The sequence below is a fragment of the Nonomuraea sp. NPDC048881 genome, assembly GCF_040649795.1.
Classification (GTDB): domain Bacteria; phylum Actinomycetota; class Actinomycetes; order Streptosporangiales; family Streptosporangiaceae; genus Nonomuraea.
The window spans coordinates 168,798-224,792 of record NZ_JBEZGC010000013.1; the positions used below are offsets into that span (position 1 = coordinate 168,798).

Consider the following 55,995-nt stretch of genomic DNA (forward strand, 5'->3'; position numbering starts at 1 on the left):
CAGCGGGCTGGCGAGGGAGAGCTCGCCGACGAGTTCGACGAACCGGGGGTCGTCGATGCCGGCGCCGACGGACTTGCGGAAGCCGGCGACCATGCCCTGCGCGGCGTTCTCCCAGTCCGGGTAGAGAGCCTGCTCGGCGGCGTCGAGGAACACGTCCCGCAGGCGGTTGCGCCCCGCCACGAGCCGCGGCGACAGGGCGGTCGCCGGGGCGTTGGCGGCCAGGACGTCGAAGGAGCGGCCCTCCACGTACGCGGGCAGCGCGAGCGCGGCGACGAGCTTGGCGATGCCCGCGGGAACGCTCTCCTTGCGGGGCCGCCGCCGTCGCCGCCGGGGATCGCCCGCTCCGAGGCGCAGCAGATAGGCCGTCGCGTCGTCGTCGAGCCGCAGCACGCGCGCGAGGGACACCAGCACCTGCGCGGACGGGTTGCGGTCGCGGCCCTGCTCCAGGCGCAGGTAGTAGTCGGCGCTGATGCCGGCGAGCATCGCGACCTCCTCCCGGCGCAGGCCCGGCACCCGCCGTACGCCCACGGAGGGGATGCCGGCCTGCTCAGGAGTGACGAGCTCCCGGCGGGCGCGTACGTATTCGCCCAGAAGGTTGGATTCGCCGCTCATGCGCCCCACGGTAATGGCGCACCTCGGCGCGTGCCTGGCCCCCTCACCCCCAGGATCGCGAGGGCTCTGGCTGCGCCGGCGGACGAGCGGAAACCTCACTCGGGAACGAACACCCCTTTGATGAGCAAGGAGCCGCACATGTCAACGTACGTGCTGGTACACGGAGCCTGGCACAGCGGACGATGCTGGGAGCGCGTGGTCCCGCTCCTGACCTCGGCCGGGCATCAGGCGGCCGCGCCGTCGCTGACCGGCCACGGCGACAAGGCCCATCTGCTCGGCCCAGAGGTGGGACTGGACACCCACGCCGGCGACATCGTCGAGCTGATCACCGCGAACGACCTCACCGACGTGATCCTGGTCGGCCACAGCTACGCCGGGCTGGTCATCTCCTCCGCCGCCAACCGCGTCCCGGAACGCATCGCCCACCTGGTCTACCTCGACGCGATGGTCCCGGAGGACGGCGAGAGCGCGGCGGACGTGCAACCCGTCACCCAGGCCCTCATCGACCGCGCCGCGCAGTCCGGGACCGGCTGGCGGATCCCGCCGATGCCCGAGCTGCCGCCGCCCCTGGGCCTGTTCGGGGTCACCGACCCGGCGGACGTGGCCTGGCTGCGGGCGATGCTGTCGGACCAGCCGGCGCTCTGCCTCCAGCAGCCGGTCCGGCTGGACAACCCCGCCACGCACGCGATCCCGCGGACGCACATCCACTGCGTCGCGGGCGTGCCGGAGGGCGTCACGCGGCGGCCCGTTCCGGCGACGCAGCCCAACGGCAGCCCCGCACAGGTGTGGGAGCTGCCGACGGGCCACGACTGCATGATCACCATGCCGGCCGAGCTCACCGAACTGCTGCTCAAGCTCGCGTGACCCGGTGGCGGCAGCGCCGGCGCCGGGCCGGCTCGTTGCCACCCATCCCTTCGACCCACACGATGTGACGTCTCCGCGATCAGAGGCGTTGTTGGAGAGGACCCACTTCAGGTTGACGTGCTCCCGTCCTCCGGGCCTTCACCCGTGGACTTGACGGCGGGTGGACGACGCCGGCACGCCGGCATCGCCTCCTCGGCGGAGGCGTAAATCCGTGGTGGGGGCGGCGCGCGCCGTACTACAGTCGGGCACGCCTTCACCTCGCGGCTGCTGAACCACGAGGCCCGCGGCGGCGGCTCCGGTCCGTCGCCTTCTTCGGCGCGCTTTCGGTCGCGCCCGCCCCTTGCATCGCTTTTCAGCAGCCCGAAGGACTTCACCATCATGCGCATCCGTCAGGACCGCCGTCTCCTGCGCCGCGACGAGCAGTGGCTCACCCTGCCGAACCCTTGGGACATCCCCGTCGACATCTGCGCCGACGAACGTGTGCCTCTCGAACCGGCCGCCGTCGACGAAGTGCTGTCCGTCCTGGAGACCGCCGACACCCTCGACCGCCTCGCCGAGGCCGTACCCGGCCACGACGGTCCGCTGCCCCGCCTGGTCCGCCTCGTCCTCACCCCTGACTTCCACAAGGGCGCGGGCATCCCGATCGGCACGGTCATCGAGACCGAGGGCGCGCTGCTCCCGCAGGCGGTCGGCAACGACGTCAACTGCGGCATGCGGCTGGAGGTGACCTCACTCACCGTGGAGCAGGTACGGCCGCGCCTGGACGCCCTGGAACGGCGGCTGCGGCACCTGTTCTTCGAGGGCGGCCGCCGCATCGCCCTCACTCCCGCCCAGCGCGAGGCACTCCTGCGCGACGGGCTCCCGGGGCTCCTGCACACCGGCGACGCCCCCTGGCAAGGTCACCAGCCGACCGACACCGAGGACTGCCTGGATCGCATGCACGCTCCGGCGCACCCGACCGGTACCGCCGAGGCGTTCGCCGACTGGATCACCAGCGCGGGCGGCGCCGAGACAGCCAGCCACGACAGCCTCATCGGCAGCATCGGCGGCGGCAACCACTTCGCCGAACTGCAGTACGTGGCACGGGTCCACGATCCCGCCGCCGCGTACGCGTGGGGCCTGACGGCGGGCGCGGTCGTCCTGATGGTGCACAGCGGCTCACTGGCGCTGGGACACCAGGCCAACGCCACGGCGCTGGACCGGCTGCGCCAGACCTGGCCGCCGGGGCTGTCGCGACCCCGCAACCGGATCCTGCCGTTCCTGCTGAACGAGCGCACGGCCGCCGCCCGGCGCCGCTACCTGGACGCCTTCGGCAACGCCGCCAACTTCGCCTCGGGCAATCGGTTCTTCCTCGCCCTCACCATGCGTGCCGGGCTCGCCGCCGAATGCGGTCGGATGACGGCCCGCCTGGTCTACGACGCGCCGCACAACCTGTTCTGGCAGGAGGAGGACCGCGTCGTCCACCGCAAGGGCGCGACGCCGGCGGGTGGTCACGAGCAGTTGACCGGCGGCCCGTACGCGATCTGGGGTGAGCCCGTGATCGTGCCCGGGTCGATGGGGGCGTCCAGCTACCTGCTGCGGGGCCACGGCAACGCCCGCACGTTGGCCAGCGCCTGCCACGGCGCCGGACGGCGAGTCCCGCGCGGCGCCACCGCACGGGCCGGCGACCGCGACCTCGACGCGTTCCTCCGGGAGTTCCGCGTGGTCACGCCGCTGGACCACCGCGATCCGACCGTGGCGCGCCGCGCGGACGTGATGGCGGCCTGGCGGCGCGACCTCAAGCAGGAAGCTCCGTGGGCGTACAAGGACATCGGGCCCGTGGTGTCGAGCCTGCACGCGGGAGGTGTGGCGGACCCAGTGGCCGAGCTGCGCCCGCTCCTCACCGTCAAGGGCTGACCGCCTTCCCCGCGCACGGCATCGGCTGCCTGTGGGGCGCGAATGTCCGGTGACTGCGATGGCGAAGGCGGATGGAGCGCAGGTCGGCATTCGATCGGCCGACGCCATCCCGAAGGCGGCGAGGCAGCGTGGCCGCCTTCGCGGGAGCACGTGCCGAGCCGTTCGGGGGCCGGGTCGATGCCGTGTGCTTCGAGGATTCCCCAGACCGTGGACGCGCCGGTAGCCCCAGGAGGCGTTCTCCCGTGCTCCTTTCCCCGCCGCGAGCCCGGCTGATCGTCAAGCAATCGGGCAAGGTGCTGGCCATCGAGAACGCCAGCCTCAATCAGGGTGCCAGCGTGAACCAGTACGATGCGGCGTGACGAGCACATACGCGACGGCCTGTCCGCTCGGCCGAGCTCGCATCGCGACCTGAGCCGGTGGTCTCGTAGACGTCAGCGAAGTCTCGCGGACGCCAGTGGCACCGGCGTCTCCTGACCTGGCCAGGCGCCACGTAGCACCACGTCCGCGAGCTCGACGCCGACGTCGAGCCGGCGGACGACGACCAGCTCGACCGTATCTGTCACGATCACCGTCGGGTCGTCCTCGGTGACGCGCTCGATCTCTCCCACGGCCGGCATCACCGCTGCCTCACCTCCACCACCGAGGACGCTCATGTCAGGCTCGCGACGCACCAAACGGCCATCGACCTGCACCAGTTTCTCGGCCTGGCCCGTGCCGCAGATGATCGCCCTCGCCAGTGCCGCAGCGTAGACAGGATCACCGACCGCGTCATAAACCCAGCGCATCCCCAGCACCGAGTGCTCGGCGGTGCCCAGCAGCCACGCGTCGCCACCGGGCAACGGCGCCTCCCGGTAGGTGAGCGGCATCTGATGAACCGGGCCGTCACCGGCCCGTACCAGGATCGTCTCCATCCCGACCGCGCCGTCCGGGTCATCGAACCGGAAGGAGGCCGTCTGCTGCGTCTCGCCGGCCGACCCGGTGTACCAGGGGCGGCCGGGCAACCAGTCGCTCAGCAGCTCAAGCTTCGTAGGCCGAAGCGTTGCCTGGTAGAGCAATGCCATGGGGCCATCGTAGCGTGATCGAGAATACGCAATCGGGAGAATTTCCGCCGCGACCAGCGCCGACCGGTAAGACGCCGTCTCGCGGATCGTTCGGTCGCCGAACTCCACGAGCGCGAGATCTGTGCCAGGCACTGGACCTGGCGGGGCCGCTGGTACGCCGGCGCACTGTGCAGGGTCAGCGCGGACCTGCTCCCAACGCCCACCCGCCGCCAAGCGGCGGCCGGCGTGGTCGGCCTCGTCCGCCCCGAACCGGGATCAGCCGAACAGGATCGTCACGTCCAAGCCGCCATCGGCGCGTGGAAGGGCCGTCAGCCGTGCGCCGTGCGCCTGGGCGACGGCCCGGACGATCGCCAGGCCCAGTCCGTGACCGTCGGTCGTGTGGGTGCGTGGGGCGCCGAGCCGCTGGAACGGCTGGAAGAGCCGCCGCAGGTCCTGCGGCCGGATGGGCGGGCCGGTGTTGCCGATCGTCAGGCGGGCGCCCTCGCCGGTGAGGCCGGTGGCGATGGTGACGTGTCCGTCGGGAACGTTGTGGTGGAGCGCGTTGTCGACCAGATTGCCGATCATGCTGGCGATCAGGTCGGGGTCACCGCTGACGGGCGCGGGGTCCAGCGACGTACGAACCGTGACCGTTCGCCCGGCGGCCTCCGAGCGGCGCGACGACACCACCTGCTCGGTGACCTCGGCCAGGTCGACCGGCTCCCGGTGCTCGATGCCCTTCTCTCCTTCGGCCAGCGTGAGGAGAGCGCCGATCAGGCGTTCCTGCCGCGCTCCGAGAGCGAGTGCCTCCTCACACGCGGCCCGCAGGCTCGCCTCACCCGCCTCGGGGTCGGCGAGCGCGACCTGGAGCACGGCGCGCTGACCGGCCAGCGGGGTGCGCAGCTCGTGGGAGGCGTTGGCCACGAAGTGGCGCTGCGCCGCGAACGAGGAGTCCAGCCGCTCGAACAGGTCGTCGAGGGTGCGCCCCAGCCTGGTGAGCTCGTCGTCCGGGCCGCGCAGGCCGAGCCGACGGTTGAGGTTGGTGGCCGAGATCTCCCGGGCGGTCACGGTCATCGCGCGCAGCGGGCGGAGGAAGCGTCCGGCCAGCCACCACGCGGCCGGCACGGTCAGGACCACGACGACGATCCCGGTGACCGTGAGCACGGCGTCGACCTGCTGGGCGGAGCTGTCGGGCGGTGGAGCGGCGTCCCCCGCCCGGAGGCGGACCTGGTCCCTGCCGAACAGGAATCCGGCGACCAGCATCATCGGGACGACGACGGCCAGAACCAGTCCGGCGTACAGCGTCGTGAGCTGCGCGCGCAGGGACGGCCGTCGCAAGTGGCGCCGAGCGCGGCCGGTCACCGTCAGGTTCATCGCGGGACCCCGATGCGGTAGCCGCCCTCACGGACGGTGCCGATCACCGGTGGTTCGCCGAGTTTGGCCCGTAACCGGCGCACGGTCGTCTTGACGGCCGTGGTGAACGGGTCGGCGGCCTCGTCCCAGACCCGTTCCAGCAGCTCCTCCGTGGACACCACCCGGTCACCGGCGGCGAGCAGGCACTCCAGCAGGGCGAACTCCTTCGGGGTCAGCTCCAGGCGCCGCGCGCCGCGAAAGGCCACCCGCCTGCTCGGGTCCAGGATCAGGTCCTCCGCCCGGAGGATCGGCGGCACGGCGGGCGCCGAGCGGCGTCCCAGCGCGCGCACGCGGGCCACGAGTTCGGCGAAGTCGAACGGCTTGGGCAGGTAGTCGTCCGCGCCCAGCCCCAGACCCTCGACCCTGTCCCGTACGGTGCCCGCGGCGGTGAGCATCAGCACCCGCGACCCCGCGTCACCGGCGGCGATCTCGCGGCACACCTCGTCGCCGGGCGTGCCCGGCAGATCGCGGTCCAGCACCACCACGTCGTACCGGGTGGCGGCCAGGCGGGCCAGAGCGTCGTCGCCGTCGAGGACGATGTCCACCGCCATGCCCTCGCGCCGCAACCCGGTCCCGATCGCCCGCGCCAGGACCTCGAAGTCCTCGACGACCAGCACTCGCACGACCGTCCTCCTCACCCCGGTGGTGGCGCCGTTCCGTCCACCGCGTCCGTCACCGGACACGATGCCAGGGATCGGGTGTCGGGCGGGTGTCAGCGGCTGACACCCGGCCGACACCGGCCGTGCCGTACAACCGTCCGTGATTCCCCTTCGAAAGGACGAGACGTGACAGATCCGCGGTTGACCCGGCGCAGGTTCCTCGCCGTCACCGGGGCCGGTACGGCAGCCGGCGGACTGCTGACGGCCGGCTCGACGGCCGGCTCGACGGCCGGCTCGACGGCCGGCTTGAAGGCCCGCCCGAGGGGCACGGGCGAGGTGTCCGCACGGGGCCTCACCCAGGCCGTCCTGTCGGCCTTCGAACGCCACCGGCTCGTCGCCGTCGGCGAGTCGCACGGGCAGCAGGAACACGGTGACGCGCAGCAGATGCTGCTCACGGACCCGCGGCTGCCGGACGTGGTCGACGACATCGTCGTCGAATTCGGCAACGCGCTCTACCAGCCGGTCATCGACCGGTTCGTCGCCGGCGCGGCGGTCGAGGACCACGTGTTGCGGCAGGTCTGGCGGAACACCACGCAATCGCCCGGGGGCACCGGCGACCAGCCGATCCGTGAGCAGTTCTTCCGTACGGTCCGCGCCGTCAACTGGACGCTGCCCGCCGCGCGGAGGATCCGGGTGCTCCTCGGGGACCCGCCCATCGACTGGTCACGCATCACCACCCAGGACCAGGTGGACGGCTTCCTCGCCCAGCGTGACACCCACATGGCGTCCCTGGTGCGGCGGGAGGTGCTCGCCAGGAACCGCCGGGCGCTGATCTGCTACGGCAGCGGGCACGTGACGCACTCGCCGGAGCGGGGCCAGAACGCCGACCACGCGGTCCCGCTGATCGAGGAGCAGACCGGCCGGCGCGTGTACGTGATCGTGGCCGGCAGCCATCCCCGCCTGGCGGCCTGCCCACGGCGTACGGTGATCGCGTGCTCCGGCAACTGGCTGGAGTCGGCCGACGCGGGACAGTTCATGGACGCGCCCCGGCTGTGCGGCTTCCCGCTGGGGAAGCTGGCCGACGCCGTCCTGTACCTGGGGCAGCTGAAGGACCTGACGCAGCCGCTGTGGAACCCCGCGATCTTCCTCGATCCGGCGTACTGGGCGGAGCTCCAGAGACGCAACGCGATCAACGGCAACCTCGTCGACCTGGAGGCGTACCGGCGGCAGCAGCCGATCTCCCTGCCCTCGTCACCGCCCGTGAACTGCGCCTGACAGCGCCGGCCAGGACGCCTCCGGCCCCGCACCCGTGCCGTTCGTCTCGATTCCGCAGGTGCAACGTGCAACTTGGCGTCCGGAGAGTTTCGTCAGCTGCTGTCGCGGGAGGCTGATGAAAGTTTCACGGCGACGCTCTCGCCGGCCCGCCTCGATAAGTCAAGGTGAGCGCGCTCGGCGGCCGCCTCCTCCGGCCGCCGCGCGCCACGGCGCTCTTGACAGCGCCTTTACGGCTCGTATTTGCTCCCTCCGTCCCTTCCATCGGCCCGGAAGAGCTCGACCGGTGAGCGCTTTGTTAGCGCTAACATACGAGAGGTGGATGCATGAAGCCAGGCGAATCGCGCAGCACGAGGCGCGCGGGCATCGGAGCCGCTCTGGCGGCTGTGATCACGGCGGCGGTCACCGGTCTGTCCATGCTGCTGGTGGGCGCGCCGCAGGCGTCGGCCGCGGTCCTGACCGAGGTGACGAACTTCGGGGCCAACCCGGGCGGGCTGCGGATGTACCTCTACGTCCCCGACAGGGTGGCGGCCAGGCCGGGCGTCCTGGTGGCGATGCACGGCTGCAACGGCTGGGCTCCCGGCTTCCACCAGGGCACCGAGTTCGCCTCGCTGGCCGACCGGTACGGCTTCATCGTCATCTACCCGCAGGCGAACAAGAGCGCCAACGGCCTGTCGAACTGCTTCGACGTCTGGTCGAACGAGGCCCTGCGGCACGGCGGCGGCAGCGACCCGGTGTCGATCGTCTCCATGACCGACTACGTGCTGCAACGCTACGGGGGCGACCCGCAGCGGGTGTTCGCGACCGGTTTCTCCTCCGGGGCGATGGAGACCGGCAACCTGCTCGCCACCTACCCCGACGTGTTCAAGGCGGGAGCGCCGTTCTCGGGCGTCCCCTACGGCTGCCTCGGGCCCGCCGGATGCGGGGACAAGACGCCGCGGCAGTGGGGCGACCTGGCCAGGAACGCCTACCCCGGCTACACCGGGCCCCGGCCGCGCGTGATGGCCTGGCACGGCACCGCCGACTCCGTCCTGCCGTACACCATGTTGCAGGAGGAGGTCGACCAGTGGACCGACGTGCACGGCCTGAGCCAGACCCCCGCCTCCACCGACAGCCCGCAGCCCGGCTGGACCCGGCGGGTGTTCGGCTCCGGGCAGGTCGAGGCGTACACCGTCACCGGCGCCGGACACGACCTGCCCCACCCGGGGATGGCGGCGTACGCCATCCACTTCTTCGGCCTGGACGGCGGCTCGTCCACCACGACGCCGACCCCGCCACCCGCAGGTCAGATCAGGGGAGTGGCCTCCGGCCGCTGCGTGGACGTCCCGGGCTCCGCCACCGCCGACGGCACCGCCGTACAGCTGTGGGACTGCAACGGCCGCACCAACCAGCAGTGGACGCGGACCTCGGCCGGAGAGCTGAGGGTGTACGGCGACAAATGCCTGGACGCCGGAGGCACCGGAAACGGCGCCAGGATCCAGATCTACTCCTGCTGGGGCGGCGACAACCAGAAGTGGCGCGTCAACTCCGACGGCACCGTCACCGGCGTCCAGTCCGGGCTGTGCCTCGACGCCGTCGGCGCAGGCACCGGCAACGGCACCGGGCTCCAGCTCTACACCTGTCATGGCGGCACCAACCAGAAGTGGACCTGGACGTGATGCCCCTGGCCCGCCGCGCCGACCGCGGCCCCGCGACGACCCGGGCATCGCGTGCCGCACTCGCGACCGCCGCCGTCCTCCTGATGGCCGCCGCCGTGCTGCTGGGCGTCAGCCCCGCCGCGGCCGCGTCGCTGACCCGGGTGACCGGCTTCGGCAACAACCCGACCAACCTGAACATGTACATCTATGTCCCGGATCGGGTGGCGGCGAGGCCGGCGCTGCTGGTCATGGTGCACTACTGCACCGGCTCGGCCGCCGGGGTGTTCAACGGCGTCGGGCACGACTACGTCACCGCCGCCGACCGGTACGGATACATCATCGTGGTCCCGGAGGCCACCCGCAGCGGCCAGTGCTTCGACGTGTCCACTCCGGCCGCGCTGAGACGTGACGGCGGCGGGGACTCCACCGGGATCATGTCGATGGTCGGCTATGCCCGGCAGCGCCACAATGTGGACCCCGCCAAGATCGTGGTCAGCGGCTTCTCCTCGGGCGCGATGATGACCAACGTACTCGCCGCGCAGTACCCCGACGTGTTCTCGGCCGCCGCGGCGTTCTCCGGCGTCCCGGCCGGATGCTTCGCCACCGCCAACGGGTCCTTGTGGAACAGCGAGTGCTCCGGCGGCCGGATCGTCAAGACCGCCCAGCAGTGGGGCGACCAGGCCCGCGCCATGTTCCCCGGCTACACCGGCGCCTACCCGCGCATGCAGCTCTGGCACGGCACCGTCGACACCACACTGGCCTACGCCAACTTCGGCGAGGAGATCAAGCAGTGGTCCGGCCTGAACGGGGTGAGCCAGACCCCTGCGTACACCGACAGCCCGCGCTCGGGCGTCACCCGCACCCGGTACGGCGGCACCGGTGCCCAGCCGCGGGTCGAGGGGCTCAGCTTCGCGGGGGACGGCCACTCCCTGCCGTTGACGGGCATGTTCCCCCACGCCCTCTCCTTCCTCGGGCTCGACGGCACCTCGCCTGGCCCGGCGCCCGGCGGTCAGGTCAAGAACGCGGGGTCGGGCAGGTGTCTCGACGTCGCGGGCGCCTCCCAGACCAACGGCGCCCAGGCGCAGATCTGGGACTGCCACGGGCAGCCCAACCAGCAGTGGACGTCCACCGCCTCCGGTGAGCTGCGCGTGTACGGCGGCAAGTGCCTGGACGTGGCCAACCGGAGCACCGCCGACGGCGCCGGCGTGATCATCTGGGACTGCGGCGGCCAGAGCAATCAGCAGTGGCGCTTCAACGCCGACGGCTCCATCACCGCCGTCGGTGCGAACAAGTGCCTGGACGTGCCGAGCAACAGCACCGCCAACGGCGTCAAGCTGCAGATCTGGTCCTGCAGCGGCGCCGCCAACCAGCGCTGGGCCCGCGCCGGCTCATGACGACACCCAGGAGGTGGAGAAGCGAAATGCGTAGAATTCTGGGCCTGACGACGGCCGCGTTGCTGGCAGCCGGCTCCCTCGTCGCGATCGGCGGTGCGACGTCCCCGGCCGTCGCGCTGGAGAACGGCCTCGCCCGTACCCCGCAGATGGGCTGGAACGACTGGAACAGCTTCGGCTGCAACGTCAACGACGGCCTCATCCGCCAGACGGCCGACGCCATGGTCTCCAGTGGCATGGCGGCGGCGGGCTACACCTACGTCAACATCGACGACTGCTGGTCCACCAAGAGCCGGAACGCGAGCGGAGACCTGGTGCCGGATCCGCAGAAGTTCCCCAACGGCATCAAGGCCCTGGCCGACTACGTGCACTCCAAGGGGCTCAAGCTCGGCATCTACTCCTCGGCGGGCACCACGACGTGCGCGGGCTACCCGGCCAGCCTGGGCTACGAGCGGCGGGACGCGGCCCTGTGGGCGTCGTGGGGGATCGACTATCTGAAATACGACAACTGCGGCGACCACCGTGGCATGAACGGGCAGCAGCGGTACACGGCCATGCGGGACGCGCTGGCCGCCACCGGCCGCCCGATCGTGTACAGCCTGTGCAACTGGGGTCAGGAGAACGTGTGGACCTGGGGGGCGCCGGTGGGCAACTCCTGGCGTGACACCGGCGACATCGCGGCCAACTGGAGCTCCATCATGGGCATCCTGGACCAGCAGGTCGGGCTGGAGTCGTACTCGGGCCCGGGGGGCTGGAACGACCCGGACATGCTGGAGGTCGGCGTCGGTTCGGTGACGGGCACCGAGGGGCGCGCGCACTTCAGCCTGTGGTCACTGCTGAACGCGCCCCTCATCGCCGGCAACGACCTGCGCACGATGAGCGCCGACACGCGCACCATCCTCACCAACACCGAGGTCATCGCGGTCAACCAGGACTGGGGTGGCCGGCAGGGCCACAAGATCAGCGACAACGGCAACCTGGAGGTCTGGCGCAAGCCGATGAAGAACGGCTCGGTCGCGGTCGTCCTGCTCAACCGGGGCACCTCGACCGCGACCGTCTCCACCACCGCCGCGGCCCTGGGGCTGGGCTCGGCGTCCTCCTACTCCGTGCGTGACCTGTGGGCGCACGCGACGTCCTCCTCGCCGGGGACGATCAGCGCGCAGGTCCCCGGGCACGGGGCGGCCATGTACGTCGTGACGGGAGGCGGCATCGTCCCGCCCACCGCGGTCGCGATCAAGGGAGTGGGCTCGGGAAGGTGCCTCGACGTCGCCGGCGCCTCGCAGGCCAACGGCTCACAGGCGCAGATCTGGGACTGCCACGGCCAGGCCAACCAGCAGTGGACGCCCACCGCGAGCGGCGAACTGCGCGTCTACGGCGGCAAGTGCCTGGACGTGTACGACGGTGGAACCACCGACGGCACCAACGTCATCATCTGGGACTGCAACGGCCAGAGCAATCAGCAGTGGCGCTTCAACGCCGACGGCGCCATCACCGCCGTCGGTGCGAACAAGTGCCTGGACGTGCCGAACAACGCCACCGCCAACGGCACCAAGCTGACCATCTGGTCGTGCAACGGCGGCGCCAATCAGCGCTGGACCCGTAACTGACCCGTCATCCGGGAGCGATCGTGAGAATGGCATTACGGTTGCCGGCCACTACAAGAGCCGGACGCGGAATCGTAGGGGTGCTGGTCCTGCTCGGCCTCGTGGCGTTCCTGCCCGCCCACCCGGCCAGGGCGGACAATCCGATCATCCAGACCGTCTACACCGCGGACCCGGCGCCGCTGGTGCACAACGGACGGGTGTACCTCTACACCGGCCATGACGAGGACGGCTCGACCTGGTTCACCATGAAGGAGTGGCGGGTCTGGTCCTCCGCCGACATGGTGAACTGGACCGACCACGGATCCCCGCTGAGCCTGACCACCTTCAGCTGGGCGAAGTCCGACGCCTGGGCGGGACAGACCATCTACCGGAACGGCCTGTTCTACTGGTACGTGCCCACGACCAACCGGGCGACCGGCCGGATGGCCATCGGGGTGGCCGTCTCCGACAGTCCGACTGGGCCGTTCAGGGACGCACTCGGACGGCCGCTGATCGAGAACGGCGAGATCGACCCGACGGTCTTCATCGACGACGACGGGCAGGCCTACCTCTACTGGGGCAATCCGCACCTCTGGTACGTGAAGCTGAACGCCGACATGACGTCGTACTCGGGAAGCGCGACGCAGATCCCGCTCACCACGGCGGGATTCGGCACCAGGACGGGTGACGCCAACCGCCCGACGCTGTTCGAGGAGGGGCCCTGGGTCTACAAGCGGAACGGCCTGTACTACCTCGTGTTCGCGGCCAAGTGCTGCTCGGAGTTCATCGCCTACTCCACGGCCCCCGGCCCCACCGGGCCCTGGACCTACCGAGGGACGATCATGCCCACCCAGGGCGGCAGCTTCACCAACCACGCGGGCATCGTCGACTACCAGGGCGGCTCGTACTTCTTCTACCACAACGGCGCACTGCCGGGCGGCGGCGGCTTCACCCGTTCGGTGGCCGTGGAGAAGTTCGCCTACGGCTCCGGCGGCACGATCCCGACGATCAACATGACCGCGTCCGGGGCGCCCCAGGTGGGCACCCTCAACCCGTACGTCCGCCAGGAGGCCGAGACGATCGCCTGGGAGTCCGGGGTCGAGACCGAGCCCTCCAGCGAAGGCGGGATGAACGTCGGCTGGATCGAGAACGGCGACTACATCAAGGTCAAGGGCGTCGCGTTCGGCGCCGGCGCCAGGACCTTCACCGCGCGGGTCGCCTCGGCGGCCGGCGGCGGCAGGCTCGAACTCCGCCTGGACGGCGTCAACGGCCCGTCGGCCGGGACCTGCACCGTGCCGGGCACGGGCGGCTGGCAGACCTGGACCACCGTGTCCTGTCCGGTCAGCGGCGCGACCGGCACCCGCGACCTGTACCTGAAGTTCACCGGCGGAAGCGGCTACCTGTTCAACATGAACTGGTGGCAGTTCAGCTGACGTCGCATCTCCCGCGCGTCATCGGCGCCACCGCCACCCGCCTCCTGCCCCGCCGGCGAGAGGGGGGCGGGAGTGCCGTCGGACCGGGGTGTAGCGGGTGGTCCAGCCGAACACGGCCAGGCGGGTGGTGCGGGCTTCGGGCCAGCAGGGCGCCCTGCAGCGTCTCGCGTTTCAGACGAGCGTTGAAGGACTCGGCCGCCGCGTTGCCGGCGCTGGTGCCGGCCGTGCCTGGAATGACTCAGCCGCAGGCCGGGGCGGCCGTCCCGGCCCGGGCCGGGCGCTCAGTGCGGGCGTGCTCCACCGATCGGCTGATCGGCTCCACCGCCTGAACGGTCACCCGAATCCACCGCCCACTCGGAGGATCGGGCGATCCGCGCGGGGCGCCTGCGTTGCGACGCTGGACCCCGTCGGTGAGCACCGAGGACGGAGATGGTCGAGATGCGCAATGTGGTGTGGCTGGTCAGAGGGTACGTCCTGGTCAGCGTGCTGACGCTGGTCACGATGGTCGTGTTCCGGAACGACGCGGCGATGGTCCCCGACTCGGTGTGGATCCGCGGCACGCTCGTCGCCGTCGCTTCGCTGGTCACATGGTTCTTCGCGGTACGGGCGGCCAGGGGTGAGCGGAAGATGCTGCTGCGGCTGCGAATCGTCACCTCGATCATGCTCGTCGCGATCGTGGTGATCATCGCGTTGCCCGGTCTGTTCCCGCTCTGGTTCAAGCTGGAGCAGGGTGTCTGCGGCCTGCTCCTGCTGCCCGTGGTCGTCCAGCTCAACCGGCGGCCGGCGGACCGGCGCTGAGCGCGTCGATCGACGAGGCGGCGCAGGAGCGCGCCGACCCGAGGGCGCCGGACGGCGCTTCCAGCGGCGCGGGAGTCTCGACGGCGGCGGACGGCGCTTCCAGCGGCGCGGGGGTCTCGACGGCGGCGGCTAGATTGTTCTGGGAGCAGGTGAGCGATGGACAATTGGCGGATGGCCGCGCCGGCGGGCTGGGAGCGACGGCTCCTTCCCATGATCACCGTGGTTCCGTACGTGCTGCTGGCCGTCATGGCCGCCCTGACGATCGTCGTCAAGCACGACCAGCCGGGCTCGCTCGCCCTCGACCTCGCGCTCTGCGCGGCAGCCGCGGTGTGGAAGCTCGTGCTCTTCACGCTGCACCCGCAGTGGCGCGGGCGAGTCGGCGTGATGAGCGTGTTCATCGCGGGCCTGATCCTGTTCGGGCTGGTCATGGTCGTACGCGATCCGTGGTTCGGCGTCTACACGCCCGCGCTGTACTTCTACGCCTTCCGGATCATCGGCTGGCCGCGTGAGCTGTACTTCATCGCGGGCGTCGCGGTGGTGGCGGGCACGGCGCAGTCGGCCGGCCTGGACGTCGGCACCTGGATGGGCCTGCTGGAGTATCTGGGGGTGCTGGCCGTCAACGTCGTGCCGATGTGCCTGCTGGCCTGGCTCAGCGAGGTCGGCGCACGCTACTACGCGGCACGGGAGACGGCGCTGCGCGAGAGCAGGGAGGCCAACGCCCGGCTGGCCGCGGCCCTGGCCGAGAACGCGGCACTCCAGGAACGGCTGGTCGAGCAGGCTCACGAGACCGGCGTCCTGGACGAGCGGGCCCGGATGGCGCGGGAGATCCACGACATCCTGGCCCAGGGCCTGACCGGCATCGTCACGCAGTTGCAGGCGGCCGAGCAGGCGGCCGACGACCCCGCCGCGTGGCGGCGGCACCACGCGGCGGCGACCGCGCTGGCCCGGGAGAGCCTCACCGAGGCGCGGCGCTCGGTGAATGAGCTGCGCCCCGAACCCCTGGAGTCCGGCCGTCTGGCCGACGCCGTCAGCGAGGTCGCGGCCAAGTGGTCGGCACGCCACGGCCTTCCGGTCCAGGTGGCCGTCACCGGCGAGACCCGGACGATGCCCCCGCAGGCCGAGGTCGCCCTGTTACGGGTCGCGCAGGAGGCGCTGGCCAACGTCTTCAAGCACGCGTCCACCGCCACCCGCGTCGGCCTCACCCTCTCCTACATGGATCGGCAGGTGGTGCTCGACGTCCGCGACGACGGCCCCGGCTTCGACCCGGACGTGCGCGCCGGTCACGACGGGGGCTTCGGGCTGGTGGCGATGCGGCAGCGGATCGAGGCGCTGTCGGGCGCGTTGCGAATCGAATCAGAGGTGGGCGGCGGGACCGGGATCTCGGCCTGTCTGCCCGCGGACACGCCGGAGGCAGGCACATGAGTGACGCCATCAGGCTGCTCGTGGTCGACGACCACCCCGTCGTGCGTGACGGGCTCAGCAGCATGTTCGCCCGCGATCCCGAGTTCATCGTGGTGGGGGAGGCGTCGGACGGAGCCGAGGCTGTCCGGCTGGCCGAGGCCCTCGCGCCGGACGTGATCCTGATGGACCTGCGGATGGCGGGCATGGACGGCGTCACCGCGATCGGCGAGCTGGCCAGGCGCGGCGTGCCGGCCCGGGTGCTGGTGCTGACGACGTACGACACCGACAGCCACGTGCTGCCCGCGATCGAGGCGGGCGCCACCGGTTACCTGCTCAAGGACGCGCCGCGCGAGGAGCTCGTCCGTGCCGTACGCTCGGCCGCGCGCGGCGAGGTCGCGCTCTCGCCGTCGGTGGCCGCCCGCCTGGTGAGCCGGCTCCGCACCCCGGCCCCCTCGACCGGGCCGTTGAGCCGGCGCGAACTGGAGGTGCTACGGCTGGTCGCGGCCGGCCACAGCAACCGCAAGGCCGCCGTCCGGCTGTTCATCACCGAGGCCACGGTCAAGACGCACCTGCTCAACATCTACGCGAAACTCGACGTCAACGACCGCGCGTCCGCGGTGGCGGAGGCGTACAACCGCGGCCTGCTGGGGACGCCCGAGCGCCCGTAGCCCTCGCCGCCCGGCCCGCTCCGGCGAGCCCGATCGGCGGGTGCCGGCCCGGGATGGCCGGCGAGCGCCGCCGTGAACCGGGAGAACGCGCGTCAACAAGGCCCCTCCGGCACGGACCCGCGCAACCGTGACTTCGACCCCGCCATCGCCACGGTGATGCTGACGCAGGGCCGGTGTTCAGTGCCTGTCCCCGTCCTGACGTGCGTCGTAGGGGACCTCGTCCGGGCCCTGCGCGAGGGCGCGGCCTGGATCCCGCAACTCCGGTCGATCCCGCCGGACGGCCTCGGAGCGTCACACTCCCGCGCCTGGACCGGCGGAAGCCGCCGCGACACCTCTTCTTGAGACGGCGAGCACGGCCGCCGGTGTCATTTCTCCACCCCGGTGCTCATGATGCCGCGCACGAACGTGCGCTGGAAACAGACGAAAAGGATCACCGGGACGGCGATCGTCATCATGGCCCCGGCCTGGATGTAGGCCGGTTTCGTCGAGTGCAGGCCGTTGAAGACGGCCAGACCTACCTGCAGCGGCTGGAGCTCGGGCCCTCTTGACGACCTGCCAGTCGACCTTGTTGGTGAACTGCCCGGCCGGCTCGGCGAAGAAGGTCTCCTGGTCGGCGGTACGGGCGGGCATCGCGTCGTACGCGGAGAGCAGTTCCTGCGAGGCCGGGCCGACCAGGTACTTCAGGAACTCGAAGGCCGCGGCGGGATGCTTGCTGCCGGCCAGGATCCGGAAGGTGTCCGCGCTGGTGGGGGAGGTGGTCCTGCCGTCGTGCGAGGGCATCGCGGCCTCCGGCGCGTTCCGTACCGCCGGAATGATCTCCGAACGGGTGTCTCCCACGGACGCGGAATCCACCTACGCACGCCTGCGGGACGGCGGCGCACCGCCCGGAGCCCTCTGCTTCGACTGGACCGACACGACGGGGAACGGTGACCGCCGAGATCGCGGTCGCTGCCTGCGGGTCGGTGTCCACGATGAGCCTGCGCTGCCCATGGTGGTCACTTTGAGTGGTCACCGGCGGCGTAGCGGCTCCGAGGGCATGGCCGCCGCGCCGGCGGCGGGTCAGGCGGGATGTCGGCGGCTGCCTTCCGGAGGGCGTCGCCGGCGTCCGTGACGGGGTCGCCGTGGCCCACGCAGGCCGTCCGGATGTCCAGTTCGGCCAGCCGCCGGAACGAGCGGAGCATCTCGTCACGGTCCATGTTGAACACTCCGGGCATGACCAGCCCGGACACGTGCGCCACGGTGTCGCCCGTGAAGAGGACTCCGTGCTCCGGCAGGTGGAGGGCGATGCTGCCGGCGGTGTGCCCGGGGGTGGCGATCACGCGGGCCCCGCCCCCGAAGGCGATCACGTCGCCGTCCTCAAGCTCGCGGTCCACCCGGCACGGCGGCGCGGGCGGCAGCAGGTGGGCGCCCAGACTGCGATGCAGGGCCCGCTCCTCGTCGGTGAAGTTCGGCGGCGGGGCGGGCGCGTCCCCTCGGATCATCGGGGCCTCCAGGCGATGGGCCATCACCGTGACCTCGCCCCACGCCGTCACGTCCGCCGCACTGCCGCAGTGGTCCTCGTGGTAGTGGGTGAGGACGACCCGCCGTACGGCGTCGGTGCGCAGCCCGAGCCGGCCGATCGCCTCGGCGATCTCCCCGGCCGAGGTGGCGATGCCCGTGTCCACCAGGGTGAGCACACCGTCGTCGTTCCACAGGTACGCCTGCCCGAACGTCAGCCGCAGCAGGTGCAGGCGCCGGTCGACCTCCACGACCTCCATCGCGGGACCCCCTCTCATCAGCACGGATGTCAGGGAACAGGTAACCGGTCCGCTCATGGCACTGTCCAACATCCATGGGACCGCGGATTGACAACCGATGGTTGTCGATGCAGGGTCTGGGCGTGGAAGCAGACGTTTCCGGCGTACGCGCCTTCATCGCGACCGCCGAAGAACTGCACTTCGGCAGGGCCGCAGCGCGCATGTTCATCACCCAGCAGGCGTTGTCGAAACGCGTCCGCAGGCTGGAGGACGCCCTCGGCACGCCGCTGTTCGATCGGACCACCCGGTCCATCGAGCTGACCGCCGCCGGAAGGCGGTTCCTGCCCCTGGCCGTGGCGGCGGTGGCGGCGTTCGACGAGGCCGTGGGGGCGGTCCGCGTGGTGGACAGCCCCGTCCGCGTGGACGTCTACGACGAGCGCTTCACGCCCCTGCGCATGGTCAGGGAGGCGAGCGAGCGCGACCCGCGGCTGCGCGTGGAGGTGAGCATGCGGCAGGGGCTCGCGGTGGCGCTGCCGGCGCTGCGCCGCCAGGAGATCGACGCAGCCTTCGGACGGGCGCGCGACCTGCCGTGGCCGGAAGAGCTGGCCCAGCGGCTGGTCCACCTGGAGCCCCTGGCCGCGTTCGTCCCGGAGGATCACGCGCTCGCGCACCTGAGAGAGCTGCGGCCCGCCGACCTGCGGGCGGGCGGCATCGCCATGCCCGACCCGGCGGGCGCCGCCGAATGGCGCGCCTACCTGAGACGCCTCGCCGACCGTCTCGGCGTCCCCTTGCGCTTCACCGAGCCCGCCATCGGCCAGGGGCACCTGGTCCAGCAGTTCCTGCGCGAGAAGAGCGCCGTCGGCCTGGGGGAGTGGAGCATCGGCGCGACGGGGAGCGGGCTGCGCCGCATCCCCATCGTGGACCCGGTCCCCCTCCTGCCGTGGTGGGTGGTCTGGCACCGCCGCAACCCGCACCCGCTGCTCCGTACGCTGCTCGGCCGGCTCCCACGCGTGCGCCCGCCGGACCCGTCGGACGGGCGGCACTGGATCCCCGACGCCGACCGTGCCCTCCCGTAGGGTCGCCCGGCGTGACCGGCGTGGCCTGACCGGCGGGGTGCGGGCCTTTCACGCGCGCGTCCTTCGTGGCCGGCGGGAGGTGGTGCGGAGCAGGGCGTACCCGATCAGGAGCGAGACGACCAGCACCACGCCGGCGTCCACGGCGGCGGCCAGCCGGACACCGCTCAGCAGAGCCGGGGCCGCGGCCTGACCGGCGGCCTGGAGGGCGGACACCTGCGCCATGCAGATGGCGCTGAGGATCGGGGTGCCGACGGTGATGCCGATCTGCTGGGCGCTCGTCACCAGCCCGGTCGCGACCCCTTGAGCCGTGTCGGGCAGCCCGGACGTCACGGTGACGCCGTAGGAGACCACGACCGACATGTGGCCCACGGAGGCCAGGCAGATCACGGCCAAGGCCGGCCAGGCACCCTCGGTCACGGTCATCGCGGCGGTGCAGACACCCTGCAGGGCCAGCCCCGCGACCAGCGTCCGCCCCGCGCCCAGCACCCGGATCACCGAGGAGGAGACCATGCCCGTCACGGCCAGGACGACGCCCTGGCCGCCGAAGAACAGACCTGTCCACAGGGGTGACAGCGCCACGACGTCCTGCAGGTAGAGAGTCAGCAGGAAGATGAACGAGCTCATCATGGAGAAGGTGATCAGGCCGCCCAGGCTGCCGAAGGCGACCGTGGGCCTGCGCAACATCGTCAGCGAAACCAGCGGCTGCGCGGCTCGCGACTCGATGACCACGAACCCGCCCAGCAACAGCACGGCCGCCGCCATGGCCACCACCCTCACCGCTCCCGCCGCCGACAGGGCGAAGATGAGGCAGACCAGGCCGCCGCTGACTGTGGCGGCTCCGGGCAGATCCAGCCGGGGAGAGCGGGCGCCCCGGCTCTCGCTCAGCAGTCCGGGCGCCGCCACGGCGAGGACGCCGCCCGCGACGGCCAGCAGCGCCATCGTCGAACGCCAACCCAGCGTGTCGGTCATGGTGCCGCCGACCAGCATGCCGACGGTGAATCCGAGCGAGAGCACCGACCCGCTGGCGCCGAGCGCCCGGTTGCGCTGCGGCCCTTCGGCAAAGGTCGTCGTCAGCAGCGACATGCCGGTGGGAATGACGGCGGCGGCCCCCAGCCCCTGCAGGACCCGCCCCGCGACGAACACCCCCGGGTTCCACGCGAGTGCGGCCACCACGGAGGCCACGGTGAACAGCAGGACGCCGCCCAGGAAGAGCCTGCGCCTGCCGTACAGGTCCGCCATGCGGCCGAACAGCAACAGGCAGCCGCCCGAGGGCAGCGCGAAGGCGGTGATCGCCCATTGCAGGTCGGCCTGTTCCATCCCGAGCTCCCTGCCGAGATCGGGCAAGGCCACATTTAGAATCGAAAAATCCAAAGAAATAATGAATTGCGCGGCACACAGGATGGCAAGGATGAGTTTGGCACGCGTGGTGAACCGAGCGCCGTGCTCCCCGGAGGAGGTTCCGGCACCGGCCTCGGCGTCCCTGGACAAGGGGTCGATCGTCATGACGTCCACGCTCGGCCATCACCGGTCCGCGCGGGGAGAGCGTGGTGACACCGGTGGTGGCACCACCAGTCGAAGCGGTGCGCGGTGAGGTCGGGAGAGGAACGTCGCCGGGACCTGCGTGACTTCCTGGTGAGCAGACGTGCCCGCGTCAGCCCTGCCTCCGCCGGCCTGCCGGCGGGCGGGCGCCGGCGCACGCCGGGGCTGCGCCGTGAGGAAGTCGCGGTGCTGGCCGGGGTGAGCCCGGGGTGGTACCAGTGGCTGGAGCAGGGACGCGACATCAACGTCTCCGCGCAGGTGCTGGACGCGGTGGCGCGGGTCCTGCAACTGGACGAGGTCGAACGGCGGCACCTGTACACACTGGCCGGGCACAATCCGCCGTCTCCGGCCGGACACCCGCACGCCTACTGCGAAGGACTGCAACGACTGATCGAAGCCTGGGACCCCAAGCCGGCGACCATGCTGGACGCCTCCTGGAACCACGTGGCCTGGAACGAGTCGGCCAGGCTCGCGCTGGACCTGGCGCAGGCCGAGCGCAACTGCCTGGTGGGCTTCTTCCACGACCCGCGGTACCGACGCCGGGAGCGGGCCTGGCAGGACCTGGCGCCGACCGTGGTGGCGGCCTTCCGCGCCACGGCGGCTGAGCAGCCCCGCGATCACGACATCCACGACGTGGTCCGCGCACTGGAGGCGACCAGTCCCGAGTTCGCCCGGCTGTGGGCACGACAGGACGTCCAGGCGGCAGGAATCTGGATCAACGAGGTCGACCATCCCGTCGTGGGCACGCTGACCTTCGAGAGCAGCCAGATGAGGCTGCCCGCCAGGCCCGACCTGACCATGGTGCTGTACAACCCGCTGCCCTGCACCGACACCGCGGACAAGCTCGCCTGGCTGCGCTCCGTCACCGCGCCCGTCTGAGGCCGGCGGCCGTGAAGGGAGACGGGCGCATCGGCGGACACGGCGCCCTGCTCGCCCCCGGGACCAGGGACGGGTCCCTCCGGCTGTGGAACACAGCCGACGGCAAGACCACTGAACCCGTCCTCGCAGGCAAGGGCGGTGCGATCACCGCGATCGCCTTCGGCGGCGGCGTGCTCACCACCGCCCGCGAAGACGGTGACCTGCTGCTGTAGACCGTCAGGAACGGGCGGCCGAGACGGCTTCGCGGCGCGTCATCTCCTCGCTCGACGCGGCGACGTCGGTCGCGGTGAGCGCCGACGGCACCATGCTCGCCGAGGCGACGAAGGCAGAGGTGCGCCTCTGGGACGTGGCCAGCGGCAGGCGACTCAGGGAGTGGCACGCCCGAACAACCTCCCTGGCCTTCAGCCCCGACAACGGTGGGCTCGCGGCGGGCGCCGGGGACGACGGCCCAGGCCGTCCAGAAGGTGCTGCGCTCGCAGCAGCTGGGCCAGGCCGGCCTGGTCGCCACCGCCTACGCCTCGACGGTCCGGGCCCTGGTCGCGGTCATCACCACACTCAACACCGAGATCAAGACCCTCGCAGACGAGGTCGAGGCGCATTTTGGCTGGCAGCCGGACGCTGAGGTCATCCTCAGCCAGCCCGGTCGTGGGGTCGTTCTCGGCGCCCGGGTGCTCGCCGAGTTCGGGGACGCCCCCGGCCGCAATGCCAGTGCCAAAGCGCGCAAGAACTGCGCCGGAACCAGCCCGATCACCCGCCGATCCGGCAGGCCAACCATGGCAGCCGCCATCAGCATCAAGCGGTACGCCGTCACCTTCTTAGCCATAATATGACTAGTTAGAGTATGACTATGGCGCAACGTTCCGTCCTTGGACTCATCGTGCTGGGGCTGCTCACCGAGGAACCCATGCACGTCTACCGCATGCAGAAGCTCATCGAGCGGTACGGCAAGGACCGTGTCGTGAACGTCAGGCGCCGGGCGAGTCTGTACCAGACCATCGACCGGCTGACCCGCCTCGGCCTGGTGGAGGTGCTGCAGCGGGAGAGCACCGAGAGCCACCCGGACCGCACCGTCTACGCCATCACCGACCTGGGGCGCGAAACCGCCGAACGCTGGCTGCGCGAGATGCTGCGCACCACGGGCGGCGAGTTCCCGGAGTTCGTCGCGGCCGTTTCGATACTGGTCGGGCTCCCACCGGAAACAGCGCGCAAGGAGCTGGAGACACGCGCTCACGCGCTGGCCGGGGCCCTGGCGGAGGTCGAGTCGACGCTGAAGTCCTCCGGTGAGGTGCCACGGCTGTTCCTGCTGGAGGAGGAGTACCGCCGCGCGGTGCTCACCGCCGAACTGGAGTGGGTCCGCGGTGTGGTCGAGGACCTGCGGCAGGGACGGCTGACCTGGGACGAACCATGGCGGCGCGCGATCGCGGCCGCCCTCGAATCACCGGAGGAAGAGGCATGAGCAAGGAGTTGTACTACGAAGTGACCGGCGCGGGCCCGTTACTGCTGCTGATCGCCGGCGGCACCGACGACGCCAGGGACTTCACCGGGATGACGCCGCTGCTGTCCGACAGCTACACGGTGGTCTCCTACGACTGCCGCGGCATCTCCCGCAGCCGGTCCGACGGCCCGCCTCCGGACGTGTCGATGGAGACGCAGGTGGAGGACGCCCATTGGGTCCTGAAAGCCGCCGGCGGCGGACCGGCGCACGTCTTCGGCAACAGCAGCGGCGGCCTGATCGCCCTGGCCCTCGCCGCCCGCCATCCCGACCTGGTACGTACGCTGGTCACCCACGAACCGCCCGCCGTCTCCCTCCTCCCCGCCGACGATCCCCGCAGGAAGCTGGGCCACGAGGTGAACGAGGCGTACCGAAGCGGCGGGGTGGAGGCGGCGATGGCGCTCTTCGCGGCCGGCGCCGGTCTCGACAAGTGGGACCCGGACCCGCCCGGCGGAATCGCGGAGTCGCCGCAAGCGATGGCGCAGATGCAGGCCAAGCTCGCCCGGATGCAGACCAACCTGGAGTTCTTCTTCGGGCATGCGGCACTGCCGTACATGTCGTACAAGCCCGTCGTGGACCCCTCGATCCACGTCGTGGTGGCAGTCGGTGAGCAGTCGCGCGGGCAACTGCCCCACGACACGGCACTGGCGCTGGCCGAACGACTGGGCGTCAAGCCGATCATGGTCCCGGGTGGGCATTCAGGCTTCGTCACCCACCCAACCGCATTCGCCCACGAACTCCGCCAGATCCTGGCCTGACCCGGCCTACTGAAACCCACTCCATCCTGGCGCGGCCTGCTCAGGGCGGACCTTACGTCACAGCGTGACCGCGTCGGTTCGGGCCGACTGCCGGGGATCGGTGGCAGCCGGCGAAGGTGGAGCCGCTCAAGCAGTTCCCCAAGGCAGTGTTGGCGGCCGATGTATGACGGGCGCCGCTTGCCGGCCCGCTGGGCGGCTCGGCGTTCATCGCTGTGGGCGTTCACCAGCCGTCATCGACATCGTCGAGGTCTATTGCCGGATCGTCGCCCTCGTCGGCCCCGTTGTTCTCGCCCGAAGAGGACGGCTCTTGCCAGTTGCCGGCCCGGAGGTCGTCCACCAGGCTGATGGTGGCAAAGATTCCGAGAGCCGCGGTGAAGAGCCCCATCAGCACATTCCAAGGGGTGGAGAGGTCCTCGCCCGCACCGTTGATTCCGTGGATCACTCCAGCGATCATCAGCAGTCCCTCGACGGTCACTGCTGCCGCGAAGATCAGACACACTGTTGCGATGCAGCGTTGCTCGGTCGTGGGGCGTGTGCTGGGTGTTTCGTCCCCACGCTGCTTCATGTCGCTCAAAATATGGGTAGGCCGGCGGCCCGCCTAGTGGCTGAAAGGGTGTGAATCGCTGCTGTCGCCTTCCCGTGCGCCCGCGCGCAGTGCACCCGCGTCAGGCCCTGTACCCACGCCGCCACCAGCGCCTGCTCCTGCGACGGATGAGTACGCGCAACTCCTACAGCCGACATGGCGGGCCGGGCAACCCTGATGAGAACGCCCTACGCAGCCAGCGCGGAGGATCCGCTCGTCCGCGCCCGTGCCCGCACCGGCTGCGCCACTGAGCCGCCACTTTCTGCAGCTGGCCGATGTTCCCCGTTGGCCTTCGGCCTGGCCGCTCGCGGTGTGCTGCCACCGGTCGACGTCCGCAAGCTGCAGGTCGGCTTCACGAACGTGTCCCCAGCTCTGAACCAAGCTGATCTGCGCAGGTCGACCGGTTTCCGGGAAGATCGTGTTCCCGGGAGCGGAGATCGTCGTGTTCGGGCGCGCGGCGGCAGGATGGTGGCGCTCATGCGTCTCCAGGGTTGAGGTCGGGACGCCCTGGCGGCCGAGATCAGGCGGCGGCCGGCGACGGCCACCCACCCAGGGAGTACGTCGCCCTTCAGTACCCTGAGACAGGGCAAGCTGAACCCGCCGGACGACGACCGCTACCCGGCCGTCCGTCCGGCCCGCGTCGGCGAGTTCGTGAGCATGCTGCGCCTCTGACCCCGGTCAGCCGCGCAGCAGGGCGGTGAGGTCGTCCCAGCGGGACATGAGCAGCCCGGCGATGGCGCCGAAGACGCCGACGACGGCGGCGAGCGCGAGGTCGGCGGGCTGGGGGGCCGACGCGCCGGCCAGCCCGAGCAGGGCGACCGCGAGGAGAACGAGGTTGCGCACCACGTGCTGCACCCCCATGGGCGTGGTCGAGGCGCCGAAACAGCGGCACGACACGGCGGCCCCGCGCCGGACGACGCGCACGACGGCGACCGTGAGGCAGGCCAGCAACCCGGCCGCCAGCACGAACGCCGCCGTCCCCGCCCACGGCAGCGGGATCGCGGCCAGGACGACCACGAGGGCCTCCGCCACGGCGGCCGCGACGGCGACCGGCCGGGCCGCCGCGCCTCGGGCGACCCCCATCGCCCTGACGGACACGACGAACTCTCTCCAGGCCGTACGGCTGGTCACCTTGCTCGCCAGCGCGAGCGCGAACGTGGTGAGCAGCAACAGCCGGCACGCCACGTCGACGTACTGCATGATCGCAACCTCACGAATCGGGCAATGGGGATGACGGGCCGGAGTGCGGCCGGGACACGTCGGTCGTGGAGTCGCCGGCCCGCGCCGGGCTCGCCGAGGCCGGTGGGACGGATTCTTTCGGCTGATCCCTTACCGCCCGCATGTTGGCAGGTGATTCCCGTCCGGCGCAACACCCCGATCGGCCGGCAGGGCCGCGCCGTCCGGAGAACCGGCGCTCTGCCTGGGCCGATGGGAGGTCGTTGAGAAACCATTGAGAAATCGTTCAGGAGGCTGACGCATGCTGCGGCCACCAGCCCACCGACCGAAAGGAAGGCTTCATGCGTGCCATGACCAAATTGGCCGATCGGCTGCTGGAGATGGTCGCCCCGCACACCGTCGCCCGGGCGACCGACTGCGACTACCAGTGTTGCAGGGCGGACTACTGGAAGTACTGCTGCTACTACCCGAACGGCACCTCGCACTGCGGCTCCTGCATCACCAACTCGAGCGCCAAGCAGTGGTGCTGAGACCGACCGGTGCCCGGCCGCCGTCCGGCGGCCGGGCGCCTCGTTCGTGCCCCTCTCCGGGAGTTGGACAGTGTCCTACGCAATCGCCGTGCCGGCTCTCGCCGGCGTTCTGTTCCTGATGAACCTGGTGCTGGCGCTCGCGGTGCTGCGGCGCCTGCGCAGGCACACCGCCCGCATCGACCACCTGTACGAGGTCGTCGCCGGCACCCCCGACCTCGACGGCCCCGCCGCGGGCGACCTGGTCGGAGACTTCTCCGCGACGGACCTGGACGCGGCCCCCGTCACGCGGGACTCGCTGCCGGAGGGCGGCGTGGTGGCCTTCCTGTCGCCCGACTGCGAGGGCTGCCGGGCGGAGCTGACCGAGCTGACCGCCTGGGCGGCCGGGCAGGACCGGTCGCGAGTCCTGGCGGTCGTGGACGCCCGCGCCGGGGACCCCGCCCGGATGGTCGCGGCGCTCTCCCCTGTGGCGCGGGTGGTGGTGGAGCGCGACCACGCGCACGTCGCCGAGGCCTTCGGGGCGCGGACCGTGCCGACCGTCTTCCGCGTCGCCGCGGGCGGGACGGTCCTGTCCCGCGTCCGCAGCGTCACGCGGCTCCCCGAGACCGCCGGGAGCCGCGGGGCCGAGCGGGCGGCGAGCAACCCGTCGTGAACGTCGAACCGGAGGTGAACCCGTGACCCCACTGCTGATCGTCTCGAGTCTGTTGTGCGTGTTGTGCCTGGCGGGCCTGGTGCTGATGCTGGGGTTGGCCCGGCGGCTGCAGGAGCACGGCAAGCTGCTCGACGCCCTGGACGAGGTCGTCGAGCAGCGCGGCGGGCCCGGCGCGAAGGGGCTGGCGGCCGGTGAGGTGGCCGGCACGTTCGACGTGCGGACGGTCGACGGCGACCGCGTCGCCCGCGACCTGCTGCCCGAGGGCGCCGTGGTCGCCTTCCTGTCCTCCGACTGCGGCCGGTGCCGGACCGAGCTGCCCGAGCTGGCCTCCTGGGCGGCCCGGCAGGACCGCTCGCGGGTGCTCGTGGTCGTGGACGCCGAGCCGCTGGCCCGCACGCTCTCGCCGGTGGCCCAGGTGGTCGTCGAGCCGGACGGCGGGCCGGTGACCGGCGCGTTCCAGGTGGACTCCTTCCCCAGCTTCTTCCAGGTCGCCGCGGGAGGCGGGGTCCTGGCGCGCATCCGCGGCGTCGCCCAGCTGCCGGCCGGCTCGGCGGCATGACGGACGGGCCGGGCCCGCGCGTCCTGGCCGCCTGCGCGGCGCGGGGCGTCGGGCTGGTGTGGCGGGCCGCGCCGCTGTACGTCCTGGGGTACGTCACGGTCACGCTGGTGAGCGGTGTCACCCCGGTCGTGCTCGCGTGGCTGACCAAGGCGGTGCTCGACGGCGTCGCCACTGGGCGGGTCGCCTCGCTGCTCTGGCAGGCGGTGGCCGTCGCGGCCGTCACGACGCTGGCGGCCGGCGCCGCGCAGGCGGCCCAGTACCTGCGGGCCGAGGTCGACCGGCAGGTGTCGGTGCGGGCCAAGGCCGAGCTGTTCGCCGCGGTGTGCGGGTTCACCGGGCTGGCCAGGTTCGAGAGCCCGACCTTCCTGAACCGGCTGCGCATGGCCCAGCAGAGCGCCAGCAACCCGGGCAGGCTCGTGGACACCGCGCTCTCGACGACCAGCAGCGTGATCACCGTCGCCGGGTTCGTCGGGTCGCTGGTGGTGATCAGCCCGGCCTTCACCGGGCTGGTGCTGCTGTCGGCGGTCCCGGCGCTGCTGATCGAGCTGCGGCTGGCCCGCCAGCGGGTGGACATGATGTGGCGCATCGGGCCGGCCGAGCGCCGGGAGATGTTCTACGCCCACCTGATGTCCACGACCGACGCGGCCAAGGAGATCCGGCTGTTCGACCTCGGGTCGTTCCTGCGGCTGCGCATGCTGGGCGAGGCGTGGACCGCCATCAGGGCCCGCCGGACGATGGACCGGCGCGAGTTCGGCATGCAGGCGGGCCTGGCGGGCGCGTCGGCGCTGGTCGCCGGGGCCGGCATGGTGTGGGCGATCCTGGCGGCCGGCCAGGGGCGGCTGAGCGTGGGCGACGTGGCGATGTTCGTGGCGGCCGTCGCGGGCGTGCAGGCGGCGCTGAACGTCACCGTCTCGGCCGGGACGATGGCCCACGAGCAGTTGCTGACCTTCCACCACCACGTCACGATCCTGGACTCGGGCCCGGGGCTGCCCTCGCCCGCGCGGCCCGTCCCGCTGCCGGCGCTGCGCCGCGGCGTCGAGCTGCGCGACGTGTGGTTCCGCTACAGCGACGAGCACCCGTGGGTGCTGCGTGGCGTCGACCTGTTCATCCCGTACGGGCACACGGTCGCGCTGGTCGGGCGGAACGGCGCGGGCAAGAGCACGCTGGTCAAGCTGCTGTGCCGGTTCTACGACCCGACCCGCGGCTCGATCCTGTGGGACGGCGTGGACATCCGGGACGTGGCCCCCGAGACGTTGCGCGCCCGCATGGGGGCGGTGTTCCAGGACTTCGTCTCCTACGAGCTGACCGCGGCCGACAACATCGCCGTGGGCGACCTCACCGCGGAGGGCGATCGCGACCGCCTGGAGCGCGCCGCCCGCGAGGCCGGCGTCCACGACGCCCTCTCCGCCCTGCCGCACGGCTACGACACGATGCTGAGCCGCGAGTTCGCGCCGGAGCAGGACGAGGAGGAGGACGGCGTGCTGCTGTCCGGCGGGCAATGGCAGCGGCTGGCGCTGGCCAGGGCCTTCCTGCGGCGCGACGCCGACCTGATGATCCTGGACGAGCCGAGCGCCGGCCTCGACGCCGAGGCCGAGCACGAGGTCCACCGGCAGCTCGCCCGCCTGCGGGCCGGACGGACCAGCGTCGTCGTCTCCCACCGGCTCGGCGCGATCCGCGACGCCGACGACATCGTGGTGCTCGGCGACGGCGTGGTCACCGAGCTGGGCACGCACGGCGAGCTGATGGCCCTGGACGGCACGTACGCCCGGCTGTTCACCCGGCAGGCCAGCGGCTACCGGGACGACGTGGAGGTGCCCGGATGATCGTCACCGGCCTGGTCGCCGGGCTCGTGGTGATCATGCTCGGGCTCGCCTGGCTGCGGCGCGCGTACGTGGTGGTGACCGTGGAGGGGGAGAGCATGCTGCCCACCTACCGGCCCGGGGAGCGCGTGCTGGTGCGCAGGACCGGGCCGCGACGGCTGCGCACCGGCCAGGTCGTCGTCCTGGCCCGGCTCGTGGAGGCGGCCGAGGACGGGCAGGCGCGCTGGATGATCAAGCGGCTCGCGGCCGTCCCCGGCGACCCCATTCCCCGCGCGACCGTGCCCGCCCTTCGCGCCGCGCCGGGAACGCGCGTCCCGGACGGCCACCTCGTCGTGCTGGGCGACAACCCGCGGCGCTCGCTCGACTCCCGCCGCACCGGCTACCTGACCGCCGACCGGCTGCTCGGCGTGGTGCTGCGCAAGGTCGAGAGCACGGACGCCCCTCCGGTCCCGCGCACACCATGATCGGACGAGCGCGGCTCCGGGCGCGGAGCCGGCGCGCGTCACCGGACCGGGCGGACGCCTTTCGCGATCTTCCTCAACTCACTCATGGCGTCGATCTCCTTGGCGTAGTCAGGGCCGATGAGCACCTTGACGGCCAGGTCCTTGCGGAGCTTCCAGGTGACCGTGGGCGTGACCGGGCCGCCGGCGGCTCCCGAGTCGCCGTCCCTGGACAGCCGCGCGGGCCTGCCGCCGAGGTCCACCGTCTCGGTCCGCGGTTCCGGCCGGAAGTCGTACAGGGCGTCCGCGGACGCGCCGTGGGCCACGATCACCTGGACGGCGTAGCCGTCCTGCTGGAGGCCCGGCTTCCGGAAGCTGGTGGTGTAGCTCTTGCCGGGGCCGACCACGTCGTCCTTCGACCATTTGCCCCATTCGAGCCCGTCCGGCAGGTAGGTGAGCTGGATGCCGCCGAACTTCCGCCCGTCGCCGAGGTCACCCAGGGCCTGCGGCGTCGGCGCGGGCGGCAACCGGACATGGAGTGTGACCGTACTGCCCCGCGCGACGACCTTGCCGGCAGCCGGTTCCTGCGTGCCCACCAGGCCGTTGTCGCTCCGCATCCCGGCGAGCGCGACCTTCAGCCCGGCGTCGTGGAGCGCCTTCGCCGCCTCGGCGGCGCGCCGGCCCGTCACGTCGGGCACGGTCACGTCGTCGCGCATCACGACCTGGTTCGGGCCGTTGTCGGCGGGTTCGCCGGGATTCAGCAACACCGGCACGGTCACGGCCACGGCCGCCGTGACGATCGCCGCCCCCGCCACGCGGAGCCTGGTCACGCGGGCGCGGTGCCCCCGGCGTACGGCACTGCCCAGTCCGGGCCCGGCCTGAACCTCGGCTACGTGCGCCGCCATGGCGTCGGCGAGGTCGTCCTCGATCGTCATCTCGTCACTTCCCTTGCGACATCCATGTTCTGGCGGATCCTGGCGAGCCCGCGCGCGGCCTGGCTCTTGACCGTCCCGGCCGAGCAGCCGAGCAGGGCCGCGGTGGCCTGCTCGGACTGGTCCTCCCAGTAGCGCAGGACGAGCACGGCGCGCATCCTGGGCGGCAGCCTGCGCAGCTCACCGATGAGCGTGTCGCGCAGGTCGAGGTCGGGAGAGTCGGCGGCGGTCTCGGGCGGCCGGGCGAACATGATCTCCTGGACGACCCTGCGCCGCCGCGCCCTGCTGATCGCCGCGTTCACGACGACCTTCCTCGCGTACGCCTCGGGGTTGTCGTGCCTGATCCGAGGCCAGTTCCGGTAGACCTTCTCCAGCGCGTGCTGGACCAGGTCCTCGGCGTCGTGCCGCGTCGCCCCGCACACCAGGATCGCGGTACGCAGCAACGAGGTGCTTCTCGTGGCGAGGAAGTCGTCGAAGGCAGCCTCGTCGTCATCTGTCATCAGTGAAGGTCCCCTTTCGCCCTCCCCAACGCGCGAGCCCGCCCGGAGGTTGAGTGCCTTCCCGAAGAGTCGAGGTCAGACGACGACGCCGTCCGCGCGCAGGGACGCCGGCTCCGGCGGGACCTGGCAGCCGTCCATGAGCACAGCGGGCCGCCCGGCCGAGCCTCCGCGCTCTCGTAAGCCACAACATCGTTTCGTTGCGGACAGTAACTAATCAAGTACTCACCGTTCATAGTGGGTGAGCGGCGCTTGCTGCCTTCGCCATCGACCACGTCGAATGCCGGGGCGGCGAGAACTTCCTGAAGATCTGGTCACACTCCGGCGGACGCCAGAGCGTTGACTGCTACGCCAACAGGGGCAGGACGGACTTCGGCGGATGGTGGGTCGACCGGATCTCCACCGGCAACAACGATCTGATCTACTACGACGCCAACGGCGACTCGGTGAGGATCGATCGCTGGACCGAGATCAGCTTCCCGAATCGCCCTCCGAAGGTAGCCTCCATCGAGATCCTGTGAGACGTCGCCGTCCGGGGCGGCCGCCGGACGGCAGGCCGCTGATCGCCCGCCACGGCACCGAGCACGGCTCCGACCTGGGCAAACAACGCTGAATCGTCGAGTCGACCGTCGCCCTGCGGCACGCCTTCCGACGCTTGCGAACCCGCTGGAAAGTCCGAGCCGACATCCACGAGGCCGTCCTCAAGCTCGCCTGCGCGCTGGGACTCGCCCGCCGGCCCGGTGACCACGGTGATCGTCATCGGGCCGCTGGAGTCGACCCTCCAGCTCGTCTCCGGTCAGTCGGTACGTGCCGCGGGTGGTCTCCGAAGCGGGCACAACCGGCTCGCGGCTGTTGCGGGATCTTGTCAGGAGAGGAAGATCGCGCCCATGAACACCGACAACTTCAGCGCACTGTCTGTTCGAGCCGGCGGAGCGGTCGATGCCGAGGCCCTCGTGATCCTGGATTCCGTCGCGAGATCCGATGGTGGCGAGCGGCGCGGCAGCATCGAACGTTGGTGTCGCGACGGGTCCGTCCTTGTCGTGACGATGCTCATGGTGGCTGAGCCGGCCCGGGGGCATGGCGTCGGCGAGAGGCTACTGCGCGCTGCAGCAGCCTCATGCCGGACCGTGAAGCTGTTCACCTCAACGAACCTGTCCAACCATCCCATGCAGCGACTGCTCCAGCGGGTCGGCTGGCAGCCGGTAGGGATGGTGCACGGCCTCGATGAAGGTGATCCTGAGGTCTTCTACCTCTGCACTTCTCAGAGCACCGAAAGCGCAGAGTAATTCCGGACAGTGCACGGATGTGCTGGGCGTTGGCGGGCGCACACCTTTGAGCGGGGCGTCCTGACGGCCTCGGATGACAGGTGGGACGTGGCGGTGCACCAGGCGAGGTGATCGGCCGCCGGGCCCCGGATGGGATTGACGCCGCGGACGCGGCGGCGCTGAACTGAGGATCTCGCGGCGTCAGGTGCATGTGCTGCTGCGTCAGTGTCGCGCGGGCGATGGCGTCGTCTCAGGCCTGCTCCCCGGCGCGCCAACGGCGGCTGGAAGATATGCTCCTGATGCCGTACGGGCTACCGGCCGCCCATGTGCCGCATGCCGCCCGTGGAACGGACGCCGCCGCCCACGCTCGCGGCCCAACCGCCCGTGTCGCTGCGTCTCGTCATGATGGCGAGCCTGCCAGCGCCCCTTGGCCGACCACAAGCCTGGCGGCCTCAGAGCTCGTTCTGCATCCAGTACTCGATGGTGTGCTTGCGTCCCTTGAGGTCGAAGATGACCGTGTAGTTCGCGCCCTTCTTGGCTTTGATCTTCAGGTAGTGCTTCCGGCCGTTGCCGCAGGGGTAGGGGCCCGCGCCCTTCACCCGCCAGCCCACGTACGAGTTGATGATCCGGTCCACCCCGACCGAAATCTTGGTTCTGTCACCGCCGTCCCAGCAGCGGAAGACAACCTGCAGAGTCTTCGACCGGGACTTGAACTGCCGCTTGACCGACCAGACCTTGGTAGGAGTATGAGAGTCGTGCCCAATGGTGATCCACCGGCCCAGGGCCTGGGCCGGTGCGAGCCGACCGGCCGTGGCGGCGGCGTCGACGGAATGGGCGCCTGCTGTTGCTTGGGCCGCGCTCGCGGGCGTCGGGAAGGATACGAGACCCAGCGTAAGTGCTGCCGCACAGGCCAGGCCGGTCAGCGGGACCTTGATCGCGTGGGTGATGCGCATGGCCGCTCTCCTCAGTGGATCGAAGTTGTGACGCGTCGAACGTCGCACCGAGTCTGAGACCCGCCATGTTGAGGATTCGTTGAAGGCTTGTTGATCGGGTGGACGTGCGCCCCGTTCGGCCTTCGGGCCTAGTGAAGATCGATGGTGAACCGGTTCGCGTTGTCGGCAGGCGGGCCATGAGGGGATGCCGAGCCCGAAGCGGTCGGATCACACACCATTCGCCCGTATTGCGGCTTTTGTTCTTTGCTTCGCCATCACCCTCGAACCCCGAAACGCCCACAGACAGTGATAAGAAGGTCGCGTTTGCCGCCTTCAGTAAGGCGATGTGTGGCGCACTCAAGACGGGACTCGGCCCGAAGGCGCCCTTCACCTGCAAGAAGGGCACCTCTACCAAGACCACGATCACCTCTCACCTCACCGGGACCGCCAGTCCGGCCGAGATGCGCAAGGTGTTCACGTCACTCGCCTCCGGCAAGCAGGCCGAAACCCTCGCCAAGTCACTGACCGCCATCGGCGCCGAAACCTGGATCATCGACTACGAGGGCGTGCAGATCGCGAAGATCCGCGCAGCCAAAGAGGACCAGCGATGCTCGAAGCCTGGCAGGCACGGCGTCCCGGCCGCAGGCTGGATGACGTCGACCAGGTCGGCGGGCAGCACCGGGAACTGCGGCGGCGCGGTCACCCGCGCCCATGCCTGTGGGCGGGGGAGTCGGTCATGAGGGCTCTCATCTCGTCAGGGCCGGGAGGCGGCGGTGACGCGACGGGGGCGGTGGACCGGCCCGCCCGGCGAGCGCCGGCCCCCCTACCTCCAGTCCCGTCAGCCTTCCGCGCCGATGGCGCGGTCGCGGCCCACGAGTTCGTGTCCCCGTTCAGACGCCGGGCGCCAGCCTGAGGACGGCGGCCGGCAGCCCGCGCAACGCCTCGGGGACGACGACCCCGCCGGAACGGTCCACCGCGGCCGGGCCGTCACCCCAGGTGGCTCCGGCCCGCGCCCGTTCGACCAGGTCGCCGGCGAGCGTCAGCCGTCCCGCGGCCGGGTCCAGGGCGATCACGTGGAGGGCGCCGTCGGGGGCGGCGGTGTAGCGGACCGGGTCGCCGACGGGCTCGGCATGCCGGACCCACGGCCGGGTGCCGTAGATCGCCTCGCCGTGGGCCGCCAGCCAGGCGCCCAGGTGGCGCAGCCGTTCGACCTGGGACTCCGGCAGTGAGCCGTCGGCCCGCGGCCCGATGTTGAGCAGCAGGTTGCCGTTCTTGGCGACGGTGTCGACCAGCAGGTGGACGAGCTCGTCCGGCCGGACGAGATGGCGCTCGTCCTCGGCCCGGTTGAAGCCGAACGACTGGCCGAGCCCGCGCGTGGCCTCCCACACCCACGGGGAGGTCTGCTGCTCGGAGACGTACTCGCGGGTGCGTGAGCCCAGGTGCGGCACGCCCCAGCGATCGTTCACGATGCCCTCGGGCACCCGCTCGTAGTAGTGCTCGAACAGCGCCTGCAGGCTGTGCGGCCCGGCCGCCTTGCCCGAGTCGGGCCAGTCGATGTCGTTCCACAGCACGTCGGGGGAGTGCCGGTCGATCAGCTCCATGGCCTGCTCGAAGCAGTAGCGCGCGAACGCCTCGTCGTTGCGGCGCAGCGTGAACAGGTCCGTCATCGACTGGATCGGCGGGAAATCGGACACGTGCCAGTCCAGCGCCCCGGAGTAGTACAGGCCGAACCGCAGGCCCGCCGCCCGGGCGGCGCGGTCCAGCTCGGCGATCAGGTCGCGGCGGGGGCCGCGGCGCGCGCTGCTGAAGGCCGTGGTGGCGGTGTCCCACAGGCAGAACCCGTCGTGGTGCTTGGCCGTGGGCACGACGTAGCGCGCGCCGGACCCCGCGATCAGCCGCATCCAGGCCGCCGGGTCGAACGCCTCCGCCCGCCAGAAGTCGGCCAGGTCCTCGTACGGGGTGCCGACCCCGTACTCCCGCTCGTGGAAGGCGCGGGCGGGCGAGCCGGGGATGCGGACGGTGTTGGCGTGCCATTCGGCGTACTGGTGGTGGCTGAACTCCAGCTCCACGGGCACGTGCTCGCCGGGCAGGCGGGCGGTCGCCCACGCGGGCACCGAGTACAGCCCCCAGTGGACGAAGACGCCGAACTTGGCGTCCCTGTACCAGTCGGGCACGTCCCTCGCCGGGTAGTCGGCACCCAGGTCGGGGCCTACACGGCGGTCGAAAAACAGCACTTTGGTCCTTTCAGCGGCCGGCGAGACCGGCGGTGGCGATGCCCTTGACCAGATGCTTCTGAAGGGCGAGGAGGAGCAACAGCGTCGGCAGGATGGACACGATGGAGGCGGCCATCACCAGATGCCACTGGTTGCCGTTCTGGCCGAAGAACAACTGCAGGCCGAGCGGCACGGTGCCGCGCTCGGTCACGTCGTTGACCATGATGAGCGGCCACAGGAAACTGTTCCAGTAGTTGATGAAGGTGAACACGGCCAGCACCCCGAGCGCGGGCCTGGCCAGCGGCAGCATGATGGACAGGAAGATCCGCGCCTCGCTCGCGCTGTCGATGCGCGCCGCCTCCTGCATCTCGCGCGGCACCGAGCGGAAGAACTGCCGCAGCAGGAACGTCCCGAACGCGGTGAAGGCCCACGGGAAGATCAGCGACTGGTAGCTGTCCACCCAGCCGAACTTCTGCATGAGGATGAACATGGGCACGACCAGCACCTCCTGCGGCACCATCAGCGTGGCCAGGAACAGCAGGAAGACGCCGTCCCGGCCGCGCCAGCGCAGCGAGGCGAAGGCGTAGGCGGACAGGGCGGAGGCGGCCAGCACGACCAGCGTGCCCACGCCCGCCACCAGCACGCCGTTGAGGATGTAGCGCTGGAACGGCACGTACGTGAACACGTCGCCGAAGTTCTGCCACCGGATCCGCGAGCCGACCAGCGACCCGGGATCGCTGAACGTCTCGCCCGCCGGCTTCAGCGCGGTGGCCACCGCGAAGATCAGCGGATAGAGGAAGGCCAGCGTCACCGCCGCCAGCAGCACGTGGGAGACGACGGATCTAACTCTCATAGTGCACCCACCGCCTCTGCCCGAGGAACTGCGCGGCGGTCACGAGCAGGATGATCGCGAACAGCACCCACGCGCCCGCCGCCGCCAGCCCGAGCTCGCGCGACTGGAACCCGGCCTGGTAGACGGTCATGACGAGCGTCTCCGTGGCGTTGCCCGGCCCGCCGGCCGTGAGGATGTACGGCTGCGTGAACACCTGCAACGAGTTGATCACCGTCATCGTCGTGGCGAAGAACAGCGCCGGCGAGATCAGCGGGAGCTGCACGCTGACCAGCTTGCGCAGCCCCGTGGCCCCGTCGAGCGAGGCCGCCTCCAGGACCGACGGCGACATCTCGTTGATCGCCGCGGAGAAGACGATCAGGTTGTACCCGAACCCCTGCCAGACGCTCATGGCCACCACCGACACCAGTGCGGTGCGCCCGTCGGCCAGCAGGTTCGGCTCGGTGCCGACCATCTGGAACAGCAGCTTCCAGATGACCGCGTTGGCCACCATCGGCGTGATCGCCGGGATGAAGAACAGCACCCGCCACAGGTTCTGCCACCGCGACCTGCTGATCCAGAACGCCAGCGCCAGCGCCAGGACGATGTTGAGCGGCACGTACAGGCCGGTGAAGACGAACGTGTTGCGCAGCGCGGACAGGAAGGCCGGGTCCTCGCCGAACAGGTAGCGGAAGTTCTCCAGGCCGATGAAGCTGCTCCCGCCCAGCATCGGCCAGTCGAAGAAGCTCATCACCACGGCCATGCCGACCGGGAACAGGGTGAACAACCCGAGGCCGAGCACGCTGGGCGTGGCGAACCCCAGCGCGCTCCACTGCTCTCGTGACCTCACTGCCCGCGCGCCCCCTGCTGCTGGATGGTGGCGAGCGCCTCCTTGGCGCCGCTCGCGCCGGTGTAGACCTGGAGCAGGTGCTGGGCCATGAGCTTGGTGACGTCGTCCCAGTTCTTGGTGGTGAACAGCGGCACGCCGCCGGCCACCGCCTCCTTGACCGCCGACACCGCCGCCCGCACGTCGTCGGCCTTGTCCTGGTTCTTACCGACCAGGAAGTTCTCGTACGCCGGCTGCTCGGAGGTCATCGCCGGGAAGCCGCGCCCCTCGCCCGCCAGGTACGCCTGCGCCTGCTTGCCGCTGAGCACGGAGACCGCCTTGACCGCCTGCTCCTTGTACGGGCAGCCCTTGGCCACCCCGAACCCGGAGTTGGCCACGTACGTCTTCGCACCCCCGGACCCGGCGGGAAGCTGCGCGATGCCCACCCGGAACTTGGCGCTCTTGATCGTGGATCCGATGTTCCAGGAGCCGTCGACCGCCATCATGGCGTTGCCGTTGACGAACTGCGTCTCGCCCCAGCCCAGCTCCGCCGACCCGGCCGGCACGCTGGCCGCCTTGTTCCCGGCCAGGCCCGCGTACCAGGTGGTGGCCGCGACCATGGGCTCGCTGTCGAGCTGCAGCTTCACGTCGTCGGTGACCGGCTTGGCGCCGTTGTAGGACAGCAGCATCGACAGCAGGTGCAGGTCGGAGAAGGACATGCCGAACCCGTACTTGCCGCCGGTGGTCAGCTTCCTGGCGGCCTGCTCGAAGTCGGCGGTGGTCCAGCCGGGCTTGGGCTCGGCCAGGCCGGCCTTGGCGAAGGCGTCCTTGTTGTAGTAGAGGAGCATCGGGCCCAGGTCGTAGGGGAGGGCCAGTTGCCGGCCGTTCATCTTCAGCGCGTCCAGCGCCGCGGGGGCGAAGCCTTCGGGAGCGGTGAGGGGTTCGAGGAGATCGGCGTAGGCGCCCAGGCGCAGGCTCTGCATGGAGACCAGGCACGGCTGCTCGCCCGCGGCGAACTCGGTCTGCAGCTTGGTGAAGTAGGCGTTGAAGGGCGCGGTCCGCAGGTTGATCCTGATCTTCGGGTCCTGCTGGGTGACCATCTTGGCCAGGTGGTCGAGCTGGGCCTTCTCCTCCTCGCTGCCCGCCCACATCTCCCAGTCGAGGGTGACCGTACCGTCGTCCTGTTCGGCGCCGCCCGCCGTGCCCGCCCCGCCGCCGCCGCACGCGGTGACGCCGGCGAGGAGTACGAGCCCCGCGGCCAGGAGTGCCTTCATGGGGGGACCTCCGTCAAGGTATATTTTTCGGGGTCGAATTTATTATTGATGCGGAACCCTAGGCTTGTTCCGGAACACACGTCAAGAGGGAGGACCGCGGATGCGCGAGGACCTGGCCAGGACGGAGATCCTGACGACGCTCGGGTCCGGGCCGCTCGACCGCACCCAGCTCGCCCTCAGGCTGGGGCTCGGCGCGGCGACCGTGACCGAGCACAGCCGGCGCCTCATCCAGCTCGGCTACGTGCGCGAGCTGGCGCCGCAGGCGGCCGGGCGTGGTCGCCCGAAAGTGCCCCTTGAGCTGGTGCCGGACGCCGCCTACACGCTCGGCCTGCGGGTGCACCACACGCACGTGGTCGGCGTGCTCATGCGGCTCAACGGCAGCGAGGCGCGCCGCTTCACGGTGCCCTTCGACCCCCGCGCCGACCCCGTCGGGCAGCTCGCCGCCGTGTGCGCCCGCGAGCTGGCCGACCCCGCCGCCGGCGGCCGGGTGCGCGGCATCGGCCTGGCCGTCCCCGGCGTGATCGACCAGGCCAGGGGGATCGTGCGCATCTCGCCGCACCTGGGCTGGTCGGACCTGCCGCTGCGGCCCCTGCTGGCCGAACGCCTGCCGGTCCCCGTCCTCATCGACAACGACACCCGCGCCAGCACCAGCGCCGAGCTGCTGTTCGGCGCCGGGTGCGACCACGACGACTTCCTGGTGCTGGCCGTCGGCGGCGGCATCGGCATGGGCATCGTGCTCGGGCGGCGGATCCATCGCGGGCCCGACGGCGTCGCGGGCGAGTTCGGGCACGTGCCGATCGACCCGCAGGGGCCGCCCTGCGTGTGCGGGCGGCGCGGCTGCCTGGAGTCCTACGCGGCCGACTACGCCCTGGCCGCCCGCGCGTACGAGCGCGGGCTGACGCCGGTGCCGGTGCCGGTGGCCGAGCTGCCCCGGCTGGCCGCCGAGGACGTGCCGGGCGTGCGCGACCTGATGGCCGAGGCGGGGGCGGCGCTCGGGAGGGCGGCCGCGGGCGTGGTGAACGTCCTGGCCGTACGGGCGCTGGCGGTGATCGGCGAGAGCCACGTGCTGTGGCCGTATCTGGAGCCCGGGTTCCGGCCGGCGGTGGAGAGCGGCGTGCTGTCGGGAGTGGAGATCATGGTCCGCCCCTGGGACGACAGCGGCCACGCCCGCGGCGCCGCCACCCTGGCCCTGTCGGCCACGGTCGCCGCCCGCTGACCGGCCATGATGGCGGTCGGCCTTGACGACCAAGCGGCCCTGGGCAGGTCTCAGGCTCTGACGGCGCGCCCGGGCAGGGCGGTCGGCAGCAGCTGCTCCTCGCGGACCACGAACTGGCCACCAACCAGGACGTGAACGAAACCGGAGGAGTGCCGGACCGTCTCGGTGTAGTCGGCCTGGTCGCTGACGGTCTCGGGGTCGAAAACGGTCAGGTCGGCGTCGCAGCCCGGCTGAACGCGACCTTTGCGCCGCATCGCCGGGACGCCTGAGCCCACGACGTCGGCGGGGACGAGTGTGCACCGGCGCACAGCCTCAGGCAGCGACAGGACGCCGTCCTCACGGACGAGCCTGCGTAGCGTCCGGCCATAGGTGCCGGCGGTACGGGGGTGGGTGACGGCGTCGGGACGGAGCGGCCATGAGAGCGGGTCAGGCGCTCCAGAGCGCCAAAGGAGGGGGACGGCGTCGGTGGCGACGGCGGCGTCGGTGAAGGTGATGGCCCGCCGGATGTAGTCGAACTGGGCGGGGTCGTCCTCGTCGAGCAGGTGGACGAAGGCGGCCGAGCCGGGTGCGCTCTCGCGGACCCGGCGCAGGGCGTCGGCGTCGGGGATGCGCCCATGGGCGCCGAGCAGGCCGATGGAGTGCGGGGTCAGTCCGCGCCGGTGGAGGAGTTCCGGGGCGAGGAAGGCCGCGCCGATGCCGGTCATGCCCGCGCCGTAGGGGTAGGCCTCGGTGGTGACGCGCGAGCCTTCGGCGCGGACCTTCTCCACCAGTCCGAGCACGCGGTCGACATGGCGTATGGAGGTGCTGTTGACGTGGCAGTAGTGCATGTGCGCGCCGGTCTCGGCGGCGGCGCGGACGATTTCTTCAGCGCCGTCGACGGGAGTGGTGGGGTCCATCTCGACAAGTTCGCGGGCGTGGGTGTACGTGGGCAGCCCGGCGCGGGCGGCGAGGGCGGCCACGGCGAGGTACTCGGAGGGGTCGATGCGAGGCGCGTAGCCGACGAGGATTCCGATGCCGAGCGCGCCGTCGCCGAGGTCACGCTCCAACATGCCGGTGATGCGGTCGACGGTCTGCCGCGGGGCGGCACGCTGCCATTCCTCGCGACCGATGTTGGCGAGGAAGTCGGTCGTCAGGTCGCCGTCGGTGTCGAGGCCGAGGAGGACGGCCATGCGGGCCACGGCCCAGGAGGTGGCGAAGCCGTAGTTGAGCGGCCTGCCCTCGGTCTCGGCTCTGCGGTAGGCGGCGGCGACCGGGTAGGCGCCGGCTTCGAGTTCCAGGACGGTGGTGACGCCGTCGAGTGCCTGCAGGCGGTGGCCGGCGACGTCCGTGCTGTGGCTGTGCAGGTCGATGAAGCCTGGGCTGACGACCAGGCCGGTCGCGTCGACCCGGGTGACGCCGTCGAGCGGCTGGTCGGAGACGGCCTGGATGACCCCGCCGTTGACGCCGACGTCGCGCACGGCATCCAGACCGGTCTCGGGGTCGATGACCCTGCCGCGGGCCAGGACCAGATCGTATGTCGTCACGCGAGCTCCTTCGTTGCGAGGCTGAACTGCTCAGGGCGCTGGGGCACGATCAACGCGATCAGCGCGCCGAGGACAGTGGTGGCGATGAGCAGGCCGAAAGCGGCGGTGTAGGAGAACTTGTCGACCAGGAAGCCCATGAGGACGGGGGCGAGGACGCCGGCGATCTGACCGCCGACGTTGACGATGCCCATGCCGGATCCGATGACGGCGGGCGGCAGGGCGCGCACGGGCATGCCGAGGATGCCCATCGAGGAAAGGCCCGCCACCCCCATGGCGAGGGTCTGGTAGACGGTGAACCCCACAGCGGAGTCGGCCATCAGCATGAGCACCAGGAGCACGGCGGTGACCAGCAGCAGGGGGATGACGTAGAGCCGGGCTCTGTCATGGAAGAAGCGGTCGAACAGCCAGCCGCCGAGGAAGACGGTCGCGCACATGACCAGGCCGGGGATGGCGGACATGACGCCGGTGTTGATGAGGGAGATTCCGCGTTCCTCCAGCAGGTAACTCGGCACCCATGTGATCAAGCCGTAGCCGAGCATGTTGGTGGCGCAGAAGAGGGCGGCGAACTTCCAGACCGACGCCGAGCGCATCACGGCGCCGAGCCCGAACCCCTTGTCCTGAACGGTGTCGGAGCCGTTGAGGTGGGCGGGCAGCGCCTTGGGCAGCAGCTTCCAGAGCAGAACCCCGATGGCGACGCCGGCTGCGGCGGTGACCCAGAAGGTGTGACGCCAGCCGAGGACGAGGATGAGCGGCGCGACGATGAGCGGGGCGACGCCGGCACCGAGTTGGTTGGAGGCGAGCATGGCACCGGCGGCGGTGGCGCGGACGGCGGGGGTGGTGCGTTCGGCGATGGCCTTGAAGGACGCGCCGGGGAACAGGCCCTGGCCGACGCCGAAGAGGGCACGGATGACCAGGAGAGATGCCAGGCCCCAGGCGATGCCGGTGAGGGCGGTGAAGACCGACCAGAGCAGCAGGGAGACCATGAGCTGGCGTCGGGCGCCGAACCGGTCGGCGAGGATGCCGCCCGGTATCTGGCACAGCAGATAGACCAGGGAAAAGGCGGTGATCAGCCAGCCTTGCTCGGTTTTGGTGAGTGCGAAGTCCTCGCCGATGAACGGCAATGCGACGGCCATCATCACCCGATCGACGTAGTCGATCACCCAGACACCCATGAGCAGCCCTACGGTGACGGTCGCCGTCCTGCGTATCTGCGCAGGGGCCAGGGGGCGAGTGTCTTCGGCGAGTCCCATTCACAGACCTCCGGAGCTTTCACGTCAGTGTTCCAGCAACCCTCCATCACGTGACCCGGGAGTGCTTCGTGCAGGGACATGAAGTCGGAGCCGCCAGCGGTGCAATTGCACCAAGCTCGGTCCGCCGACGTTGAAACGCCTGCGAGATCGTCAGCCGGCCTCGCCCGGAGGCCCGCCGTGATTCTCACCGGCACAGCCGGCCAGTTCCTCGCCGACGTCCGCACCTAATTCGACAAGGGCGCCCTCGGTTTCGTGATCAGATGACTCCTTGTCCAGCTTGACGCCAAAGGTCATCTATGGATTGATCATTACTGTCATTCGAACTTGTGACCTAAAAGGGCTGTGATGTCAGAACGTTCGTCGTCGACTCGCGCGACGTTGTCCCGATTAACCCACCGGCTCCTCACCTGCGGCGCTGCCGTCGCCTTGGCGGCCGGCCCGCTCGTGGCCCAGGCCCCCGCGGCCATGGCCACCGATCTCATGACCGACCTCGGCGAGCACCTCACCTGGGCCTCCGACGTGGCCACCGCGAACGACAAGGTCTTCGTCTCCGGCAGCGACCGGATCGTTGTCGCCGACGCGCGGGGCTCGCTCACCGGTGTCATCACCGACCTGCCCGGTGTGATCGGCCTCGCCGCGGCGCCCGACGGTGCCCGGCTGTATGCGGCGCTGAGCGAGGCGAACCAGGTCGCCGAGATCGACACCGCCTCCCTCGCCGTCACCCGGCGCATCGACCTGAAGGCGTTCGCCTGCCCCTCGCCCTGGTATCTGTCGCTGTCCGGCAGCCGGCTCTACGTCGGCCACGGGTGTTACGCCCAGTCCGGCTCCGGCGGCGTCGTGGGCATCGACGTGGCGGCGCCGCAGCCGGAGCAGACCCAACTGGTGATGGGGGCCTACAGCGTCCCCATCGTGGGCGCCGCGGGGACGACCCTGGTGGTCGGCAGCCAGGGGCTGTATCCCGGCTCCTTCGCCGTCTACGACGTGTCCGGTTCCGGCGCCACCCTCCGGGGCGAGATCAACGGCCACGATCACGGCTTCTCGGCCCTGCACGACCTCGCCATCAGCTCCGACGGTTCGACGGTGTTCACGACGTACAGCACTCCCAGCAGGTACGACGCCTGGGACACGACCGATCTGACCCTGATCCGCAGCTACGGTGTGGAACCGACGTTCACCGGCCAGTCGAACGCGGTCGCGCTCAGTCCCGACGGCGCCTCCGTGGTCGGCGGGAGGTGGGGCGAGACGTCCGTCGGCGTCTTCGACACGGCCACGGGTGCGAAGACCTTCACCTACGCGAACCCCGACGTGCGGCTGGTCGACAAGACCCTCGTCCACACCGGCAAGGACGTCTTCGGCGTGGTGAAGGACGACTCCGACCGGCTCTATCTGTGGAGAGTGCCCGACGTCGCCCTTGCGATGTCGGAGCTCACCCTGACGGCCCCGTCGTCGGCAACCGTGCTCGAACCGCTCACGCTGACGGGCCGGCTCACGCTCTCCGACGGCTCGGCGCCGGGGGCGCAACCGCTGGTGGTGACCCGCCGGCTGCCGGACGGCACCCGCAAGACCCTCCCGGCGACGACGACCACCGCCGACGGCGCCTTCACCATCACCGACACGCCCTCGGTCACGGGGACGATCGGGTACGAGGTGCTCTGGCAAGGCAGCCCGGCGTTCCGGTTGAGCAAGGCGTCGGCGACCGTCAACGTGCTCAAGGCCAAGTCCTCGATCAGCCTGACGCCGCCGTCCTCGGCCACCGCGCTCCAGCCGTTCACCCTGACGGGCCGGCTCACCCTGGCGAACGGCTCGGCTCCTGGTGAGCAACGGTTGACGGTGACCCGCAGCCTTCCGACGCGTCCGGTCGAGACCCTCCCGGCAGTGACGACCACCGCGGACGGAACCTTCACCGTCACCGACACCTGGCCGCTCGGCGGGACGGGCACGTACGAGGTGAGCTGGCCGGGCAGCGCTCTCTACGGGCAGGCCGCCGCCACGCTTGGCATCACGGTGGCCAAGGCGCAGGCGGAGCTCACGCTCTCCGGCCCCAAGAAGGCCCCCGCCGGCAAGGAGCTCCAGTTCAGCGGCGCGCTGACCTCCGCAAGCCGGCTCCCGTCGTCCGTGCTGATCGAGGTCTTCCGCACCGTCACCGGTCGCGACGGCACCGAGACTGTCCAGCTGCCGTCGATCCAGGTGTACGGCGAGCCGACGTTCGGCTTCACCGACACCCCACAGGCGGGCGGTGAATACACCTACACGGTCAAGTGGAGCGGCGGCCCGGCGCACTTGCCCGCGGAGGACGGCCACGTCGTCGTGGTCGGAGGCGCGTCCGACTGACGTTTCCCCGGCCCGGCCGGGTGGCCCGACGGTGGACGCCGTCGGCCCACCCGGCCGGTGCGGAGGAGGCCTCGTATCGTGGCCGGCCAGTGCTGACAGGCCGGTCATCGTCGCCGGTACTTTGCGGGTCGTTGTGACGGATCGGAGCGCCGTAGGGCGGAGCCGCACGTCAGACCGCCGAATCACCCGGGGACAAGGCTCGCGTAGCGAGGGTCTCGGGCGCCGGCATAGACCACGACCATCGTGAAGTGGGCCGGCTCTGGGCCTTGGCTGCTGTAGGCGTGCGGGCGGTCGCCTCGCATGCGGAGCGCGTCTCCCGCGGCGAGTTGGAAGAGCGCCCCGCCGACGGTGACCGCGACGCTGCCCGAGTGGAGCTGCAACAGTTCCCGGGTGCCGGGCGGATGCGCGGGCGTGGAGATCTTGTCGCCGGCAGGCAGCCGGAACTCCCAGAGCTCGGTGAAAGGCGGCTGGCTGTCGTTGATCAGAAGCCTGGCGCGGCCTTCGGAGCGAACCACGGCGTCGGCGGCACGGGAAACGCGGCCAAGCTCCTCCGGGGGCTCCACCAACTCGCCGATCGAAACACCCAACGTGGCGCTGATCCGGGCGAGCGTCGCGATGCTCGGGTTGGTGCGCATGGTCTCGATCTGCTGGAGCATGCCGCGGCTGACGCCGGACCGGGTGGCCAGCTCTTCCAACCGCCAGCCTCGGTCTTGACGTGCAGCGCGCAGGTTCGCGGCGAGGGTGTGGCCTACGGCCTCGGCGGGATCGTTCATGGCGCAATGCTGCCCTAGGGTGCAAAATAGTGCGACTATGACACAAGATACTGGTCGTACCGAGCGTCGAGCGGTGCGGCGGCTGCTCGGCGCCAGCTTCGTGGACTTCCTTGGCTCGGGGCTCTTCCTGGCCTTCTCGGCCGTCTACTTCACCGGCGTGGTGGGGCTCGCCGCAGGCCAAGTCGGGCTCGGCATGAGCATCGCGGGCGCCGCGGCCATAGCCGCCGCGATACCGCTGGGCCGGGCGGCCGACCGTTACGGTGTCCGGCGGGCACTGGTGCTGGTGCATGCCCTACGCGCTGCCGGAACCGCCGCCTACGCCTTCGTCGGTGATTGGTGGGGGTACCTCGTAGTCGTCACGATCATCACGGTCGCCGACCAGATCGCGACTGCGCTGACCCAGGCGTACGTAGCAGAGATCGTCGAAGGGAACAGCCGGGTAAAGGTGCTGGCCTCGTATCGGACGGTGATCAATCTGGCGATCAGCGTCGGCGGTCCACTCGGCGGGCTGCTGGCCGGCACCGGACTCTTCCGGACCATCATCCTGGCCAACGCGGCGGCCTATCTTCTGGTCACCGCGGCCTTCGCCACCCTGCCCCAACCGGTTCGGACCGAAGAGCCCGCCCCGGTCCGGCGAGGCTTGGGCGTGCTGCGCGACCTGCGGCTGCTCTCGCTGGCCGGTGTGGATGGCGTACTGCAGCTTTGGCAACCGATCCTCAACCTCGCCTTTCCGCTGTGGCTCGCCCAGGCGACCACATTGCCGGACGGCTTACTCGGGGCGCTGTACGCCATCAACACCGTCCTCGCGCTCGTCTTCCAAGCTCTCATTGCACGCCACATCACAAGCCTCAGAGCTGCCCGGCGATGTCAGCCCGTCGCTGCGGCATTCGCTGCTGCCGCCTGTCTGTTGTTCTGGTACGCGGCCCAGTCGACACCTCTTGCACTCTTCTGTGCTGCGCTGGTGATGCTGACCGCGGCGGAACTGATCGCTGTCCCCGCGGCCTGGACGTTGTCGTACGCCTTCGCCCCGGATGACCAGAGAGGCGAGTACCTGGCGGCGTTCGGCATGGGTCGCTCGGTCAGTCGCTACGTTGTCGGTCCCATCTTGATCACCGGCATGCTCCAACTGGCCGGTGGTTGGACCTGGGGCGTCCTGGCGCTGCTCTTCGTCGCCGCAGGCATCATCGCCCCCCTGACCATCAGGAACGCAGACACAACGCGGTCGGCCGCAAGCTGACCAACATCTGCCCGGCACCTGACGCTCAACCCCGGCCCGTCCTTGTGCTCGTCGTCGACGTCCGGCTTCTGGGCTGTGCGTACTTCGCCGGACTTGTCCCACGATGTTCGAGTCTGGAACTCGCCTGCGCGGCCCGTTCCGGCCGTCCTCCAGTGGCACTCCGACCAGCCGGAACGCGAACGCGTGCACCTGATGACCCAAGCCTTACCGACACCCCGGATTGCGCCACCCCGCCACCCCGCCATCCCAGCCGACCTGCCGGAACGCCGCGAACCGCGGCGGAACCGCGGCAGTATCGTGGCGGGATGATCGAGCTTCGAGAGGGCGGTGTGATCGACTGCTCCGCCGCGCGGGTGTGGGCGGTGGTCGCCGACTACGCGCAGGACCCGCGGTGGCGGAAGGGCGTCGAGACGATGGCGCCGTCGCCCGAGGGACTCGTGCGGGTGGGGACGACCACCGCCGAGGTCATGCGGTTCGCCGGCAAGACCTATCGCAACGGCGGCGAGGTCGTGGCCGTGGAGCCGGGGCGGTCGTTCGCGTGGCGGACCACCTCGGGGATCGTCGCCGAGGGCGGCAGGCTCGTCGAACCGCTCGGTGAGGAACGGTGCCGCTTCACCTTCCACGTGCGCGTCACCCCGCGCACCGGCTCCGAGCGGGTGCTGGAGCCGGTGCTCAGGTGGTTGCTGCGGCGCTCGATCCGCGCGGACGTCCGCCGGCTGGCCGTGGGGTTCAGCCGCGCTGCTTGAGGGCGCCGTCCACGGGTTCTACGCCGAAGCCCCGGACGGCGTTCCTGAGCAGCACTGCCCTGGCCGCAGTCGCCTCCCCCGAGGCCACCCACCGGACCAAGCGCCCCATCGCCCCAGTCCGGTTCGGGAAACGATCACTCCTGACGCGGGAAGCGATCTTCCAAGGTCCGCGGTGCGCAACGCCGGGTGCCGCACAGCCCGTGGCAGGCGGCCCATGGCGATCCAGGTCGCGGCCGGCCCGTGCCGGGTCGAGCAGCACGCAGGGGGCTCTGGCCCGTGTGGCGTTCAGGAACACCACGCGCGCCCGGCAAGGGGCGTTCAGGAGTGGACGGCGCGGATCTCCGTCACGGTGAACGCGTCGACGATGTGCTGGTTCTGTACCAGGAACCCCACCACTCCCGCCACCGCCTCCACGCCCAGAGCGGCTGTCACCCGTGCGCTCAGAAGGTAGACCAGGGGCGTCGACGGCTGGGTCAGCGTGAGCCCGCGGTCGTGGCGGTGCACGTCCTGCAACGCCCTGATGGGGATCGGCCGCTCGGTGGTGAACCACGCCGCGACCTCCCATTGCGGATGTGCCGGATCGGCGTCGGCACAGGCGTGGTAGCAGGCGACGCAGCCATGGCCGGCATGCCGCCCATGTGGACAGGTCCATTGGGCGATCTCGGCCGGGCTCTGGTCGTGGGCGCTCAGGAGGGCCGCTTCGGTGACGCGGCGGCGCGCCGGCCGTGGCCGGTCCTCCGGCGGAGAGTCAAAGTCGCTGCTGATGATCGGATCCCTTCCCGGCTGCATCCCAACACGTCGGAGCCTAGCGGCGGCGGCCGGACTTCCTGGAGCGGCGGTTCCATGATGGCGCAGGCCGTGCTCGTCGCGATGAACGCCATCCCGACCCTGCCGGCGGCGGCGCGGCTCGGCGGGACGCCGGCCTCGCTCGTGCTCGGCGCGGCCGGGAGTCACCCTGGCCCAGCCGCTGGCCGTCATGTGCGCCCGCCGCGCCCAGCGCGGCTGGTGCGTTCTGGGTTTGCAGGTCAGTTCACCAGGGCGCGATCGGGAGCTTCCCGGATGATGCGGTCGGCGGTCTCCTCAGGAGCAAGGGCTGCGGTGTCGAACCACCAGCCGGCATCGCCGAGCTGGGAGGAGAGAGGGAAGAAGTCCAGCTGCTCGCGGCTGGGGATCACCCAGTCGATCACGGGCGTGAAGCCGGCGTCGGAAAAAGGTGTTCGCCAGCATGCACAGATTACGGTTGCACAGCTCGACTTGCGGCGCTGCCTCGTCGGTGGGCTCGCCAAGTGCCCCCACACGCCCGCTGACGATCAGCCTGCTGAGGAAATCGCCGTCGAGCCGGGCGGCGCACTGCAGGCGCTCGACGACGAGCCCGGTCACCGTCGACTTCCCGGCCGTCGGCATTCCCGTCACGATCAGGCAGTCTGGCGTCCCAGTAGCGATCATGTCGGAATGGGGTCAGCGCGCCTGGTGATCGACAATCGCTTTTCAAGTCGCGCACCGCACGGCCCGACAGTTGCCTGGCGGAGAATGCGGTGATCGGGTGCGGAGGAGCTGGATGACGATGAGTAGTGGCAGAGTGTCTGGTCCATCTCGATTAGGTCTTCGTGGGCTGCTCGGACTCGTGATGGCAGGGATGGTGGGGTGCGGCGCGGTTGTGAACTGTGGGCCTTGCCCTGGGAGTCATGTGCAGCTGTTCGCAGATGCTGCGATCGCCGCATCGGGCTACACGTATGAGCTGTGTCCGGAACGCGGTCCGTGTACGAGAGCGCGGTGGGTGGAGCCTGAGTTCATCACGGGCACCCCGACGCGTGGCGCTGACGGCGGTTCTCAGGTCCCCATCTTTGGTGTCGCTCTTCCTGGGGATGCGACCGATTATTCGCGGATGAGGGTGTCGGTGCGCCTGCTGAATGTCGCTGGCCGAGTCATCGGTCGCGGGCAGGCCACTTTTCCGACCTACATTCCGATGAGGCGGGAGGGATGCCAATGCCATGACGCATTCGTGGAGGTCTTCATCACGCCCTCCCCGCCTGATGGCGATCGGCGTTCGTGGTCGGGGCACCCTGGCGGAGCAGACTGACATTTCCGCTGCGGTGTCGTCTCCGGCGGTGAAGTGGCGCAACCGTGGGCTGAGCCCGGCTACGGCGGCGGTCAAACCGAGCAGCCCGCCCTGCTCGACCGGATGAGGTCAGATCTGGAGCTGTGCCGCCGTGCCTCGGGGGAGCCACTGGAACAGGCTGCTGATCTGTTTCGGCGTCCGCGCCAGGCCGTGCTCGATGCCGTCGCGGCCCTGCCGGAAGTGCTGCCGGCCCCCTCGTAGTTGACCGGCAGCACCGTGCGCGGGATGAAGATCTGGCACAGCCGCCCAGGTGGAGCGGGACGGTGCCGGGGCGGATCTTGGCGGCAGGGGCGGTGATGACGGCCCTAACCGATTTGGTAAGAGAAATCAGGCGGGCGAAACACCTGCCTCACGGTGAGCGACGTGCCTCCATGGCATCCGAAGCGTTCTACACGACGGCCGCCCAAGTCCTGCCCCGCCGTCATTCCCCTGGTACGCCTGTCATCGGACCTGTTCCCGGAGCAGGACTTTCCACAATCCCTCCCCGAACGCCCCCGCGGAGCCGCGGGCCTGCCCACCCCCACCGTCGGCACCGTCCAGAGCATCACGCTCACCGACGCCGCCAACGGCCCCCTGATGCCTGGAGCCCGACCCAGAGATGTCATGGGGGTCGGTGGCGGGCCGTCCCGGGTTCTACCGGAACATGTCTCCGTTCGTCAGAGGGTGCGGCGCGGGCCCGCCTGAGCGCGGATGGCGGTGGTCGCGGCGTTCAGTTCCTGCTCGTCCTTGATGGTGCGGTTCTCCTCGTACGTGACTCCGGGTGGCGGGGCGTCGTGGCCGAGCGGGTCGGCGTCCCAGAAATTGCCCCGGTAGACGACGTTCTCCAGCGGCGGGCCCACGTGCAGCACCGCCGTGTTGTCTGCGCGCGCGACGACGTTCTCCTCCACCCGAACCCAGGAGGCACCGTAGTCCGTGTAGAGCCCGAAGTTGTACGGCGTGCGGGTGTCCTCGATGACGTTGCCCAGCACCAGCGCCCCGTCGTCATGGGAACCGCCCTGCGGCCCCGACACGTACACGCCGCCGCCGTCGGCCAGCACCTGCATGGTGTCGACGGTCCGGTTGCGTACGAGCCGGGTGCCCTCGCCGGGCCCGGCGGTGATCCCGCAGTGCGGCACGTCCCTGACCTCGTTGTGCGCGACGACGCACCCGGACGTCCCCATCACCGCGATCCCCGGCGATCCCGGATATTCGAGCCCGACGCCGCGCACCAGGTTGTCCTCGATCACCGTGCCCCGGCTGCCCGTCACCACGACGGCCCCCGCCGAGAGCGTGTCGAAGTCACAGCCGCGCACGACGTGCCCCTCGCCGCCGGACACCCCCAGCCCGGACGCCCCCAGCCTGGTGAACCGGCACCCCTCGATCACCACGTCCGAGCAGTCCTCGAACGCGACGCAGGCGGGAATCGTCACGGAAGCCGTGGGATACGTCACGGACGCCCCCTCGCCCAGCTCCGCCACGCCGACGCCGCCGCCCTCGTAGAAGCCGCTGCCGTGATAGTGCACGAAGCCCTCGGGGCGGCTCGGACGCAACCAGGTCGCCTCGGCGAACGTCAGCCCGCGGAAGGTGACCCGTCGCGCGCCGGACCCGCGTACCAGGGTCTCCAGCGCCGGGGCGACCACCCGCGTACGGGCCGGGTCCTCGCCGGGGCGGGGCAGGTAGCGCAGCACGTGGTGGCCCGGCCGTGAGCGGTCGAGCACGAACGTGCCCGGCTCGCGCAGGAAGCTCGAGTCGTTCTCGATCCTGGTGGGCAGGCCGGGACCGGCGGAGGTGGTGCCCTCCCAGGTGGAGTTGTACAGCTCGGCGGCCCACTCGAAGGCGGGCGTCGCCATGGTGATCACGGTCCGGTCGCCGTCCTGGGCGACGTCCGCGACGGGCAGGCGGCACTCGGTCCACGGGTACACGCCGCGGTGGACGAACTCCACGTCGCGCGGGCTGGTCCAGGCCAGCGGCGCGGCGCTGTCGGTGACGTAGCCGGTGGCGGTCGCGGCCGGGGACGAACCGGGCAGCCCCTCGATCCCGGCCCGGGCGGCGCGGCGGCCGTCCACGTAGAGCTGGCGGGTCTCCAGGTCGCCGACGTCGGCCAGCCAGACGCCGTCGCGCACCTGCCAGCCGGTGATCGTCCGGCCACCGCTCAGCACGACGTCCTCCTGGTCGGGGGTGCCGTGGCCGTACGCCTGGTAGACGGTGCCCGAGTCGGCCTCGGTGAGCTCCAGAGGCTCGCCCAGCACGTGGACGCCGCGCCTGAGATGAACGACGGACTCCCCGCCGGACTCCCTGGCGGCCTCCCGGGCGCGTTCGAGGGTGGCGAAGGGGCGTTCGAGGGAGCCGGGCCAGGAGTCGTCCCCGCCGGGTGCGACATGGAAGTGGAACACAGGTTTCCCCTTTGCTGTTTATGGCGTACACGGAGTAATACACCATAAACGAGGGAGGTGCCAATGGCGCGAGGTGTGGCGGGGGACCCGGACCACGGGGTCGAGCTGCTGTGGCGGGACGCGGAGCGGGAGCCGCGGCCCGGCCTCAGCCTGGGCCGGATCGTGCGGGCCGCGGTCGAGCTGGCCGACGCCGAGGGCCTGGAAGGGTTGTCGATGCGCAAGGTCGCCGACCGGCTGGGCTTCACGACCATGTCCCTCTACCGCCACGTACCCGGCCGCGACCAGCTCGTGGACCTGATGCGCGACGAGGTGCTGGGCGAAGCCCTCGTCACCGCTTCGGACGCCGCCCCGGACACCGCTATAGACACCGCTAGGGACGCCGGCCCGGACGTCGGGCCGGGCACCGCCCCGGATGCCGGCCCGGATGCCGGGCAGGACGCCGCCTCGGATGCCGATGGCGGTTGGCGGGGGCGGCTGGAGGAGGCGGCCCGGCGGGCGTGGGAGCTCCGCATGCGGCACCCGTGGCTGGCCGAGGTGCGCGGCTCCCGTCACCTGCCGGGCCCGAACGCGGTCGCCCACTACGACCACATGCTCGGCGCGCTGACCGGCACCGCGCTGCGGCCGTCCGAGGTGGTCGCGGTGGTCGGCCTGCTCGGCCGGTTCGTGGACGCCGAGGCGCTGCTCCTGGCCGAGACCCGGCGCGAGGAAAGCCGCAGCGGCGTGTCCGAGCAGGAGTGGTGGGGTGCCCGCGACTCCCTGTACGAACGCCTCGACCGCTTTCCCGCCCTCTCGCGCCTGTGGGAGACGGGCGGCTGGGACGCCCCTGAGGACTCCTTCGCGTTCGGCCTGCGCCGCCTCCTGGACGGCGTCGAGGTGCTGATCCGAGAGCGTGACGAAAGTCGTGACGAAAGATGCCCCGAGTGTGGCACACCACTGGAAACCGCCCCCTCGGGCCGCCCTCGCGTCTACTGCTCGCGGGCCTGCCAGCAACGCGCCTACCGCAAGCGCAGGTCGGCCGACTGACCCAACCCGGCGGGCCTGTGCGGTGCTCAAACGCGAATACCGCTGCTGAACTGGGCGTTCGTGGAGCGATCAGGCTGCTCCGCGGTACTCGGTGATCAGCCCTGTGACGGTCCTCCGGCGGTGGATCGGGGAGGTCATGTCGATCACCTGGCTGGGGGCGCGTGAGGGGTGGGGAGGGGGCGGCCTTGATGCGGGCGATGCTGGTTGAAATGGCGCCCGTATTCGGGCAGGACCTTGCGCAGGTGCCGCCCGCCTGGATGAGCGCTAGTCGCGACACTCGCGCCGTAGCGTTCCTGCGAACCGTTCGGGCGGCGGAGTCGCCGGAGGCTCTCAGCCGATCAGGTTGTAGGCGGCGGCCACACTCAGGTAGGCGAGCGCGGCGAGGACCACGACGGTGCAGTGAACCCGTCCGGCCAGGGTCCACCAGCCCTTGACCCAGGCCAGCCCGGCGGTGACCAGCGTCACCCCGGCCCCGGCCGCGGCCAGGACGGGCAGCGTGGTGATGGTCGTGAACAACGGGCTGCCGCCCAGGAAGAACTCGGCCTGGTTGGCGTCGAAGTCGGCGAACATCGCCACGAGCGATCCGGCGGAGGCCGTGACGAGCACCGCCGTGATCCACACGGGCAGCCCGGCCAGGCGTGGCCCGCGAACCGGCCGCCGCCGCGCCGTCCGCCCGCCTCCGGCGGCAACCCCGAAAGCACCCGCGACTGCGGATCCATCCCCGGACCCGCCGGAGCCGGTGGACCCGCCGGTGCTGCCGGACTCGGTGGACTCGGTGGACCGGCCGGAGCCGGTGGGCCTGAGGCGGCGCCGCGCGAGGCGTACGGCATGCGCGAGGGGTCCGCCCACAGCCGACAGCAGCAGCACGGTCAGGCTCACGCCGAGCACGCCGAGATGAAAGGTGGGGGACTGGTACCAGGCCAGGCGCTCCAGCGGCCCCGCCGGGTTCTCCGTGGCCAGCAGGCCGTCAGGCCGGAACTGGATGGTGCGGTAGCCGTTCTTCTCGCGGAACAGGGCGGGGGCGATCTGCGTCCACTGGCGGCTCTCGGTGGGGCCGAGCGCGACCGCGCCGGTGGTGGTCAGGAGGCCGTCGCCGGCCGCGCTGACCGTCACGGTGCTGGTGAGCGAGCTGAGCTTGCCCAGGTCGGTCATGTCGGCGGCCAGGGCCGTACGGTAGGTGCCGGCGTACTGGGCGACGTCGGGCAGCGGCCCCGGCGTGCCGTCCGCCGGGGCGGGGGCCGGGGCGAAGCGGTCGGCGAAGGCGTTGACCAAGGACCAGGCGGAGTCGGGGCCGCCCTTGCCGATGCCGTTGTAGGAGGCGTAGACGCCGATGCCCCGGTCGGGGATCAGCGCCATGATCGCGAAGTAGCCGGGAATGTTGCCCCGGTGCACCAGCAGGCGCCGGCCGTTCCTGGTGTACTCCTGGAAGCCGTACCCCATGCCGGCGGTGCCCTCGGCGTTGCCGAAGTGGCGGCTCTGTATGAGCCGCACGCTGTCCGGCCTGAGTATCCCCCTGCCGCCGGTCAGCTGGGCCAGCATGAACGCGGCCATGTCGGTGGCGGTGGAGCGGAAGCCGGCTCCGTGCGGCGGCATGTGCCCGTATTTGGCCCCTTCCGCCCGGACCTGGTGGCCGTCCTGGAGACGGTATCCGGGAGCCAGCGCCTGGGCGACGGGGCCGGGCTCGGGCTGGGCCATGCTGGAGTGCGTCATGCCGAGCGGGCGGAAGATGTTCTCCTGCACGTACTGGTGGAAGGGCAGGCCCGAGCGCACCTCGACCAGGTAGCCGGCCAGGCCCATCCCGTAGTTGGAGTAGACGGCCCTGGTGCCGGGCGGCCGGATCCGGGGCGGCTGGTGGTCGGCGAGGTGGGCGCTGAGCGGGTGCACATCACGGGCGGTGGCCGCGCCGGTGCCGAAGTCACCGCCGGCGAACCCGGCGGTGTGGGTCAGCAGGTTCGCCATGGTGACCGGCCGCCCCGGGTAGGCGTCGTCGATCTTGAACGTGGTGAGGTACTGGTTGACGTCGGCGTTCAGGTCGATCCGGCCCCGTTCGACGAGCTGCATGACGGCGGTGGCGGTGATCAGCTTGGCCACCGACGCGGGGGCGAAGACCGTCCGCTCGGCGTCCACGGGACGGCCGGTCTCCACCTCGGCGACGCCGTACCCCTGGGCGAAGACCTGACGGCCGCCCGCGACGACGGCGATCGCCGCCCCCGGGATGTGGTGCTCCTCGAGCTGGCGGGGCACGTAGGCGTCGGCGAACTGCCGTACCGACCGTGCCGGATCGGCCGCCGTCGCGGCGGCGGGGGCGCTCACTGCCAGCAGCGGCGCGGCGACCGTCAGCGAGCACATGAGGGCACGCCAGCGGGATGATTTGCGTTCGAGCAGCATGAGCTGCTCTCCTTTCTGTGGGAGCGCGTACGCGTCAAAGGCACGCCGTCACGGCGTGGTCGTGCGGTTCCGCCGTCCGGGGGTGAGTTGCCGCTCGCCCCCGGACCTGTGTCACAGGCTCGTCAGTCGACGCTGAGCAGGATCCTCTCCATCGCCGCGACCTTCTCCGTCAGCTCGCCCAGCCTGGCCTGCACCTCACCCTGCCGCTGCACGGCCTGCTCGGCCAGTTCGCGATATCTGGCCATCTCGGCCGTCAGCACGTCGGTGCGGTGCCGTTCGAACCGGAAGTAGAACGCCATGCAGGCCGTGATCGCGCCGAACAGAATCAGCACGACCACGATGGGGATCACGATGGAACCGATGTCGATCACTGCGGGGTCTCCTGCACCTGATGGGGTCCTTCCTCGT

General features: G+C 70.9%; 55 protein-coding genes and 2 pseudogenes (2 of these 57 running past the window's edge). 30 read left to right on the plus strand and 27 right to left on the minus strand.

Annotation, left to right across the window (positions count from 1 at the left end):
• Positions 1-612, minus strand: the 5' portion of a protein-coding gene (locus AB0C33_RS36665) for a helix-turn-helix transcriptional regulator (protein ID WP_358296076.1). Its footprint begins 213 nt before the window's first position; only the first 612 of its 825 coding nucleotides appear in the window; it begins with the start codon at positions 610-612; its stop codon lies off the left edge, out of view.
• Positions 613-750: 138 nt separating this feature from the next.
• Between AB0C33_RS36665 and AB0C33_RS36670 the strand changes: the two genes are divergently transcribed.
• Positions 751-1,476 (plus strand): alpha/beta hydrolase, encoded by a 726-nt coding sequence (locus AB0C33_RS36670; RefSeq protein ID WP_358296079.1) that lies wholly within the window; start codon positions 751-753, stop codon positions 1,474-1,476.
• A gap of 378 nt (positions 1,477-1,854) precedes the next feature.
• Positions 1,855-3,372, plus strand: coding sequence for an RtcB family protein (locus AB0C33_RS36675; RefSeq protein WP_358296082.1), 1,518 nt, complete (start codon positions 1,855-1,857; stop codon positions 3,370-3,372).
• A gap of 431 nt (positions 3,373-3,803) precedes the next feature.
• Here the strand turns inward: AB0C33_RS36675 and AB0C33_RS36680 are convergent, their stop codons facing one another.
• The 3 genes from AB0C33_RS36680 to AB0C33_RS36690 form a co-directional block, all read right to left on the minus strand.
• Positions 3,804-4,433 carry a hypothetical protein gene (locus tag AB0C33_RS36680; protein ID WP_358296085.1) on the minus strand — a complete coding sequence of 210 codons (630 nt, stop codon included), beginning with the start codon at positions 4,431-4,433 and terminating at the stop codon, positions 3,804-3,806.
• Positions 4,434-4,688: 255 nt separating this feature from the next.
• Positions 4,689-5,747 carry a HAMP domain-containing sensor histidine kinase gene (locus AB0C33_RS36685; RefSeq protein WP_358296088.1) on the minus strand — a complete coding sequence of 353 codons (1,059 nt, stop codon included), beginning with the start codon at positions 5,745-5,747 and terminating at the stop codon, positions 4,689-4,691.
• Between the two features lie 32 nt (positions 5,748-5,779).
• On the minus strand, positions 5,780-6,445 hold the full coding sequence (locus AB0C33_RS36690) for a response regulator transcription factor (RefSeq protein ID WP_358296091.1): 666 nt from the start codon (positions 6,443-6,445) through the stop codon (positions 5,780-5,782).
• 162 nt (positions 6,446-6,607) lie between these two features.
• On the opposite strand from AB0C33_RS36690, the gene AB0C33_RS36695 reads away from it, so the two are divergent.
• The 5 genes from AB0C33_RS36695 to AB0C33_RS36715 all read left to right on the plus strand — a co-directional run bounded on the left by AB0C33_RS36695 (position 6,608) and on the right by AB0C33_RS36715 (position 13,737).
• The gene (locus tag AB0C33_RS36695; RefSeq protein WP_358296094.1) at positions 6,608-7,696 is read left to right on the plus strand and encodes a hypothetical protein; all 1,089 of its coding nucleotides are present in this window, start codon (positions 6,608-6,610) and stop codon (positions 7,694-7,696) included.
• A 323-nt stretch (positions 7,697-8,019) separates the two neighbouring features.
• Positions 8,020-9,351, plus strand: coding sequence for a PHB depolymerase family esterase (locus AB0C33_RS36700; RefSeq protein WP_358296096.1), 1,332 nt, complete (start codon positions 8,020-8,022; stop codon positions 9,349-9,351).
• Complete coding sequence (locus AB0C33_RS36705) at positions 9,336-10,724, plus strand: PHB depolymerase family esterase (RefSeq protein ID WP_358296100.1); 1,389 nt, start codon at positions 9,336-9,338, stop codon at positions 10,722-10,724. The genes AB0C33_RS36700 and AB0C33_RS36705 overlap by 16 nt, the downstream gene beginning before the upstream one ends.
• A 26-nt stretch (positions 10,725-10,750) precedes the next feature.
• Positions 10,751-12,328: a lectin gene (locus AB0C33_RS36710; RefSeq protein ID WP_358296103.1), complete on the plus strand. Its 1,578-nt coding sequence runs from the start codon at positions 10,751-10,753 to the stop codon at positions 12,326-12,328.
• 77 nt (positions 12,329-12,405) lie between these two features.
• Positions 12,406-13,737, plus strand: coding sequence for a glycoside hydrolase family 43 protein (locus AB0C33_RS36715; protein WP_358296106.1), 1,332 nt, complete (start codon positions 12,406-12,408; stop codon positions 13,735-13,737).
• Positions 13,738-13,806: 69 nt separating this feature from the next.
• Here AB0C33_RS36715 and AB0C33_RS36720 read toward each other — a convergent pair.
• Positions 13,807-13,957, minus strand: a pseudogene (locus tag AB0C33_RS36720) (integrase core domain-containing protein); the annotation flags it as partial.
• Between the two features lie 218 nt (positions 13,958-14,175).
• Between AB0C33_RS36720 and AB0C33_RS36725 the strand changes: the two are divergent.
• The 3 genes from AB0C33_RS36725 (at position 14,176) to AB0C33_RS36735 (ending at position 16,604) form a co-directional block, all read left to right on the plus strand.
• Positions 14,176-14,535: a hypothetical protein gene (locus AB0C33_RS36725; RefSeq protein ID WP_358296109.1), complete on the plus strand. Its 360-nt coding sequence runs from the start codon at positions 14,176-14,178 to the stop codon at positions 14,533-14,535.
• A 210-nt stretch (positions 14,536-14,745) separates the two neighbouring features.
• Positions 14,746-15,957: a sensor histidine kinase gene (locus AB0C33_RS36730; protein ID WP_358296112.1), complete on the plus strand. Its 1,212-nt coding sequence runs from the start codon at positions 14,746-14,748 to the stop codon at positions 15,955-15,957.
• The gene (locus tag AB0C33_RS36735; protein WP_358296115.1) at positions 15,954-16,604 is read left to right on the plus strand and encodes a response regulator transcription factor; all 651 of its coding nucleotides are present in this window, start codon (positions 15,954-15,956) and stop codon (positions 16,602-16,604) included. The genes AB0C33_RS36730 and AB0C33_RS36735 overlap by 4 nt, the downstream gene beginning before the upstream one ends.
• 291 nt (positions 16,605-16,895) lie before the next feature.
• On the opposite strand, the gene AB0C33_RS36740 is transcribed toward AB0C33_RS36735, so the two are convergent.
• Together AB0C33_RS36740 and AB0C33_RS36745 are read right to left on the minus strand one after the other, a co-directional pair.
• Positions 16,896-17,441, minus strand: a complete 546-nt coding sequence (locus AB0C33_RS36740) for a hypothetical protein (protein WP_358296118.1) — start codon at positions 17,439-17,441, stop codon at positions 16,896-16,898.
• Between the two features lie 158 nt (positions 17,442-17,599).
• A complete protein-coding gene (locus AB0C33_RS36745) occupies positions 17,600-18,361 on the minus strand; it encodes an MBL fold metallo-hydrolase (RefSeq protein WP_358296121.1) in 762 nt (253 codons plus the stop codon).
• A 122-nt stretch (positions 18,362-18,483) separates the two neighbouring features.
• Between AB0C33_RS36745 and AB0C33_RS36750 the strand changes: the two genes are divergently transcribed.
• Positions 18,484-19,416 carry a LysR family transcriptional regulator gene (locus AB0C33_RS36750; RefSeq protein WP_358296124.1) on the plus strand — a complete coding sequence of 311 codons (933 nt, stop codon included), beginning with the start codon at positions 18,484-18,486 and terminating at the stop codon, positions 19,414-19,416.
• 48 nt (positions 19,417-19,464) lie between these two features.
• On the opposite strand, the gene AB0C33_RS36755 is transcribed toward AB0C33_RS36750, so the two are convergent.
• Complete coding sequence (locus AB0C33_RS36755; RefSeq protein WP_358296128.1) at positions 19,465-20,919, minus strand: MFS transporter; 1,455 nt, start codon at positions 20,917-20,919, stop codon at positions 19,465-19,467.
• Between the two features lie 84 nt (positions 20,920-21,003).
• Here AB0C33_RS36755 and AB0C33_RS36760 point away from each other — a divergent pair, with 84 nt between their 5' ends.
• The 5 genes from AB0C33_RS36760 (at position 21,004) to AB0C33_RS36780 (ending at position 24,084) form a co-directional block, all read left to right on the plus strand.
• Positions 21,004-21,834 (plus strand): helix-turn-helix transcriptional regulator, encoded by an 831-nt coding sequence (locus AB0C33_RS36760; protein WP_358296131.1) that lies wholly within the window; start codon positions 21,004-21,006, stop codon positions 21,832-21,834.
• An 11-nt stretch (positions 21,835-21,845) separates the two neighbouring features.
• Complete coding sequence (locus AB0C33_RS36765; protein WP_358296134.1) at positions 21,846-22,046, plus strand: hypothetical protein; 201 nt, start codon at positions 21,846-21,848, stop codon at positions 22,044-22,046.
• A 252-nt stretch (positions 22,047-22,298) separates the two neighbouring features.
• Complete coding sequence (locus tag AB0C33_RS36770; protein WP_358296137.1) at positions 22,299-22,664, plus strand: transposase; 366 nt, start codon at positions 22,299-22,301, stop codon at positions 22,662-22,664.
• A gap of 17 nt (positions 22,665-22,681) precedes the next feature.
• Positions 22,682-23,290, plus strand: coding sequence for a PadR family transcriptional regulator (locus AB0C33_RS36775; RefSeq protein ID WP_358296140.1), 609 nt, complete (start codon positions 22,682-22,684; stop codon positions 23,288-23,290).
• Positions 23,287-24,084, plus strand: coding sequence for an alpha/beta hydrolase (locus tag AB0C33_RS36780; RefSeq protein WP_358296143.1), 798 nt, complete (start codon positions 23,287-23,289; stop codon positions 24,082-24,084). Before AB0C33_RS36775 ends, AB0C33_RS36780 begins: the two co-directional genes overlap by 4 nt.
• A 220-nt stretch (positions 24,085-24,304) precedes the next feature.
• Here AB0C33_RS36780 and AB0C33_RS36785 read toward each other — a convergent pair whose 3' ends face one another.
• On the minus strand, positions 24,305-24,649 hold the full coding sequence (locus AB0C33_RS36785; protein ID WP_358296146.1) for a hypothetical protein: 345 nt from the start codon (positions 24,647-24,649) through the stop codon (positions 24,305-24,307).
• Positions 24,650-25,345: 696 nt separating this feature from the next.
• Positions 25,346-25,867, minus strand: coding sequence for a MauE/DoxX family redox-associated membrane protein (locus tag AB0C33_RS36790; RefSeq protein WP_358296149.1), 522 nt, complete (start codon positions 25,865-25,867; stop codon positions 25,346-25,348).
• Between the two features lie 317 nt (positions 25,868-26,184).
• Here AB0C33_RS36790 and AB0C33_RS36795 point away from each other — a divergent pair, with 317 nt between their 5' ends.
• The 5 genes from AB0C33_RS36795 (at position 26,185) to AB0C33_RS36815 (ending at position 29,865) form a co-directional block, all read left to right on the plus strand.
• Positions 26,185-26,373 carry a hypothetical protein gene (locus AB0C33_RS36795; RefSeq protein ID WP_358296152.1) on the plus strand — a complete coding sequence of 63 codons (189 nt, stop codon included), beginning with the start codon at positions 26,185-26,187 and terminating at the stop codon, positions 26,371-26,373.
• A 70-nt stretch (positions 26,374-26,443) separates the two neighbouring features.
• Positions 26,444-27,022, plus strand: a complete 579-nt coding sequence (locus tag AB0C33_RS36800; protein ID WP_358296155.1) for a hypothetical protein — start codon at positions 26,444-26,446, stop codon at positions 27,020-27,022.
• A 22-nt stretch (positions 27,023-27,044) separates the two neighbouring features.
• Positions 27,045-27,581: a hypothetical protein gene (locus AB0C33_RS36805; protein ID WP_358296158.1), complete on the plus strand. Its 537-nt coding sequence runs from the start codon at positions 27,045-27,047 to the stop codon at positions 27,579-27,581.
• Complete coding sequence (locus tag AB0C33_RS36810) at positions 27,578-29,404, plus strand: ABC transporter ATP-binding protein (protein ID WP_358296161.1); 1,827 nt, start codon at positions 27,578-27,580, stop codon at positions 29,402-29,404. The genes AB0C33_RS36805 and AB0C33_RS36810 overlap by 4 nt, the downstream gene beginning before the upstream one ends.
• Complete coding sequence (locus AB0C33_RS36815) at positions 29,401-29,865, plus strand: S26 family signal peptidase (protein WP_358296164.1); 465 nt, start codon at positions 29,401-29,403, stop codon at positions 29,863-29,865. Before AB0C33_RS36810 ends, AB0C33_RS36815 begins: the two co-directional genes overlap by 4 nt.
• Positions 29,866-29,903: 38 nt before the next feature.
• On the opposite strand, the gene AB0C33_RS36820 is transcribed toward AB0C33_RS36815, so the two are convergent.
• On the minus strand, positions 29,904-30,776 hold the full coding sequence (locus AB0C33_RS36820) for a PASTA domain-containing protein (RefSeq protein ID WP_358296167.1): 873 nt from the start codon (positions 30,774-30,776) through the stop codon (positions 29,904-29,906).
• Positions 30,773-31,273, minus strand: coding sequence for a SigE family RNA polymerase sigma factor (locus tag AB0C33_RS36825; RefSeq protein WP_358296170.1), 501 nt, complete (start codon positions 31,271-31,273; stop codon positions 30,773-30,775). The genes AB0C33_RS36820 and AB0C33_RS36825 overlap by 4 nt, the downstream gene beginning before the upstream one ends.
• Before the next feature lie 305 nt (positions 31,274-31,578).
• Between AB0C33_RS36825 and AB0C33_RS36830 the strand changes: the two genes are divergently transcribed.
• The 3 genes and pseudogenes from AB0C33_RS36830 (at position 31,579) to AB0C33_RS36840 (ending at position 32,556) form a co-directional block, all read left to right on the plus strand.
• Positions 31,579-31,791: a beta/gamma crystallin domain-containing protein gene (locus AB0C33_RS36830; RefSeq protein WP_358296299.1), complete on the plus strand. Its 213-nt coding sequence runs from the start codon at positions 31,579-31,581 to the stop codon at positions 31,789-31,791.
• Positions 31,792-31,826: 35 nt separating this feature from the next.
• Positions 31,827-31,991: pseudogene (locus AB0C33_RS36835) on the plus strand (IS5/IS1182 family transposase); the annotation flags it as partial.
• 166 nt (positions 31,992-32,157) lie between these two features.
• Complete coding sequence (locus tag AB0C33_RS36840; protein ID WP_358296173.1) at positions 32,158-32,556, plus strand: GNAT family N-acetyltransferase; 399 nt, start codon at positions 32,158-32,160, stop codon at positions 32,554-32,556.
• A gap of 431 nt (positions 32,557-32,987) precedes the next feature.
• Here the strand turns inward: AB0C33_RS36840 and AB0C33_RS36845 are convergent, their stop codons facing one another.
• Positions 32,988-33,488: a hypothetical protein gene (locus AB0C33_RS36845; RefSeq protein WP_358296175.1), complete on the minus strand. Its 501-nt coding sequence runs from the start codon at positions 33,486-33,488 to the stop codon at positions 32,988-32,990.
• A 227-nt stretch (positions 33,489-33,715) separates the two neighbouring features.
• Here AB0C33_RS36845 and AB0C33_RS36850 point away from each other — a divergent pair, with 227 nt between their 5' ends.
• Positions 33,716-34,207, plus strand: a complete 492-nt coding sequence (locus AB0C33_RS36850; protein WP_358296177.1) for a hypothetical protein — start codon at positions 33,716-33,718, stop codon at positions 34,205-34,207.
• 150 nt (positions 34,208-34,357) lie between these two features.
• On the opposite strand, the gene AB0C33_RS36855 is transcribed toward AB0C33_RS36850, so the two are convergent.
• From AB0C33_RS36855 to AB0C33_RS36870, 4 genes are read right to left on the minus strand one after another with little or no spacing between them, the layout of a single operon-like run.
• Entirely contained in the window at positions 34,358-35,701 is a 1,344-nt protein-coding gene (locus AB0C33_RS36855) for an alpha-L-fucosidase (protein ID WP_358296180.1), read from the minus strand.
• Between the two features lie 10 nt (positions 35,702-35,711).
• Complete coding sequence (locus AB0C33_RS36860) at positions 35,712-36,533, minus strand: carbohydrate ABC transporter permease (RefSeq protein ID WP_357980179.1); 822 nt, start codon at positions 36,531-36,533, stop codon at positions 35,712-35,714.
• Positions 36,523-37,359: a sugar ABC transporter permease gene (locus AB0C33_RS36865; RefSeq protein ID WP_357980176.1), complete on the minus strand. Its 837-nt coding sequence runs from the start codon at positions 37,357-37,359 to the stop codon at positions 36,523-36,525. Before AB0C33_RS36865 ends, AB0C33_RS36860 begins: the two co-directional genes overlap by 11 nt.
• Entirely contained in the window at positions 37,356-38,609 is a 1,254-nt protein-coding gene (locus AB0C33_RS36870; RefSeq protein WP_358296183.1) for a sugar ABC transporter substrate-binding protein, read from the minus strand. Before AB0C33_RS36870 ends, AB0C33_RS36865 begins: the two co-directional genes overlap by 4 nt.
• Positions 38,610-38,709: 100 nt before the next feature.
• Between AB0C33_RS36870 and AB0C33_RS36875 the strand changes: the two genes are divergently transcribed.
• On the plus strand, positions 38,710-39,825 hold the full coding sequence (locus tag AB0C33_RS36875) for an ROK family transcriptional regulator (RefSeq protein WP_358296186.1): 1,116 nt from the start codon (positions 38,710-38,712) through the stop codon (positions 39,823-39,825).
• A gap of 50 nt (positions 39,826-39,875) precedes the next feature.
• On the opposite strand, the gene AB0C33_RS36880 is transcribed toward AB0C33_RS36875, so the two are convergent.
• The 3 genes from AB0C33_RS36880 to AB0C33_RS36890 all read right to left on the minus strand — a co-directional run bounded on the left by AB0C33_RS36880 (position 39,876) and on the right by AB0C33_RS36890 (position 42,892).
• Positions 39,876-41,348 (minus strand): amidohydrolase family protein, encoded by a 1,473-nt coding sequence (locus AB0C33_RS36880; RefSeq protein ID WP_358296189.1) that lies wholly within the window; start codon positions 41,346-41,348, stop codon positions 39,876-39,878.
• Positions 41,345-42,520 carry an MFS transporter gene (locus AB0C33_RS36885; RefSeq protein WP_358296192.1) on the minus strand — a complete coding sequence of 392 codons (1,176 nt, stop codon included), beginning with the start codon at positions 42,518-42,520 and terminating at the stop codon, positions 41,345-41,347. Before AB0C33_RS36885 ends, AB0C33_RS36880 begins: the two co-directional genes overlap by 4 nt.
• Before the next feature lie 228 nt (positions 42,521-42,748).
• Complete coding sequence (locus tag AB0C33_RS36890) at positions 42,749-42,892, minus strand: hypothetical protein (RefSeq protein ID WP_358296195.1); 144 nt, start codon at positions 42,890-42,892, stop codon at positions 42,749-42,751.
• A gap of 84 nt (positions 42,893-42,976) precedes the next feature.
• On the opposite strand from AB0C33_RS36890, the gene AB0C33_RS36895 reads away from it, so the two are divergent.
• Positions 42,977-44,929, plus strand: coding sequence for a hypothetical protein (locus AB0C33_RS36895; protein WP_358296197.1), 1,953 nt, complete (start codon positions 42,977-42,979; stop codon positions 44,927-44,929).
• A 182-nt stretch (positions 44,930-45,111) separates the two neighbouring features.
• Here the strand turns inward: AB0C33_RS36895 and AB0C33_RS36900 are convergent, their stop codons facing one another.
• Positions 45,112-45,702 carry an XRE family transcriptional regulator gene (locus tag AB0C33_RS36900; RefSeq protein ID WP_358296200.1) on the minus strand — a complete coding sequence of 197 codons (591 nt, stop codon included), beginning with the start codon at positions 45,700-45,702 and terminating at the stop codon, positions 45,112-45,114.
• A 73-nt stretch (positions 45,703-45,775) separates the two neighbouring features.
• Here AB0C33_RS36900 and AB0C33_RS36905 point away from each other — a divergent pair, with 73 nt between their 5' ends.
• Positions 45,776-46,939: an MFS transporter gene (locus AB0C33_RS36905; RefSeq protein ID WP_358296203.1), complete on the plus strand. Its 1,164-nt coding sequence runs from the start codon at positions 45,776-45,778 to the stop codon at positions 46,937-46,939.
• Between the two features lie 305 nt (positions 46,940-47,244).
• Positions 47,245-47,685 carry an SRPBCC family protein gene (locus AB0C33_RS36910; protein WP_358296206.1) on the plus strand — a complete coding sequence of 147 codons (441 nt, stop codon included), beginning with the start codon at positions 47,245-47,247 and terminating at the stop codon, positions 47,683-47,685.
• Between the two features lie 318 nt (positions 47,686-48,003).
• On the opposite strand, the gene AB0C33_RS36915 is transcribed toward AB0C33_RS36910, so the two are convergent.
• From AB0C33_RS36915 to AB0C33_RS36925, 3 genes are all read right to left on the minus strand, one after another.
• Positions 48,004-48,474, minus strand: coding sequence for a hypothetical protein (locus AB0C33_RS36915; protein WP_358296209.1), 471 nt, complete (start codon positions 48,472-48,474; stop codon positions 48,004-48,006).
• Positions 48,475-48,710: 236 nt separating this feature from the next.
• A complete protein-coding gene (locus tag AB0C33_RS36920; RefSeq protein ID WP_358296211.1) occupies positions 48,711-48,872 on the minus strand; it encodes a hypothetical protein in 162 nt (53 codons plus the stop codon).
• A gap of 1,588 nt (positions 48,873-50,460) precedes the next feature.
• On the minus strand, positions 50,461-52,176 hold the full coding sequence (locus tag AB0C33_RS36925) for a right-handed parallel beta-helix repeat-containing protein (RefSeq protein WP_358296214.1): 1,716 nt from the start codon (positions 52,174-52,176) through the stop codon (positions 50,461-50,463).
• 63 nt (positions 52,177-52,239) lie between these two features.
• On the opposite strand from AB0C33_RS36925, the gene AB0C33_RS36930 reads away from it, so the two are divergent.
• Positions 52,240-53,199 carry a TetR/AcrR family transcriptional regulator gene (locus tag AB0C33_RS36930; RefSeq protein WP_358296217.1) on the plus strand — a complete coding sequence of 320 codons (960 nt, stop codon included), beginning with the start codon at positions 52,240-52,242 and terminating at the stop codon, positions 53,197-53,199.
• A 330-nt stretch (positions 53,200-53,529) separates the two neighbouring features.
• Here AB0C33_RS36930 and AB0C33_RS36935 read toward each other — a convergent pair whose 3' ends face one another.
• The 3 genes from AB0C33_RS36935 to AB0C33_RS36945 form a co-directional block, all read right to left on the minus strand.
• Positions 53,530-55,587, minus strand: coding sequence for a serine hydrolase domain-containing protein (locus AB0C33_RS36935; RefSeq protein WP_358296220.1), 2,058 nt, complete (start codon positions 55,585-55,587; stop codon positions 53,530-53,532).
• Between the two features lie 122 nt (positions 55,588-55,709).
• Positions 55,710-55,958: a hypothetical protein gene (locus tag AB0C33_RS36940; RefSeq protein ID WP_352326865.1), complete on the minus strand. Its 249-nt coding sequence runs from the start codon at positions 55,956-55,958 to the stop codon at positions 55,710-55,712.
• Positions 55,955-55,995: the end of a winged helix-turn-helix domain-containing protein gene (locus AB0C33_RS36945; RefSeq protein WP_358296223.1), read on the minus strand. Its footprint extends 292 nt past the window's final position; 41 of the gene's 333 nt are visible here — the last part of the coding sequence; its start codon lies off the right edge, out of view; the stop codon is at positions 55,955-55,957. Before AB0C33_RS36945 ends, AB0C33_RS36940 begins: the two co-directional genes overlap by 4 nt.

Bases quoted from the DNA above. Each gene is read 5' to 3' on its own strand.
- AB0C33_RS36875 (WP_358296186.1), top strand. From the start codon at position 38,710: ATGCGCGAGGACCTGGCCAGGACGGAGATCCTGACGACGCTCGGGTCC.
- AB0C33_RS36930 (WP_358296217.1), top strand. From the start codon at position 52,240: ATGGCGCGAGGTGTGGCGGGGGACCCGGACCACGGGGTCGAGCTGCTG.
- AB0C33_RS36735 (WP_358296115.1), top strand. From the start codon at position 15,954: ATGAGTGACGCCATCAGGCTGCTCGTGGTCGACGACCACCCCGTCGTG.
- AB0C33_RS36860 (WP_357980179.1), bottom strand. From the start codon at position 36,533: ATGAGAGTTAGATCCGTCGTCTCCCACGTGCTGCTGGCGGCGGTGACG.
- AB0C33_RS36910 (WP_358296206.1), top strand. From the start codon at position 47,245: ATGATCGAGCTTCGAGAGGGCGGTGTGATCGACTGCTCCGCCGCGCGG.
- AB0C33_RS36840 (WP_358296173.1), top strand. From the start codon at position 32,158: ATGAACACCGACAACTTCAGCGCACTGTCTGTTCGAGCCGGCGGAGCG.
- AB0C33_RS36700 (WP_358296096.1), top strand. From the start codon at position 8,020: ATGAAGCCAGGCGAATCGCGCAGCACGAGGCGCGCGGGCATCGGAGCC.
- AB0C33_RS36670 (WP_358296079.1), top strand. From the start codon at position 751: ATGTCAACGTACGTGCTGGTACACGGAGCCTGGCACAGCGGACGATGC.
- AB0C33_RS36725 (WP_358296109.1), top strand. From the start codon at position 14,176: ATGCGCAATGTGGTGTGGCTGGTCAGAGGGTACGTCCTGGTCAGCGTG.
- AB0C33_RS36900 (WP_358296200.1), bottom strand. From the start codon at position 45,702: ATGAACGATCCCGCCGAGGCCGTAGGCCACACCCTCGCCGCGAACCTG.
- AB0C33_RS36785 (WP_358296146.1), bottom strand. From the start codon at position 24,649: ATGAAGCAGCGTGGGGACGAAACACCCAGCACACGCCCCACGACCGAG.
- AB0C33_RS36915 (WP_358296209.1), bottom strand. From the start codon at position 48,474: ATGCAGCCGGGAAGGGATCCGATCATCAGCAGCGACTTTGACTCTCCG.
- AB0C33_RS36890 (WP_358296195.1), bottom strand. From the start codon at position 42,892: ATGACCTTTGGCGTCAAGCTGGACAAGGAGTCATCTGATCACGAAACC.
- AB0C33_RS36675 (WP_358296082.1), top strand. From the start codon at position 1,855: ATGCGCATCCGTCAGGACCGCCGTCTCCTGCGCCGCGACGAGCAGTGG.
- AB0C33_RS36745 (WP_358296121.1), bottom strand. From the start codon at position 18,361: ATGGAGGTCGTGGAGGTCGACCGGCGCCTGCACCTGCTGCGGCTGACG.
- AB0C33_RS36845 (WP_358296175.1), bottom strand. From the start codon at position 33,488: ATGCGCATCACCCACGCGATCAAGGTCCCGCTGACCGGCCTGGCCTGT.
- AB0C33_RS36795 (WP_358296152.1), top strand. From the start codon at position 26,185: ATGCGTGCCATGACCAAATTGGCCGATCGGCTGCTGGAGATGGTCGCC.
- AB0C33_RS36810 (WP_358296161.1), top strand. From the start codon at position 27,578: ATGACGGACGGGCCGGGCCCGCGCGTCCTGGCCGCCTGCGCGGCGCGG.
- AB0C33_RS36870 (WP_358296183.1), bottom strand. From the start codon at position 38,609: ATGAAGGCACTCCTGGCCGCGGGGCTCGTACTCCTCGCCGGCGTCACC.
- AB0C33_RS36790 (WP_358296149.1), bottom strand. From the start codon at position 25,867: ATGCAGTACGTCGACGTGGCGTGCCGGCTGTTGCTGCTCACCACGTTC.
- AB0C33_RS36885 (WP_358296192.1), bottom strand. From the start codon at position 42,520: ATGGGTGTCTGGGTGATCGACTACGTCGATCGGGTGATGATGGCCGTC.
- AB0C33_RS36935 (WP_358296220.1), bottom strand. From the start codon at position 55,587: ATGCTGCTCGAACGCAAATCATCCCGCTGGCGTGCCCTCATGTGCTCG.
- AB0C33_RS36755 (WP_358296128.1), bottom strand. From the start codon at position 20,919: ATGACGATCGACCCCTTGTCCAGGGACGCCGAGGCCGGTGCCGGAACC.
- AB0C33_RS36710 (WP_358296103.1), top strand. From the start codon at position 10,751: ATGCGTAGAATTCTGGGCCTGACGACGGCCGCGTTGCTGGCAGCCGGC.
- AB0C33_RS36775 (WP_358296140.1), top strand. From the start codon at position 22,682: ATGGCGCAACGTTCCGTCCTTGGACTCATCGTGCTGGGGCTGCTCACC.
- AB0C33_RS36815 (WP_358296164.1), top strand. From the start codon at position 29,401: ATGATCGTCACCGGCCTGGTCGCCGGGCTCGTGGTGATCATGCTCGGG.
- AB0C33_RS36680 (WP_358296085.1), bottom strand. From the start codon at position 4,433: ATGGCATTGCTCTACCAGGCAACGCTTCGGCCTACGAAGCTTGAGCTG.
- AB0C33_RS36780 (WP_358296143.1), top strand. From the start codon at position 23,287: ATGAGCAAGGAGTTGTACTACGAAGTGACCGGCGCGGGCCCGTTACTG.
- AB0C33_RS36825 (WP_358296170.1), bottom strand. From the start codon at position 31,273: ATGACAGATGACGACGAGGCTGCCTTCGACGACTTCCTCGCCACGAGA.
- AB0C33_RS36820 (WP_358296167.1), bottom strand. From the start codon at position 30,776: ATGACGATCGAGGACGACCTCGCCGACGCCATGGCGGCGCACGTAGCC.
- AB0C33_RS36730 (WP_358296112.1), top strand. From the start codon at position 14,746: ATGATCACCGTGGTTCCGTACGTGCTGCTGGCCGTCATGGCCGCCCTG.